Origin of the sequence: Nioella ostreopsis (assembly GCF_004000255.1) — a bacterium.
Classification (GTDB): domain Bacteria; phylum Pseudomonadota; class Alphaproteobacteria; order Rhodobacterales; family Rhodobacteraceae; genus Nioella; species Nioella ostreopsis.
This window is the reverse complement of the sequence record NZ_RCIQ01000029.1, coordinates 1-43,491: the sequence shown is the minus strand read 5'-3', so window position 1 is coordinate 43,491 and position 43,491 is coordinate 1. Positions and strand designations below refer to the sequence as shown.

At 65.6% G+C, this 43,491-nt stretch carries 43 protein-coding genes and 1 pseudogene; 32 read left to right on the top strand and 12 right to left on the bottom strand.

The genetic code is table 11. The annotated features are described in order from the left end of the window. On the bottom strand, positions 1-206 hold a 206-nt coding region (locus EP237_RS23355), incomplete at its 3' end, for a hypothetical protein (RefSeq protein WP_206052334.1). Positions 207-685: 479 nt separating this feature from the next. Further along, positions 686-1,690 carry a hypothetical protein gene (locus EP237_RS20520; RefSeq protein WP_127562694.1) on the bottom strand — a complete coding sequence of 335 codons (1,005 nt, stop codon included), beginning with the start codon at positions 1,688-1,690 and terminating at the stop codon, positions 686-688. Positions 1,691-2,131: 441 nt separating this feature from the next. Between EP237_RS20520 and EP237_RS20515 the strand changes: the two genes are divergently transcribed. Next, positions 2,132-3,862 carry a DUF927 domain-containing protein gene (locus tag EP237_RS20515; protein WP_127562693.1) on the top strand — a complete coding sequence of 577 codons (1,731 nt, stop codon included), beginning with the start codon at positions 2,132-2,134 and terminating at the stop codon, positions 3,860-3,862. Between the two features lie 277 nt (positions 3,863-4,139). Beyond that, the gene (locus tag EP237_RS20510; protein WP_127562692.1) at positions 4,140-4,802 is read left to right on the top strand and encodes a DNA-binding protein; all 663 of its coding nucleotides are present in this window, start codon (positions 4,140-4,142) and stop codon (positions 4,800-4,802) included. A gap of 32 nt (positions 4,803-4,834) precedes the next feature. Here the strand turns inward: EP237_RS20510 and EP237_RS20505 are convergent, their stop codons facing one another. Then, entirely contained in the window at positions 4,835-5,317 is a 483-nt protein-coding gene (locus EP237_RS20505) for a DUF3427 domain-containing protein (RefSeq protein WP_127562691.1), read from the bottom strand. Here EP237_RS20505 and EP237_RS23300 point away from each other — a divergent pair. Next, positions 5,241-5,666 carry an HNH endonuclease gene (locus tag EP237_RS23300; RefSeq protein ID WP_276317015.1) on the top strand — a complete coding sequence of 142 codons (426 nt, stop codon included), beginning with the start codon at positions 5,241-5,243 and terminating at the stop codon, positions 5,664-5,666. The genes EP237_RS20505 and EP237_RS23300 overlap by 77 nt on opposite strands. A gap of 152 nt (positions 5,667-5,818) precedes the next feature. Here the strand turns inward: EP237_RS23300 and EP237_RS20495 are convergent, their stop codons facing one another. Next, positions 5,819-6,508, bottom strand: coding sequence for an RES family NAD+ phosphorylase (locus tag EP237_RS20495; protein WP_206052333.1), 690 nt, complete (start codon positions 6,506-6,508; stop codon positions 5,819-5,821). After that, the gene (locus EP237_RS20490) at positions 6,505-6,918 is read right to left on the bottom strand and encodes an MbcA/ParS/Xre antitoxin family protein (RefSeq protein ID WP_127562688.1); all 414 of its coding nucleotides are present in this window, start codon (positions 6,916-6,918) and stop codon (positions 6,505-6,507) included. The genes EP237_RS20495 and EP237_RS20490 overlap by 4 nt, the downstream gene beginning before the upstream one ends. Before the next feature lie 262 nt (positions 6,919-7,180). On the opposite strand from EP237_RS20490, the gene trbB reads away from it, so the two are divergent. From trbB to EP237_RS20435, 11 genes are all read left to right on the top strand, one after another. Next, positions 7,181-8,131, top strand: coding sequence for a P-type conjugative transfer ATPase TrbB (gene trbB / locus EP237_RS20485; protein WP_476703638.1), 951 nt, complete (start codon positions 7,181-7,183; stop codon positions 8,129-8,131). After that, entirely contained in the window at positions 8,128-8,460 is a 333-nt protein-coding gene (locus EP237_RS20480; protein ID WP_127562686.1) for a TrbC/VirB2 family type IV secretion system protein, read from the top strand. The genes trbB and EP237_RS20480 overlap by 4 nt, the downstream gene beginning before the upstream one ends. Positions 8,461-8,526: 66 nt before the next feature. Beyond that, on the top strand, positions 8,527-8,820 hold the full coding sequence (locus EP237_RS20475; protein WP_127562685.1) for a VirB3 family type IV secretion system protein: 294 nt from the start codon (positions 8,527-8,529) through the stop codon (positions 8,818-8,820). 9 nt (positions 8,821-8,829) lie between these two features. Then, the gene (gene trbE / locus EP237_RS20470; protein ID WP_127562684.1) at positions 8,830-11,325 is read left to right on the top strand and encodes a conjugal transfer protein TrbE; all 2,496 of its coding nucleotides are present in this window, start codon (positions 8,830-8,832) and stop codon (positions 11,323-11,325) included. Continuing rightward, positions 11,322-12,110 carry a P-type conjugative transfer protein TrbJ gene (gene trbJ, locus EP237_RS20465; RefSeq protein ID WP_127562683.1) on the top strand — a complete coding sequence of 263 codons (789 nt, stop codon included), beginning with the start codon at positions 11,322-11,324 and terminating at the stop codon, positions 12,108-12,110. The genes trbE and trbJ overlap by 4 nt, the downstream gene beginning before the upstream one ends. 11 nt (positions 12,111-12,121) lie before the next feature. Continuing rightward, positions 12,122-12,391: a putative entry exclusion protein TrbK-alt gene (trbK-alt, locus tag EP237_RS20460; RefSeq protein ID WP_127562697.1), complete on the top strand. Its 270-nt coding sequence runs from the start codon at positions 12,122-12,124 to the stop codon at positions 12,389-12,391. Positions 12,392-12,394: 3 nt separating this feature from the next. Further along, positions 12,395-13,744 carry a P-type conjugative transfer protein TrbL gene (trbL, locus tag EP237_RS20455; protein ID WP_127562682.1) on the top strand — a complete coding sequence of 450 codons (1,350 nt, stop codon included), beginning with the start codon at positions 12,395-12,397 and terminating at the stop codon, positions 13,742-13,744. Continuing rightward, on the top strand, positions 13,741-14,430 hold the full coding sequence (trbF, locus tag EP237_RS20450) for a conjugal transfer protein TrbF (protein ID WP_127562681.1): 690 nt from the start codon (positions 13,741-13,743) through the stop codon (positions 14,428-14,430). Before trbL ends, trbF begins: the two co-directional genes overlap by 4 nt. Then, positions 14,427-15,401, top strand: coding sequence for a P-type conjugative transfer protein TrbG (gene trbG, locus EP237_RS20445; protein WP_127562680.1), 975 nt, complete (start codon positions 14,427-14,429; stop codon positions 15,399-15,401). The genes trbF and trbG overlap by 4 nt, the downstream gene beginning before the upstream one ends. Further along, on the top strand, positions 15,398-16,534 hold the full coding sequence (locus EP237_RS20440) for a TraB/TrbI/VirB10 family type IV secretion system protein (protein WP_127562679.1): 1,137 nt from the start codon (positions 15,398-15,400) through the stop codon (positions 16,532-16,534). The genes trbG and EP237_RS20440 overlap by 4 nt, the downstream gene beginning before the upstream one ends. 1 nt (position 16,535) lies before the next feature. Further along, positions 16,536-16,781, top strand: a complete 246-nt coding sequence (locus tag EP237_RS20435; protein ID WP_127562678.1) for a DUF2274 domain-containing protein — start codon at positions 16,536-16,538, stop codon at positions 16,779-16,781. Between the two features lie 350 nt (positions 16,782-17,131). Here EP237_RS20435 and EP237_RS20430 read toward each other — a convergent pair whose 3' ends face one another. The 3 genes from EP237_RS20430 to EP237_RS20420 are packed head-to-tail and all read right to left on the bottom strand — an operon-like array spanning position 17,132 to position 22,027. Next, the gene (locus EP237_RS20430) at positions 17,132-20,230 is read right to left on the bottom strand and encodes an efflux RND transporter permease subunit (protein WP_127562677.1); all 3,099 of its coding nucleotides are present in this window, start codon (positions 20,228-20,230) and stop codon (positions 17,132-17,134) included. Continuing rightward, entirely contained in the window at positions 20,227-21,525 is a 1,299-nt protein-coding gene (locus EP237_RS20425) for an efflux RND transporter periplasmic adaptor subunit (RefSeq protein ID WP_127562676.1), read from the bottom strand. Before EP237_RS20425 ends, EP237_RS20430 begins: the two co-directional genes overlap by 4 nt. A 4-nt stretch (positions 21,526-21,529) precedes the next feature. After that, positions 21,530-22,027, bottom strand: a complete 498-nt coding sequence (locus EP237_RS20420) for a cytochrome b (protein WP_164744785.1) — start codon at positions 22,025-22,027, stop codon at positions 21,530-21,532. Between the two features lie 97 nt (positions 22,028-22,124). Between EP237_RS20420 and EP237_RS20415 the strand changes: the two genes are divergently transcribed. Beyond that, a complete protein-coding gene (locus tag EP237_RS20415) occupies positions 22,125-22,748 on the top strand; it encodes a TetR/AcrR family transcriptional regulator (protein ID WP_127562674.1) in 624 nt (207 codons plus the stop codon). Continuing rightward, positions 22,732-23,109, top strand: a complete 378-nt coding sequence (locus EP237_RS20410; protein WP_127562673.1) for a hypothetical protein — start codon at positions 22,732-22,734, stop codon at positions 23,107-23,109. Before EP237_RS20415 ends, EP237_RS20410 begins: the two co-directional genes overlap by 17 nt. Here the strand turns inward: EP237_RS20410 and EP237_RS20405 are convergent. Further along, a complete protein-coding gene (locus EP237_RS20405; RefSeq protein ID WP_127562672.1) occupies positions 23,088-23,501 on the bottom strand; it encodes an RrF2 family transcriptional regulator in 414 nt (137 codons plus the stop codon). The genes EP237_RS20410 and EP237_RS20405 overlap by 22 nt on opposite strands. A gap of 107 nt (positions 23,502-23,608) precedes the next feature. On the opposite strand from EP237_RS20405, the gene EP237_RS20400 reads away from it, so the two are divergent. The 5 genes from EP237_RS20400 (at position 23,609) to EP237_RS20380 (ending at position 27,046) form a co-directional block, all read left to right on the top strand. Then, on the top strand, positions 23,609-24,094 hold the full coding sequence (locus EP237_RS20400; protein WP_127562671.1) for a hemerythrin domain-containing protein: 486 nt from the start codon (positions 23,609-23,611) through the stop codon (positions 24,092-24,094). A gap of 32 nt (positions 24,095-24,126) precedes the next feature. Next, positions 24,127-24,786 (top strand): 5-formyltetrahydrofolate cyclo-ligase, encoded by a 660-nt coding sequence (locus EP237_RS20395; RefSeq protein WP_127562670.1) that lies wholly within the window; start codon positions 24,127-24,129, stop codon positions 24,784-24,786. After that, positions 24,783-25,988 (top strand): NnrS family protein, encoded by a 1,206-nt coding sequence (locus tag EP237_RS20390; protein ID WP_127562669.1) that lies wholly within the window; start codon positions 24,783-24,785, stop codon positions 25,986-25,988. The genes EP237_RS20395 and EP237_RS20390 overlap by 4 nt, the downstream gene beginning before the upstream one ends. Positions 25,989-25,999: 11 nt before the next feature. Then, positions 26,000-26,668: an NnrU family protein gene (locus tag EP237_RS20385; RefSeq protein WP_127562668.1), complete on the top strand. Its 669-nt coding sequence runs from the start codon at positions 26,000-26,002 to the stop codon at positions 26,666-26,668. Between the two features lie 81 nt (positions 26,669-26,749). Beyond that, entirely contained in the window at positions 26,750-27,046 is a 297-nt protein-coding gene (locus EP237_RS20380) for a DUF6455 family protein (protein WP_127562667.1), read from the top strand. A 24-nt stretch (positions 27,047-27,070) separates the two neighbouring features. Here the strand turns inward: EP237_RS20380 and EP237_RS20375 are convergent, their stop codons facing one another. Then, positions 27,071-27,382: a carboxymuconolactone decarboxylase family protein gene (locus EP237_RS20375; RefSeq protein ID WP_127562666.1), complete on the bottom strand. Its 312-nt coding sequence runs from the start codon at positions 27,380-27,382 to the stop codon at positions 27,071-27,073. Between the two features lie 11 nt (positions 27,383-27,393). After that, positions 27,394-28,092 (bottom strand): cyclic nucleotide-binding domain-containing protein, encoded by a 699-nt coding sequence (locus EP237_RS20370; protein ID WP_127562665.1) that lies wholly within the window; start codon positions 28,090-28,092, stop codon positions 27,394-27,396. 254 nt (positions 28,093-28,346) lie between these two features. Between EP237_RS20370 and EP237_RS20365 the strand changes: the two genes are divergently transcribed. The 11 genes and pseudogenes from EP237_RS20365 to EP237_RS23740 form a co-directional block, all read left to right on the top strand. Next, positions 28,347-31,070 (top strand): nitrate/nitrite transporter, encoded by a 2,724-nt coding sequence (locus EP237_RS20365; protein ID WP_127562664.1) that lies wholly within the window; start codon positions 28,347-28,349, stop codon positions 31,068-31,070. Positions 31,071-31,134: 64 nt separating this feature from the next. After that, positions 31,135-34,893, top strand: a complete 3,759-nt coding sequence (locus tag EP237_RS20360) for a nitrate reductase subunit alpha (protein ID WP_127562663.1) — start codon at positions 31,135-31,137, stop codon at positions 34,891-34,893. Further along, the gene (gene narH, locus EP237_RS20355; protein WP_127562662.1) at positions 34,890-36,416 is read left to right on the top strand and encodes a nitrate reductase subunit beta; all 1,527 of its coding nucleotides are present in this window, start codon (positions 34,890-34,892) and stop codon (positions 36,414-36,416) included. The genes EP237_RS20360 and narH overlap by 4 nt, the downstream gene beginning before the upstream one ends. Before the next feature lie 2 nt (positions 36,417-36,418). Then, positions 36,419-37,120 carry a nitrate reductase molybdenum cofactor assembly chaperone gene (gene narJ, locus EP237_RS20350; RefSeq protein WP_127562696.1) on the top strand — a complete coding sequence of 234 codons (702 nt, stop codon included), beginning with the start codon at positions 36,419-36,421 and terminating at the stop codon, positions 37,118-37,120. Between the two features lies 1 nt (position 37,121). Beyond that, a complete protein-coding gene (narI, locus tag EP237_RS20345) occupies positions 37,122-37,907 on the top strand; it encodes a respiratory nitrate reductase subunit gamma (RefSeq protein ID WP_127562661.1) in 786 nt (261 codons plus the stop codon). Between the two features lie 5 nt (positions 37,908-37,912). Continuing rightward, the gene (locus tag EP237_RS20340; protein WP_127562695.1) at positions 37,913-38,707 is read left to right on the top strand and encodes a peptidylprolyl isomerase; all 795 of its coding nucleotides are present in this window, start codon (positions 37,913-37,915) and stop codon (positions 38,705-38,707) included. 20 nt (positions 38,708-38,727) lie between these two features. Further along, positions 38,728-39,297, top strand: a complete 570-nt coding sequence (locus tag EP237_RS20335; protein WP_127562660.1) for a hemerythrin domain-containing protein — start codon at positions 38,728-38,730, stop codon at positions 39,295-39,297. Continuing rightward, positions 39,287-39,919 (top strand): carbonic anhydrase, encoded by a 633-nt coding sequence (locus EP237_RS20330; RefSeq protein ID WP_127562659.1) that lies wholly within the window; start codon positions 39,287-39,289, stop codon positions 39,917-39,919. Before EP237_RS20335 ends, EP237_RS20330 begins: the two co-directional genes overlap by 11 nt. Continuing rightward, entirely contained in the window at positions 39,916-41,193 is a 1,278-nt protein-coding gene (locus tag EP237_RS20325) for a molybdopterin molybdotransferase MoeA (protein WP_127562658.1), read from the top strand. The genes EP237_RS20330 and EP237_RS20325 overlap by 4 nt, the downstream gene beginning before the upstream one ends. A gap of 11 nt (positions 41,194-41,204) precedes the next feature. Then, positions 41,205-41,726 (top strand): DUF2478 domain-containing protein, encoded by a 522-nt coding sequence (locus EP237_RS20320; RefSeq protein ID WP_127562657.1) that lies wholly within the window; start codon positions 41,205-41,207, stop codon positions 41,724-41,726. 97 nt (positions 41,727-41,823) lie between these two features. Continuing rightward, positions 41,824-41,955: pseudogene (locus EP237_RS23740) on the top strand (IS3 family transposase); the annotation flags it as partial. Positions 41,956-42,076: 121 nt separating this feature from the next. Here EP237_RS23740 and EP237_RS20315 read toward each other — a convergent pair. Then, the coding region (locus EP237_RS20315) for a recombinase family protein (RefSeq protein WP_127562656.1) at positions 42,077-43,491 on the bottom strand (1,415 nt) is incomplete at its 5' end.

Sequence of the window (43,491 nt, the reverse complement as noted above, 5' to 3'; positions counted from 1 at the left end):
TCCACCAGCGCCGGGTGCGGAGGGGTCAGGGGTGCTCCCATTCCCGACGCATCATGCACAGGCCCCTGGTCGGGCCCGATCGTTGCGGCCCCAAGGGCCTTCGTCTTCCGAGAGGGGTGCGACACGCGCCCGGTCCCGTCTTCCGTCTCCTCGGACCGGGCCGCGCCCGGATCATGCTGCGAGCGCGCAGCTCCCTTCCGTGTCATCCATCATCATCCCGCCTCTCCGGTGCCGAATTCTTGGGCGCCATCGAGATNCCATCATCATCCCGCCTCTCCGGTGCCGAATTCTTGGGCGCCATCGAGATCAAGATCCGCGGGGCTTCTGCCCCCACAAACCACTCGGTCCGCATGAACAGGTTACTCATCCTGATGCCAAACGTCGCGCACGGATTGCGCCGGAGCCTAATATAGATGTGGACAACCGGGGGGCGGCGTGGGCTCCGGATCGGCTCAGGCCCGCCTGAAGAGGTCCAACTGCCGGTCGTCTGACCGCGCGCGCCCGGTTCATCAGTCTGGCATTCTGATGCACGTTCATTCGATCCCTCCGAACAGTGTTGAAGCTTGGTAACTCCAACCAACTCGGTCAGGATCGAATGGACAACCTGTTGAAAGCTCACACCTAGACGGCTGACGAATTCGGAGGGGGCCGCGCCCCCTCCGCTCTCCGAGATCTGTGCTCTTGCTCAGGCGACGCACTCGGGCGCGTCATCCCCGTCGTCATCGTGGTCCGGACCGGGGTAATCGCCCATCGCCAGCAGCGCGGCCACGCTGCGGAAGAAATGAAGCTGAAGCGCCCGGACGCGCCGCGCCTCAGGGCGCCGGTCCGGGATGAGCAGCAGGTCGACATTCTCGGCCAGCACTGCGTGCAGGTAGGCGCGGTCCCCATCGTCCTCGACCGAGAGCAAGGTATGGAGACCACGGGCCAGCAACCGCAGGGCGCGGTCGGACGGCCGCTGTTCCGGTGCGCTGATCACCGCATCAAGGCAGGAAAAGAGCGCATCCCGCGCGACCTCGGCCGCGTGCAGGTCGTCCGCGAAGGCGGGGGAAAGGACGTCCGGAACGACGTTGCGCTGAAGGCGCCTCTCAGCAGCGACACAGCCGTCCACACCGCGCAGAAGCCCCGCGAAAGCGAAGCTCACGGCGGTGTGAATCCTCGCGGCCGGGATGGCGTGCCCTTCCGACCACGGCGTGGCGCTGCAGGCCTTGGCCGGGGCGGCCGGAGGCGGATCCTGCGGGGTGATCCCATCGATGTAGGCGAAGAGGGCCCGCAGCACGGCCTCAAGCATCGCGTTGCACGGTGCGGCGCCCTCGACATGGAGAGGCACCTGCCAGGCCCAGGGTGCTGCGCAGATCATCATGCGGGTCCGCGCGACGTCTTCCGCGTCATCCGAGCGCACCACCTTGCGCACGAGCATCGCGATCTTCTGGGCGCAGTGCGTCATCAGGTCCATGGCCGGCAGGGCCGCGAGGCTGTCGCACTGCGTCAGCACACGGGCGCGGGCGCCATCGACTGCGGCGCGCGAGGCCGCGAGGGCCGGGTCGGAGCCCGGATTGGCGCCAAGGCCGCGCTTGGCAGCCGCGAGGTCCGCGAGCGCAGTGATCATCGCCTCGGCGAGGGCCAGCGGGGAGGTGAGGGGCTGCGCGGAATTGAAAACGGAAGCCGACGGGGGTACGTTCTTCTGAGCCATGTTGGGTCTCCCATAAAGACTCGGCGTGGTCAGGGCGGGGCAGAGGGTAGGATCTCTGTTCTCGCCCGCTCATCGGGCGCCGCCGTCCACATGTGAGAGGTGGGGAAGGCAGAGTCCAGCGTCAAGGCTTATCGCAAAAAATATTTATGGCATTACGTAAAAAATCAGATTTCAACATTAGTCACTGATATAAAAAGAGATAATAGCGGACAAAATGGTGGATGCTGGGCGCGGATCTTTGTCAGAACTCCCGTTCGGTGCCCAGCTTTTGTTGGGTGGGCTGGGACGGGTGGCCCGGCAGTCGGCTCGCAGGATATAGAGTGTGCCTGGTGTCAGGCTGTTGTTTGTCCGGAACCCATTGTTATATGACGTGAAACGTGCGGTCAGCATGGGTTCACTTCGCTTCGGTGATCCGGGTGATGCCTGACGGAGGAGCGTGCCATGCCCGATGATGATCCCGAGAACGCAGCCCCGGCTCAGGCGGGCGGGGAGCCGCTGAACCTGGGCGATGATGCCGGTGATCCGCTCCTGCAAGAGCTCCATGACCGGATGCCGGATGGCTATGACTTCGACGGTGAGCTGATCCGGCGGGTCAGAACTTCGGGCCGGGCGCGACCGATCTGCGGTGCGGCCCTGGTCCGTACCCAGGCCCGCACGGCGTCCGGGTCAGGCTGGTGTGCGGAAATCCTCTTCCGGTCGAAAGACGGCCAGTGGCATGGCACGGTCGTGCCGATCCGCGACCTTCTCAGCGCCCCGGCCCGCGTCGTCTCGACCCTGGTGGACCGGGGCTATGAGCTGCGGGGGCGGCCGCGGGATGTGTGCGACTTCCTTCTGGCGATGCCGGTGGACCGCATCGGCGAAGCGGTCGAGGTCACGGGCTGGGTCGGTGACCGGTTCGATGCCTTCGTCTGCCCGTCTGGGGAGGTCATTACAGGGACGGGCGTGGCGCGAGAGATCCTCTTCAGCGGCCAGCCGCGCGTGACAGCGGCCTCTGTCGCGTCTGCCGGGCGCGCAGAGGCCGCCGCGTCATGGTGGGCTGGGGTTCGCGCGCGGGGCGCTGCCGAGGCGGTCATGCTGGGGCTTGCGGCGTCCTTTGCGCCGGTGGTCCTGCCGGTTCGGGGGGATCCGTCTTTCCTACTGCATCTGCACGGCAATGAGGCGGCGGGGCGGATCAGCCGGACGGTTGCCGCCGGGGTCTGGGGGCCGCCTGCCCAGGTCAGCCTCAGCTGGGCTGACGCTCCTGACCGGATCCTCGCGGCGATCGCGGCAGCGGGGGACGGGCTGGTCGTGTTGGCGGGCTACGAGCAGCGCTATCACCGCAAAATCTCGGCCGTCGCGGAGGCCATGGCCGCGATGGATGCCAGTGGGCCCCGGCGGGTGGTCATCCTCTCCACCGGCCAGGCTCCGATCCAACCGCAGGAAGCGCGGACGCCCGGGCAGCAGGACCTGCGCGCCGTGATCGACATCGACGCGCGCGCCTGGGATGCGGAGGCTGCCGACGCGATCGCCGCCGCCGCTGCAACTGGGGCCGGCGTGTTCGGTCCGCTGGCGGTCCGGTCCGCGATCGACTGGCGTCTTGGCGAAAAGGGCGTCTTCCTGACAATCCGGGTCGAGGACGTTCTGAAAACCTTGACCGGGGCGGATGTGGGTCCCATCGATACCGAGACCGACCGGATCTCGCGCGTCTTCGGGGCGCTGCATGGCGCGGCTGCCGTTCTCGAGTTGCAGCGGTTGGTCCCGGGTCTCGACCGGTCCACGGCGTTGTTCCGGCGCCTTTTTGCGGACTGGGTGGCCCGGAACCGGGGCGTCATGTCGGCGGCCGACCGTCAGCTTCTCGGGCGTGCCGCGACCGCGATCCGGGAGATCCTGCAAAGCGACGTGCTCACCCCGCTCGAGACGGTCGATCCGGTAGTGCCGTTCAGCGAGGTCGGCTGGCAGGACGCCGAGGCGGTCTACCTCAGTGTCGCCACCATGACGCGTGTTGCGGCCGCAGGGGGATCCAGTATTGACCGGCTGATCGATCTTCTTTTGTCGCGCAAGCTTCTCCAGCATCAGGCCGAGCGTGGAAACCAGTGGCGCCTTCCGTCCAAGGTCGTCGGTCGACCGCGGGCCTACAAGATCCCGCGCGCCGCGATCTTGCGCTATGCTGCCGCCCTCCCTGATCCGGAATAGGGGCCAAGGACCGGCCGCACCGGCTCTGGCGGGCCGGATCGGCGCTGGTCACCCTCGCGGTCGGGTTCGCTCATCAGCGCTGAGGTCGGCGCCCAGCCTCGCCTATGGCGCCCAAGCTGGCCTGACGCAGCCGCGCGTACGCGTGCGCGGGTAGTGCACACTGATCGGTCCAGCCGAGGGAGGCGCAGTGGAACCCTTCCGCAAGCGCGGAGCACGGCGTTGAAATCTGCGCTACATACACTACGTATGATACACTACACTTGAAATAGGTGATCTCATGCCCCGCGCCCCCATTATCACGCCTGACGCCGTCGCGCGTGCAGCCACCGAACTCCTCGCACAAGGCAGGCCAGTGACCAATTCGGCCGTCCTCGATCTGGTCGGCGGCGGCTCCATGTCGACCCTCGTGCCGCTGCTCAGGGCCTGGCGCAAGGATCAGAAGGAGCGCGTGACGCGCGAGGAGGTCGAGGTTCCCGAAACCGTCATGGAGCAGGTGCGCGATCTGGCGACACGGATCTGGCGTGACGCGACCGAAGAGGCGCAGACCGCGACGGATGCGCTGCGCCGCGAGATGCGGGACCTCCGGCTGGAAGCCGACCAGCAGCAGAGCGAACTGGTCGCGCACCTCGGCAAGGTTGAGGCTGAGCGTGACGATGCGATCAGCCAGCGCGATGCGCAGTTGGCCCTGATCAAGGATCTCGAGGGAGAACGGGAACGCATCTCCGCTGATCTGATCACGGTCCGGGCAACTGTTGATGGCCTCCGGGAGAAATGCGCGTTCCTTGAGGCGGCCGCCGCTAAGGCTGAAGAGCGTGCTGACCGGGCGGAGCAGCGCCTCGTGCAAATCCTGCACGACGTCAAAGCCGAGATGAAGCCACCCGCGACCGCCGAGGGTGGCCCGGCCGGATCCGGCCCGGTTCCTCCCAACGGGGCGTCGTGACCTCGGCGTCGTCGGGCCGTTCGCGTTCCTCCTCACGCCGCGATCCCCAACCCCAGGCGCAGGTGTTCCGGCACCGAGACCGGCAGCCGCCAGGTGACCGTGATCGGACCCTCGCCCTCCCAGCCCTCGAACACCGGCCGACCGCAATAGAGGAACGGGGCGGCCTTGCCGTTGCGCAGCTTGCCGTTCCGAACGAAGAGGTAAACGCGCGCCTGATCGTCTGCCCCCGAGAGCATGCGGCCGATCTGGCTGTCGCGGCGGGTCTGGGTCTGGCTTTGCCACTGCATCCGGTCGGGGCCGAGGAAATGGTCCTCGTAATGGCTGCCCGCGGTCAGCCCGCCCTTCTTCAGGGTGGTCAGCAGGATCAGGGTGTTGTCCAGCCGGACGATGCCCGCGTTCCAGTTTCCGGGGCTGAACCGCGCGCCGAAGAGGGGCGGGATGTCTTTGCGCTGGTATCTGCGCCACAGGTCCGGCTGCGGTGAACTCCACCGCAGGAAGCGCGTTGGACAGGGCATATTCCGCGACCGTCTGATCACCTACTGGCAGGGCAGTTGCCCGCTGACGGGCATTTCCGACCACGCCTTGCTGCGGGCCTCCCACATCAAGCCTTGGAAGGATTGCGAAAGCGACGAGGATCGACTGGACGTGCACAACGGCTTGCTTCTGTCGGCGCTCTGGGATGCCGCGTTCGACCGCGGCCTCGTTACGTTCGATGACGGCGGCCACCCGCAGTTTTCAACTCAGCTGAGTGAAACGGCTGCTACCGAATTGAGATGGCAGGCGCCAATTCGCCTGACAGACAAGCACCGTGCCCACTTGGAATGGCACCGCAGCGAAGTGTTCGAAAAAGGATACGGCGGCTAAGTAATAGGCCAACAAAGATTTCTGCTGAACTCAGAAAACATAGGGGCTTGCGCGGGGGCACCCAATTCTGCGCAAGGTCTTGGCCTTCGCCGGATTTCTGGAAGGTCCGGTATGCGTCGAACGGTCATCCCATCGGACTTCGGTTTCCAACGTCACAAGACTCGCAACACCTCCCCATTATCCAGCCGCTTCACGTAATCGACTGCCGTGCCGTTCCAGTGATACGCAAAATGGGCCCCTTGGGTCGGGATCGGGACAACGTCGGGCCAGAAGATGGCGATGCACTGGCCCTCGGGAAAGCGCACGCTGGGCCAGGTAATGCCGTTCGAGCCAGCCGCACGGCGCTCGGCCCCGAAGAGTTGCGAGGGGCGGTAGTCGTCGGGGTCCAGCAAATCGGCGTGGCCCGTGACGTCGTCGAGATCGGTGTCGACCGAACCGATCAGCTCGCGGAACTGCGAGGTCCAGCCCGGCGCCTCCTCCGTGGCGCGCATGAAGCGGGCGTGGTGGTGGATGGTCTCGGCGATCGCCACCTCGGTGCGGTCGCCCGCGTAGTAGAGGCCGAAGCTGCCATCCGAGAACCGCCCCGGACGGAGCGGCGAGCAATGCACGAAGGGCGCCATCAACCAGCTGGCGCCGGGGCCGGTCACGCGCCGGGCGACGGGCACCTTGTACAGATCGCCGATGCTCTCGCGGATGCGCGGGTTGAACTTGGCCTCCGCCGAGGCCAGCGCCTCCCAATCGGCCGGATCGGCGATGTCCTCGAAAAGGTCGATCGGCGGATGAATCGTGCGGATGATGCGGACCGTGCGCGACCAGGTCACGCGCCGGACAGGTACATTCACCAGGCGCCCCGTTCGGCATCGAGATAGGCGCGCAGATCGATCAGATCAGTGATCTCACCCCGGAGCATGACGTCCAGCGCGCTCTGGCCTGCGAAGGCGGCGTTCGCCTTGCGGATCCAGGCATACCCCCGTGCGGGGTCGGTGAACAAATAGCGCAGCGCCTTGTGGATCCCCATCAGGATCGCCATACGCGCGCGCAAGTCGCGGTCGATCCGCCCGATATCACCGGTCTTCCACCGCGCCCAGGTACGTTGTGCCATGTCGCCCAGCAGGGTGCGGGCTTCCGCATCCGTCAGCTCCCAGGCGCGGAACAGGTTGACGGTGGTGCGCGCCAGCGCCGCCGCCTCCTCGTCGGTGATCACGGGAAGATCGGTGCGGGCGAGGACCGGCTGGACCGTGGCGAACTGCATGATTATCTCCTGTGGCATCAATATAGAGAATATGTGCCAAAAGGCAAGATGGGCCGTGCGGTGCCGGTTTGGTCGCCTCCCGCCCATTATCCTGTCTTTGCACGCCAGAGCCCTACGCCCCTTGAATGGCTGTTGAGCCAAGCCGGTTTCCGGTTTTCTTGATGGACCCGATCCAGGGCCGCCCGTTGGGGGCCACTCACGGAACGGGGACAGAATGGCAGAGGCAGCTCGGAAACCGGAAGCGATGGCGCGCGGCGCGCGGATGCTGCGCACGGCGCTCGGCTCCGCCATCGCCGGGTTTCTGGAAGACCCGACGATTGTCGAGGTCATGCTCAATCCCGACGGGCGACTCTGGATCGACCGGCTGTCCGAGGGGCTCTCCGATACCGGCGCGACGCTCTCGCCCGCCGATGGCGAGCGGATCGTGCGGCTCGTTGCACATCATGTCGGGGCCGAGGTGCACGCCGTGCGCCCGCGCGTCTCGGCCGAACTGCCCGAGACCGGGGAACGCTTCGAAGGGCTCCTGCCGCCCGTGGTCACCGCGCCCTGTTTCGCGATCCGCAAGCCTGCCGTCGCGGTCTTCACGCTCGCCGACTACGTCGCGTCCGGGATCATGACCGAGACCCAGGCGGCGCTTTTGCGCGACGGCGTCGCCGCGCGCGCCAATATCCTCGTGGCGGGTGGCACCTCGACCGGCAAGACGACGCTGACCAATGCGCTCCTGGCCGAGGTGGCCGGATCGTCCGACCGCGTCGTGATCATCGAGGACACGCGAGAGCTGCAATGCACAGCACCCAACCTCGTTGCCCTGCGCACCAAGGACGGCGTCGCCTCGCTCTCCGAACTCGTCCGCTCCTCGCTGCGTCTGCGCCCCGATCGCATTCCCATCGGCGAGGTGCGGGGGGCGGAGGCGCTGGACCTACTGAAGGCCTGGGGCACCGGCCATCCGGGCGGCATCGGCACCATCCATGCGGGCTCGGCCCTGGGGGCCCTGCGCCGGATGGAACAGCTCATCCAGGAGGCCGTGGTGACGGTGCCGCGCGCCCTCATCGCCGAAACCATCGATCTCATCGCCGTCCTCTCCGGCCGCGGGGCCAGCCGCCACCTCGCCGAGCTCGCCCGCGTCGACGGGCTGGGACCGGACGGTGACTACCGCATCACCCCGGCGGCGCAGCCGACCGGGATGGACACTGACACAGGAGACCCTTCATGACCCGATCCCTTCACCGGCTGCGCGCACAGACTGCCCATGCCGTCACCTATGCCACTGTCACCCTGATGCTGGCCGGACCCGCCCGGGCGGCGGGGTCCTCCATGCCCTGGGAGGCGCCGCTGCAATCGATCCTCGAGTCCATTGAGGGGCCGGTCGCCAAGATCATCGCGGTGATCATCATCATCGTCACCGGCCTGACGCTGGCCTTCGGCGACACCTCCGGTGGCTTCCGCCGCCTGATCCAGATCGTCTTCGGCATCTCCATCGCCTTCGCGGCGAGCTCCTTCTTCCTGAGCTTCTTCAGCTTCGGCGGCGGGGCGCTGATCTGATGGTGACGACCGGTTCACCCACAGTGAACGCGGCTTTCCAGTGGAAAGCCGCGAGGGAGGAACGCCATGAGCGGTAGCGAATGGCCAGCCTTCGAGCAGTTGGTGGACGTGCCGGGCTTCACTGTCCCGGTCCATCGGGCGCTGACTGAGCCGATCCTGCTGGCCGGCGCGCCGCGGGCCTTCGCGATCCTGAACGGGACGCTGGCCGGGGCCATCGGGCTCGGGCTGCAGCTCTGGGTTGCGGGAATCGTCATAGGTCTTTTCGGCCACCTGGTCGCGGTCTGGGCCGCGCGGCGGGATCCGCTCTTCGTCGAGGTCGGGCGTCGGCATCTGCGCCTTCCCGGTCATTTCGAGGTCTGAGGCAGAACCATGATGAACCTCGCGGAATATCGCCGGAAAGGAACGCGGCTGGCGGATTACCTGCCCTGGGCGGCGCTGGTGGCGCCCGGCGTGGTGCTGAACAAGGATGGCAGCCTGCAGCGCTCCGCGCGGTTCCGCGGCCCCGATCTCGACAGCGCGGTCGCGGCGGAACTCGTGGCCGTGGCGGGGCGCATCAACAACGCCTTCCGCCGTCTCGGGTCCGGCTGGGCGATCTTCGTCGAGGCGCAGCGGGTGGCGGCGGCCGAGTATCCCGACAGCCGCTTTCCCGATCCGGCCTCGGCGCTTCTCGATGCCGAGCGCCGCGCGGGGTTTGCAGAGCAGGGGGCGCATTTCCAGTCCGAATATTTCCTGACCTTCCTCTACCTGCCGCCGCCGGAGGAGGCCGCGCGGGCCGAGACCTGGCTTTACGAAGGCCGCGACAAGACCGGCATCGATGCGGGCGAGGTGCTCCGTGGCTTCATCGACCGCACCGACCGGGTGCTGGCGCTGTTCGACGGCATCATGCCCGAATGCCGCTGGATGGGTGACAGCGAAACGCTGACCTATCTGCATTCCACGATCTCGACGCAGCCCCACCGCGTCCGGGTGCCGGAAACCCCGGCCTATCTCGACGCGCTCCTCGCCGATCAGCCGCTGACCGGCGGGCTCGAACCCCGGTTGGGGGATACCCATCTCCGCGTCCTGACCCTCTCGGGGTTCCCGACCGCCACCACGCCGGGGATCCTCGACGAGCTCAACCGGCTGGCCTTTCCCTATCGCTGGGCGACCCGCGCGATCCTGATGGACAAGATGGAGGCCGCGCGGATGGTCGGGCGCATTCGCCGCCAATGGTTCGCGAAGCGCAAATCCATCGCCGCGATCCTGAAGGAGGTGATGACCAACGAGCAATCGGCGCTGGTCGACACCGACGCCGCCAACAAGGCCGCCGACGCCGACATGGCCCTGCAGGAGCTCGGTGCCGATCTCGCGGGCGAGGCCTATGTCACGGCGACCCTCATCGTCTGGGACGAAGACCCGCGCCGCGCCGACGAGAAACTGCGCCTCGTCGAGAAGGTCCTGCAGGGCCGGGACTTCACCGCCATGGTCGAGACAGTCAATGCCGTCGACGCCTGGCTCGGCTCGCTGCCGGGGCAGGCTTACGCCAATGTCCGCCAGCCACCGATCTCCACCCTGAACCTTGCCCATATGATCCCGCTCTCCGCCGTCTGGGCCGGAGAGGAGCGGGATGCGCATTTCGACGGCCCGCCGCTGCTTTACGGCAAGACCGAGGGTGCGACGCCCTTCCGTCTCTCGCTCCACGTGGGCGATGTCGGCCATACGCTGGTTGTCGGGCCGACCGGGGCCGGCAAATCCGTGCTGCTCGCGCTCATGGCACTGCAGTTCCGCCGCTACGCGCAAGCCCAGGTCTTCGCCTTCGATTTCGGGGGCTCGATCCGCGCCGCCACCCTCGCCATGGGCGGGGACTGGCATGATCTGGGCGGCGAATTGACCGAAGGCGCGGAAACAACGGTCTTCCTGCAGCCGCTCGCGTGCATCGACGATCCCGCCGAGCGTTCTTGGGCCGCGGGCTGGATCAGTGCGATTCTCGCCTGCGAGGGCATCGCGATCACGCCAGAGGTGAAGGAGCATCTCTGGTCCGCCCTGACCTCGCTGGCCTCAGCCCCGGTCGGCGAACGCACGATCACCGGTCTTGCGGTCCTGCTGCAATCCACCGATCTGAAACAGGCCCTGCGGCCCTATTGCCTGGGCGGGGCGCATGGGCGCCTGCTCGATGCCGAGACCGAGGAGCTCGGCGCGGCCTCGGTCCAGGCCTTCGAGATCGAGGGGCTGGTCGGCACCGCCGCGGCCCCCGCGGTGCTCTCCTATCTCTTCCACCGAATCGGCGACCGGCTCGACGGGCGGCCGACGCTGCTGATCATCGACGAGGGCTGGCTGGCGCTCGATGACGAGGGCTTCGCGGGCCAGCTCCGCGAATGGCTGAAGACGCTGCGCAAGAAGAACGCCTCGGTGATCTTCGCGACCCAGTCGCTCTCGGATATCGACGCCTCTGTCATCGCGCCCGCGATCATCGAAAGCTGTCCGACCCGGCTGCTTCTCCCCAACGAACGGGCCATCGAGCCGCAGATCACCGCGATCTACCGCCGCTTCGGCCTCAATGACCGGCAGATCGAGATTCTCGCCCGCGCCACGCCGAAACGGGACTACTACTGCCAGTCGCGGCGCGGCAACCGTCTCTTCGAACTTGGCCTTTCGGAAGTGGGCCTCGCGCTCTGCGCGGCCTCATCGAAGTCCGACCAGACCCTGATCTCGGACATCCACGCCGAACACGGTCGAGACGGCTTCCTCGCGGCCTGGCTCGAGGCCCGCGGGGTCGGCTGGGCTGCCGAGCTGATCCCGGAACTCACCAATCTCCCATCGGTGTCCGAAGCTACCGATGCACCGATCCCCCAAGCCCCCGAACCCGCAGAGGAGACCATCCCATGACCCACGCCGCCCATCGCCTGTCCCGTCTCGCCAGCGCCTCCGCCTTGGCCCTGGCGCTCGCAGCCCCCATCGGCCTTTCACCGATCTTCGTCACACCCGCCCAGGCCTTCTTCTTCGGTGGGGGTGGGCGCATCGTCTACGACCCGCGCAATCACGCCGAGAACATCCTCTCGGCCGCCCGGGCGCTGGAGCAGATCAACAACCAGATCACCCAGCTGCAGAACGAAGCGCAGATGCTGATGAACCAGGCCCGCAACCTCGCGAGCCTGCCGTACTCCTCGCTGCAGGCGCTGCAGCAAAACGTGGACCGCACCCGGCAACTCCTGTCCCAAGCGCAGAACATCGCCTTCGATGTCGCGCAGATCGACCAGGTCTTCCAGCAGGACTACGCCAATATCCCCATGGCCGCGCCCGAGGCGCAGCTTCTGGCCGATGCCCGGTCCCGCTGGGAAAACACCGTTGGCGGGCTGCAGGACGCGCTGCGCGTGCAGGCGGGCGTTGTCGGCAATCTAGACGGCCAGCGCGCCGAGCTCTCCACCCTCGTCGGCGAAAGCCAATCCGCCGTGGGCGCCCTGCAGGCGACCCAGGCGGGCAACCAGCTTCTGGCGCTGCAATCCCAGCAGATCGCCGACCTGATCGCGGTCGTGGCCGCCAATGGCCGTTCCACGGCCTTGGTCGAGGCCGAACGGTCCGCCGCCGCCGAACAGGGCCGGGTCCAGCGCGAGCGCTTCCTCACGCCGGGCGCGGGCTACCAGCCCGGCAATGCCCGGATGTTCAACAATTGAGGGGCAGGCCCATGGAGGGATCGGTCCTCGCGCGCATCGCTGCCATCGTCATCGTCGCCATCGCGATCACTGCAGCATTGGTGGAGATGGGCCGGGACGAGGCGGGGCAGGCGGTGCGTCCGGCTCCCCTGATGCCGGAGACCGATCCCTTGCGCGCCGAACAGCGGCGCTGCCAGGAACTGGGCGAGGCCGCGGCTTCCGATCCGGACTGCCTCGCCGTTTGGGCCGAGACTCGCGACCGCTTCCTCGGGCGGGACCGCGACCGGACCGGGGGCGAGTGAGCCATGGGCGGCACCGGCGTCATCGACAGCTTTCTCGGGGTCTTCACCTCCTATATCGACAGCGGCTTCGGGCTGCTGGGCGGCGAGGTCGCCTTCATCGCCAGCACGCTGATCGTGATCGACGTGACGCTTGCCGCCCTCTTCTGGGCCTGGGGGGCCGATGACGACATCATCGCCCGCCTCGTGAAAAAGACTCTCTTCGTGGGCGTCTTCGCCTGGCTCATCTCCAACTGGCACAGCCTCGCCGCCATCGTCTTCGACAGTTTCGCGGGACTGGGGTTGCTCGCCTCCGGCACCGGCTTCTCCCCTGCCGATCTCCTGCGCCCGGGCCGCGTCGCCCAGACCGGGCTCGACGCTGGGCGGCCTCTGCTCGAATCGACCGCCGATCTCATGGGCTTCGTCGCCTTCTTCGAGAACTTCATCCAGATTGCCTGCCTGCTCTTCGCCTGGGCGCTGGTGCTCTTGGCCTTCTTCCTGCTCGCCGTGCAGCTCTTCGTGACGCTGATCGAGTTCAAGCTGACGACCCTTGCGGGCTTCGTGCTGATCCCCTTCGGCCTCTTCGGCAAGACCGCTTTCATGGCCGAACGGGTGCTGGGCAATGTCGTCTCCTCCGGCATCAAGGTGCTGGTGCTGGCGGTGATCATCGGCATCGGCTCGACCCTCTTCGGTCAGTTCACCGCCGGTTTCGGCGGCGTGACGCCCACCATCGACGAGGCCATGGCCATCGTGCTGGCGGCGCTCTCGCTCCTAGGTCTCGGTATCTTCGGCCCCGGCATCGCCACCGGCCTCGTCTCAGGGGGGCCGCAACTGGGCGCGGGTTCTGCCGTCGGCACCGGGCTTGCCGTTGGCGGCGCCACCGTCGCGGCCGGCGGCGCGGCCATGCTCGGCGCTCGCGGGGCCGGGGCGCTCGCCTCGGGCGGGGCAGCCGCCACGCGCGGGGCCGCTGCGGCCACGGGTGCTGCCTCCACCGCCTACAGTCTAGGAGCGATGGGCCAGAGCGCGGCAGCTGGTGTCGCTTCCGGACTCGGTGGTATGGCGCGGGCAGGGGGTTCGGCGGCGATTTCGCCTCTGCGCCGGGCTGCCGCCTCGGCCTCCGAGGCCGTCAAGGCAAGCCATGCCGAGGGTGCCCGCGCTGGCTTCGCCGCCACCGGCGGCTCCTCATCCATGGGCAGCGTTGCAAGTGCGTCATCCGCCTTGGCCGCCCCTGCGGGCAGCCCACCGGCCTGGGCGCGCTCCATACGCCGCAGCCAGACCATGAGCCATGGCGTCTCCGCCGCCACCCATGCGCTGCGGGCCGGAGACAGTCCTGGCTCCGGCGCCTCCGTCCCTCTCTCTGAAAGCGACCGCCCATGAGCCTCTTCAAACGCGCCGCCGCGCATTACGGCAAGCCCCCGGAACCCGAGACCCCTTACCAAAAGGCCGCCCAGGTCTGGGACGAGCGCATCGGCGCTGCCCGGGTGCAGGCGAAGAACTGGCGTCTCATGGCCTTCGGCTGCCTGCTCCTGGCGGGCGGCTTTGCCACGGCGCTTGTCTGGCAATCGGCGCGCGGCACCGTGGTTCCTTACGTCGTCGAGATCGACCGGCATGGTGAGGCGCGCGCCGTCGAGGCGGCCAGCGCGGGGTATCGCCCGAGCGATCCGCAGATCGCCTGGCATCTCGCCCGCTTCATCGAAGAGGTCCGGGGCCTGCCCGCCGATCCCATCGTCGTGCGGGAGAACTGGCTTCGCGCCTATGAGTTCACCACCGACCGCGGTGCGCTGGCGCTGAACGACCATGCCCGCGCCAACGATCCCTTCACACGGGTCGGTGAGGATCAAGTCTCGGTCGAGGTCTCGAGCGTCATCCGCGCCTCGCCCGACAGCTTCCGGGTGGCCTGGTCCGAGCGGCACTACGAGAACGGCCAGCTCGCCCGCACCGAACGCTGGACCGCGATCCTGACCCTCGTGATCGACCCACCGCGCACGGCGGACCGTCTGCGCGCCAACCCCCTCGGAATCTATGTGAACGCGATCAACTGGTCGCGGGAGATGAGCCAATGACCCGACCGATCCTGCCCACCATTCTTCTGGCCTCCACGCTCCTCGCAGGCTGCGCCAGCGACCGCCCGCCTGACTTCACCTATGACGAGGCGGTGCCGCCCTTGCCGTCACCCCCCGTGAGCGCACCCGACGACCGCCCGCGCCCGCTCCATGTCCCGCCCGCCTGGACCCCAAGCCGGGGCGGGGCGGTAGCCGCCACACCCGTTGCGCAGGTCGGCAATGCCAATGCCGCCGCGCGCGTCGAGCCGCGGCAGGCGGGGTATTTCAACGCGATCCAGATCTATCCGTGGTCCGAGGGCGCGCTCTATCAGGTCTACGCCGCCCCGGGCCAGATCACGACCATCGCGCTCGAACCCGGCGAACGCCTTGCCGGCACCGGGCCGATCGCCGCAGGCGACACCGCGCGCTGGATCATCGGCAACACGGAAAGCGGCGTGGGCCGCGACACCCGCGTCCTCGTTCTCGTGAAACCCACCCGGCCCGATATCCGCACGAACCTCGTGATCTCGACCGACCGGCGCACATACCTGATCGAGCTCAACGCTAGCGAAGACACCTGGATGCCCGCCATCTCCTGGGCTTATCCGCGCGCGCCCGACGCCCCACGCGTCGCGCCGGCCACGCCGCGCATCCCGCCCGCGCATGCCCGCAACCACCGCTACGGGTTACAGGGCGACAGCCCGCCCTGGCGGCCGGTCTCGGTCTTCGACGACGGGCGCCGGGTCTATGTGGTCTTCCCGCGCGGCATCGCCCAGGGCGAGATGCCGCCGCTCTTCGTGCTCGGAGCCGATGGCGAGCTCGAGATCGTCAACTCCCGGATCCACGGCAATGTCTTGATCGTCGACCGGCTCTTCGGTGCAGCTGAGCTGCGCCTCGGACGCGGTCCAAGGCAGGAGGTGGTGCGCATTCTGTGGATCGAGCCCCAGACCGAGGCGACCGTGGTGCGGCACGATGCGGAGCGGGGGACATGAGCGAGACTTCGACCGATACCGCCGCCGCGATGCGCCTGCGTGCCGATCCGCCCCGGGTCACGCGGATTTCCCGCAAGGTGATCATCGGACTTGTTGTCGTCGCGGGCCTTGGCATCGGTGCTGCGCTGATCTACGGGCTGCAACGCCCGGACAGGACAGCCGCGCCGGCGGAGCTGATCACCACGGACCGCCGTCAACCCGCCGATGGCCTCCGCGATCTGCCGGGCAGCTATGACGCGATCCCGCGCCTCGGACCGCCCCTGCCGGGCGACCTCGGCGGCGGTATCCTCGATGCACAGCAACGCGGCCAACCCGTCGCTGCCCCGAGCCTCGCTTCCCCCACCATGGATCCGGTGGAGCAGCAACGAATTGCGGAAATGGAGGCCGCCCGGGTCAGCGATATCTTCTTCCAGACGCGACCCGGAGCGCCCGCGTCCACAGGGTTCCAGATGCCGCCTGCGGCTCCGGGGAGCGGTTTGGCTGCCACTCCCGAAACCGATCCACGTCAGACCTTCCTGACCGCGCCTACGGACCGCCGGACTGTCGCGCCCGACCGCGTCGAGCCGCCAGCGTCTCCTTACCTCCTGCAGGCCGGCTCGGTCATTCCGGCCGCTCTGATCACCGGGATCCGGTCCGACCTGCCGGGCCAGATCACGGCGCAGGTCACCCAGAATGTCTATGACAGCCCGACGGGCAGCCTTCTTCTGATCCCGCAGGGCACCCGCTTGATCGGCGCCTACGACGACAGCGTCACCGTCGGCCAGCGTCGCGTGCTCCTGGTCTGGACGCGGCTGATCTTCCCCGATGGTCGATCCCTCGTGCTCGAACGCCAGCCCGGGGCGGATGCTGCGGGCTATGCCGGTCTCGAAGACCGTGTCGACAATCACTGGGGCAGCATCCTGCGCGCCGCGGGGCTTTCAACCCTACTGGCCGTCGGCGCGGAGCTTTCCCTCGACGAGGAAGACCGCCTCGCCCGTGCCCTCCGCGATGGGGCTCTCGACACGATCAACGAGGCCGGACAGCGCATCGTTCAACGCCAGCTGGAGGTCCAGCCGACCCTCACTATCCGCCCGGGCTTTCCCGTCCGCGTGATCGTCACGCGCGATCTCGTCTTCGTGCCATTCGGAGGCTGACATGACCAAGCTGAAACTCGGTCCGATTCCGGACGACAAGCCTGTGAAACTCACCGTGGAACTGCCCGCAGAACTGCATCGCGATCTCATCGCCTATGGCGAGATCCTCGGCCTGGAAGCCGGACAGGGGCCGGTAGAGCCGATCAAGCTGATTGCCCCCATGCTTGAACGTTTCATCGCGACGGACCGCGGATTTGCCAATGCTCGGCGTTCGCTCTCCAAGAACGGAAGTAGCAAAGCACAGTAATTGATCAGAGGCTCCACGTTTCCAACAGGACCAAGACGGCGCGCCGGCATGACGGGAACATCAGTCTGGGGATCAATTTGAATAATCTTTATTTACTTTTAATGACTTAAGTCAGGGCGTGTACAAAATATGTTCATTGTTAGATCGCACTCTGTCATGGTGCGTCGCGTAATTTCCAGCCAAGTGTGTTCAGTTACAGGCTATTTGGGATCGCGATCCGCACAAATTGTCCAGCTTGCAACCAGACGCAACTCGCCAGAAAATTGAAGCGGAATGAACGTCCGCTTGATAATTTGCTTCGGTCTCCGCCAGTTCCAAATCTTCTTGTTTCTTGAGGAGGCGCGACGGTGTCAGCGACCCTCTGGAACGGCAAGATGGCCCTGTTTCCTTGGCCGCACGTCCTCGAGTGCTGCATAGAACGCAGGCAACACCAACAGGATCAGAACCGTTGCGGCGAGCAGGCCGAAGACCACGGAAATGACCAGAGGCTTGAGCGTCTGGGCCTGGGTCGAGGTTTCCAGCAGCAGTGGCGCCATGCCCATGATCGTGGTCGAGACCGAGACGAAGATCGGGCGGAACCGCGACCGCACAGCCTCGCCTACGGCCAGCGCGGCGGACAGCCCCTCGGCGCGACGGGCGTTGATGACGCCGACCAAAAGGATCGCGTTGTTCACCACGATGCCCGCGAGCGAGGCCGCCCCCACCAGAGACGGCATGGAAATGTTGTAGCCCATCAGGACATGGCCCCAGATCACGCCCAGAAATGCCAGCGGGATGGTGATCATCACAATCAACGGCTCGACATAGCTGCGGAACTGGAAGCTGAGCACGAGGTAGATGCCCACCAGCCCGATGAGGAACCCGCGCAGGATCGAGGCGACGGTTTCCGCGGAATTCGCGGCCTGTCCGCCGATCTCGAAGCCAAGGCCGGGGGTGGAGGCTGCCAGATCGGGCAGGAAGCCCTCGGCCAGCCGTGCGGTAATCGCGTCGGCATTGCCGATGCGGCCGTCCACATCGGCCGAAACGGTCAGGGTGCGCAGACCATTGCGGCGTGTGATCGTGCCCCAGCCGCGCGCCTCGTCAATGGTGGCGATGCTGGAGAGCGGCACGGTGCCGCCACCGGGCAGGGCGACTTCGAAAAGGCTCAGGTCGGCGCGGGTGGTGCGGTCCTCATCGGCCAGCCGCACCTCAAGATCCCATGCCAGATCACCGCGCCGGATTTCCGCAAGCTGCGTGCCGAGGAAAGCCGCGCGAAGTTGGCTTGCCACATCCGTTGCGGTCAGCCCCAGCGCCTCGGCCCCCGGCGACAGGCTCAGCCGCAATTCGGGCGCGCCGGGGCGCAGGTCGAGGATCGCGTTGCGCACACCGGCATAGGTCTCGAGTTCGGCCAGCGTGGCGCGGCCCGCGGCCTCGAGCGAGGCGAGGTCGGGGTGGGTCAGGCGCAACTCGACCGGGATGCCTTGCGGGCCGATGCCCGGCTCGGTCAGGATCAGTGAGTTCACGCCGGGCAGGGCGCCGATTTCTTCGCGCCAGAGTGTGACGATCTCGTCCAGCGTGCTGGTGCGTGTCTCGGCGCCCAGAAGGTCCACCGCGACGGTGGCAACATGGGCGCCGGTCTCGCCCGCCGACAGGTTACGGCCCAGACGGGTGATGCGGCGAATAACCAGCGGTTGCGCCTCGGGCTGTTCGGGTGTCATACGGGCGTTCACGCGGTCAAGCGCGGCCTCGACCTGTGCCACGGCCTGGCCCGTTCGTGCCAGCGGGGTGCCGGCAGGCAGCATCAGCCGCGCTTCGAGCACGTCGCCGTCAATCTCGGGCATGGCTTCGCGCTTGACCATGCCGCCACCGAGCGCACCGACGGTCAGGATCAAGGCACCGATGGCCAGCCCTGCGACCAGCCAGCGCGCCTTGATCGCGGTATCGGCCAGACCGCCGACCCCTTCGCGAAAAGCGTCAAAGCCCGCGTCGAAGCCTTTGCGGAAGCGGGAGGGGGCAGTGTCCTTCATCCCGCCTTTCAGGTGGTGGGGCAGGATGAAAAAAGCCTCGATCAGCGAGGCGGCAAGGGCTGCCAGCAGGACCACCGGCAGGACTTCGAGCACCGCGCCCAACTCGCCCGCGAGGAAGGCCAGAGGCAGGAACACGGCAAGCGTCGTCAGGAAGGACGAGATCACGCCGGGTGCCACGGCGGCGACGCCTGCCGCCACAGTTTCCACCGTCGCGCCCTTGGCGGCGTGTACAGCGATGGAATCCGCGATCACGATGGAATCGTCCATCACGATCCCGATCGCCATCAGAAGCGCCACCAGTGTCATCATGTTCAGGCTGAGCCCGGTCAGCGCCATCCAGACAAAGGCCCCCGCAAAGGCCACGGGCAGACCCATCGCGGCCCAGATCGCAAAGCCGGGGCGGAAAAACATGCTCATCACCACGACGACGAGCACCAGCCCGATCACCCCGTTCTGCACCAGCATCACCAGTCGGTCACGGATGATGGAGGTCACGTCCTGCACCACCTCGACGGTGATGGCGCCCGGCAGTCGGGCGGTTTCCGCGTCAACCAAGGCCGCGACGCCGTCCAGCACGCGCAGCGCGTCGGCATCGAGCGCCTTGGCCACGTCAAGCACGAGGGCGGGCACCCCGTCGACAAAGGCGCGGTCCTGTGGCGGCTCGAAGCGTTCCTCGATCACCGCCACGTCGCCCAGCGTCAGCGTCGCGCCGTTCGGCAGCACCAGCACGGGGATCATGGCCAGCGCCGTCGCCGTGTCGCGTTCGGCGGTGAAACGCAGGGTCAGGTCCGCGCCTGCCCCTTCGAGCGTGCCTGCGGGCAGGTCGATGTTCTGCGCGGCGATGGCGGCGGCCAATGTGGCAGGTGTCAGGCCGTGGCTGTCGAGCACGGCGCGCGGCGCGGTGATGGACAGCGTCCGGGCGCCGAGGCCCCCGCGCGTCACGCGAGCAACACCCGGCAGGGCGGTCAGGCGGTCCGACAAGGCGTCCGCATAAAGGTCCAGTTCGCCCAGCGGCAGATCTCCCGAGATAGCCACCGAGGTGACCGGATCGGAGCGGTGCAACTCGCGCACCACCGCAGGATCGGCACGGTCAGGAAAGCTGTCGATGGCCGAAACCTCGGTGCGCAGAGAATTCACGAAACGCAGCGCGTCATTGCCCGGCGCCATGGTCGCCACGGCGCGGGCGCGGCCGGTTTGCGCGGTGCAGGTGAAGGTCTCCAGCCCCTCGACACCCTGCACCCCGTCCCACAGCGGCGCGCAGATCGCGCCTTCGACATCCTCGGCGGCAGCGCCCCGGTAGGGCACGGTGATCTCGGCCTCGACAGCGCGGAAATCCGGGAAGGTTTCGCGCAAGAGACCCGGCGCGGCAAAGGCCCCGGCGGCGAGGAACAGCAAAAGCAGCAGGTTGCCCGCCGTCGGGTGGCCGGTGAACCAGCGGATCATCGCGCGGCCTCGACCGGGGTCAGGGTCATGCCGGGAATGGCCGGGGCGATGTCGTCGATCATCACGCGGTCGCCGGGGGCGAGCCCATCGGTGATGATGACCGAGCCGTCTTGTGCAAAACCGGCGGTGACGGGCCGCAACTCCAGCCTGTTATCGGCGCTTGCGATACGCACCATGCCCCCATGCAGTGCCGCTTCGGGGATTGCGATGAGGCCTGACATAGAAGCGCCCGAAAAGGCAATCTGCACCTGCATGTTGGGCACCAGCGGTAGGCGCTGGGGCGGGTCCGCGCCCTCATAGGGGTCGTCAACCCTGACGACGACCGGCACGGTGCGCGCACGGGCATCCAGCGCGCCTTCGATCCGGACAACGCGGGCGGTCCAGATTTGGGTCGGGTCCGACAGCGGGCTGAGCGTCACCTCGATTTGCGTGGCTGGCAGGTCGCGCATCATGTCGGCAAGGGTGATGCCTTCAGGCGCATCTCCCAGCAGGCGGCGAAAGCTGCCGATTGGCAGATGGGCCACGACTTCGGCCGCTGCGATCCCGTCGGCACGGATCACCACCTGACCGGGGCTGACGGTTTGAAACAGCTCCGCATTTACCTCGGTCACACGCATGCCGAACGGCGTCGTCAGGGTTGTGCGGTCGAGCGCGCGGCGCGCGCGGTCGATGGCGGCCTCGCTGCGCGCGACCTGTGCCGCGATCCGTGCCTCGCGGGACGGGATAAGAGCCATCGCATTTTCGAGTTCCGCGACCGTGCGGCGGGCCAGAAGCGTGGCACGCTCGGCCTCATCGACGCGCGATTGCGGGGCCGTACCCTGTTGGGCCAGGGTCCGCGTGCGAGCCAGTTCGGCCTCGGCCAGCGCCAATCTCGCGCGTTCCAGTTCGAGGATGCGGTCCGTGTTTTCCGCCTCGGCGGTCAGCTGCGCGCTTTCGGCGTCCAGCGCTGCAAGGTCGGCCTGCGACTGCGCCAACGCGAGCTCGTAGTCGGCAGGGTCGATCCGCAGCACCTCGGTTCCCGCCGGGATCAGGCGGCCGGGTTCCAGGTTGGAGTGGCGCCAGATCACTTCGCCTTGCACTTCGGCCACGGCGACCCAGGTGTCGGCCGCCCGCAGGTTGCCCCACGCCGTGGCGGTCGGGCGTAGGTCTGCTGCCGCGACCGTCATCACGCGGACCGGCAGGGCGGGTCCGCTGCCCTCGATCTGGGCCGGTCCGGGGGCCGACGAGATCATCCAGACCGCCGCGGCAATGCCGAGCGCAATGGGCGGCAGGGCGAGGAGAGGGGCGAGTCTCATGGGATCAGCATTGCGCCCGGCGCATCCGCGCCAGCGTGCCGTCGCGCAGCACGAACTGGTGGTAGAGCGCGCCGACGACATGCAGCGCGATCAGCGCCAGCAGGGCAATCTTCAAAACGTTGTGGCCTTGCGCCGCGGTCTCGACCCCGCCAAACCACGCGACCGAGCCGCTGAGCGGCATCAGGATCATCAGCGCGTATAGGCCGACATGGGTGAGCTTGGCGAGGATGCCCTGCAGTTTGTTGGCCTCGATCGCCGGAGGCACGCCGCGCTGGGCGCGCAGCGTCAGCCGCCACAGCGCGAAGATCACCACCAGCGCGCCGCCCGCCACATGGGCCAGCACGAGCGGGTCGAACCCCGCCTCCAGCCCGTCGGTGACGCGATCCCAAGCGGCCGACATCGCGTCCTTGAAAAGGTATTGCTGCGCAATCAGCGCGAAGACGAGCCAGTGCAGCGCGATCTGCAGGCGGGAATAGCCGGTCGGGGCGGTTGTGGCGGGCATGGCGGGGGTCCTTTCGGTCTGGGCGCGCGACTCGGGATAGAGGTTGCAGTTGCCAGTAGTATAGGTTAGTGAGTTATAACTAACAAGAGGTGGCTGCATGTCCGGTCGTCAGAGCGCGGAAGAGCGAAAGACACAGATCGTGGCCGAGGTGCTGCGACTGGCCGACGAGATCGGACCCGACCGGCTCAGCACCACGGATGTCGCGCGCGCCATCGGTCTCAGTCAGCCGGCGATCTTCCGACATTTTCCCACCAAGGGCGCGCTCTGGTTGGCGGTGGCCGAGGATATCGCGAACCGGCTTCAAGGCTCCTGGGCCGCAGCCGAGGCCGGGGCCGCCGGGCCACACGCGCGCTTGAGGGCGCTGATCTGCGCACAGTTATCAGCCATTTCCGAGACGCCCGCCTTGCCGTCGATCCTGTTCTCGCGCGAGTTGCAGGTGGACAATCAAGCCCTGCGCGACGTGTTCCGGGGGCTTCTGGGCGCGTTTCAGAGCCGCCTTGTTGCCGTGATCCGTGATCTTCAGGCCGCGGGCGACATGAAGCGCGACGTTAGCCCGGAGGATGTCGCCATCCTGCTGACATCGCTGGTGCAGGGTGTCGCCATCCGCTGGACGCTCGGCGCGCGGGGCTTTTCGCTCCCGCAAGAGGGGTTGCGATTGTTCGACGTGCAGTTGGTGCTGCTGAACGCTGAGGAGGACGTTCTCGATGAGAAAAAAAGATAAATTGCTTCGCATCACGGGTGGAGTTGCGATTGCCTTCGGCCTTTTGACGGTTGTTTCGGGCGGCACCACGCTGCTTGGTGCGCTCGAGATGGGGGCGGTCGTCCTGTTCGTCTTGTGGTTCAACACACTGGCTGGACTTGCCTATGTCGTCGCGGGCCTGGGCCTGTGGCAGGGGCGGCGATGGGCCTATCCTCTGTCTCTCGCGATCTTCGCCGCAACGCTGTTGGTCTTCGCGGCGTTCGGTTTGCATGTGGCGCAGGGTGGAGCTTTCGAGATGCGCACCGTTTTCGCCATGGCCCTGCGCAGCACGGTATGGGGCGGCATCGCGCTGGTGGCGCGTCAGGTGCTTTCCGGGCGGTAGACGCAATCGGCAAGGGTGCTGCGGTTGAGATCGGCCACGAAGGCCGCCTCGGCATGGGCCAGCCGCGCCTTCAACCGGCAGTGCGGGGTCAGGGTGCAAGTGTTGGTGTCGGAGGCAAAGCACTCCACCAGCGCCTGATCGGCCTCGAGCACCGCCACCACATCGCCCAAACGGATGTCCTTGGGCGCGCGGGCCAGCATCGCGCCGCCCCCGCCGCCGCGCCGGGTCTCTAGAAGACCTGCCGCGGCAAGCGCCGAAATCACCTTTGCCAGATGGTTGCGCGAGATACGGAACTCGGCGGCAAGGTCGGCGGCTGTGAAGGCGCGATCGGGGGTGCCCGCCATGCGCATCAGCACGCGTAGCCCGTAATCTGTGAAGGACGTGAGGCGCATGGTCGCGCTCCTGATTTGGTATTTACAATGCGTATTACTGTGGTCTAATCGGTAAATCAAATACCAATTCAACTTGTTCCGACGATTCATCACAGAAAGGATGCGCCATGCACAACAATGCCACCGCCGCAGTGCCGCAGGAAACCGGCGTCCTGATCGACCACATCCTGACCAATTATCACGAGATGCACCGGGCGGACCTGGCCTCGCTCGTACCCTTGGCCGAGCGCGTCGAACAGGTTCACGCCGATGATCCAGACGCCCCAAAGAGTCTTGCCCGTGCCCTGGCCACGCTTGCCCACGAGATGGAAGACCACATGACCAAGGAAGAGACGATCCTGTTCCCGGCCATGCGCGCGGGCGGCGGTGCGGGCATCGAACACCCCATTGCGGTCATGCGCGCCGACCATGACGATCACGCCGAGACCATCGCGCTGATCCGCAAGCTGACAGGTGATCTGACACCACCAGAGCATGCCTGTGGCTCGTGGCGGTCGCTCTATGGCGGCACGGCGACGTTGCTTGAGGAACTGGCCGAGCACATTGCGCTGGAGAACGTCGTGCTTTTCCCCCAGTTTGAGCCGGCAAGATGACCAATGGCGGGACATATGCCTCGCCGCCTTGCATGGCTGGAGAGGTCGATCTCGCGTATTTCGACCCGCTTGGCGTTGATCCCGGGCAGGCGCGCGATGTGGCGCGCTGGCGCCGGGCGGAACGGGTACGGCTGGCCGGGCTAAGGAAGGGCCTGGGCCAGGCCGGACGGGCGCAGGTTTCGGACAGAATCGCGGGGCATCTGGGGAGGGTGCTTGCGACGCGTGGCGTGGGAAGCGGATGCGTCCTGTCCGGCTACTGGCCGATCAAGGAGGAACCCGACCTGCGCCCGACCTTGACCGATCTGCACTGCGCGGGCGTCACCGTCGCCTTGCCAGTGGTCGAGACGCGCGCCGCGCCACTGGTGTTTCGCCGCTGGACACCCGAGACCAAACTGGTGCGCGGCGACTGGAACATCCCCGTTCCCCCGCCCGATGCCGATATGCTGGTGCCCGATTTCGCGCTCGCGCCCTGCCTGGGGTGGACCGACGACTGTTATCGGTTGGGCTGGGGTGGGGGCTATTTCGACCGGACGCTGGCTGCGTTGACACCACGCCCCATCACCATCGGCATCGCGCTGAACGCCGCCCGCCTGCCGACGATCTTTCCGCAACCCCATGACATCCCGCTCGACCTGATCCTGACCGAGGACGGCGTCGCAGCAACAAGGCCGGACTCAAGGACACACAGATGACCACCACAACCGAACAGATGCGCGCCTGGACCGGACCCGCGATCCTGACCTTCGGGTTCCGCCCGTTCTTCTTCGGCGCGGCGGTCTGGGCAGCGCTGGCGATGGCACTTTGGGTGCCGATGCTGTCGGGGCACCTGACGTTGCCCACCGCTTTCGACCCCGTGTCATGGCACGCGCATGAATTCCTGTTCGGTTATCTGGGCGCCGTCGTCGCGGGGTTCCTACTGACCGCGGTGCCAAACTGGACGGGGCGCTTGCCGATCGTCGGCTGGCGTCTCGGGATGCTCGCGGGCCTGTGGCTCTTGGGCCGTCTGGCCGTCGCCGTCTCGGGTGGCGTGCCGCCCGCGCTGGTGGCGGCGTTGGATCTCGCGTTTCCGGTTTTTTTTGCGCTGCTGATCGCGCGGGAGATCGTGGCGGGCAAGAACTGGCGTAACCTGATCGTGCTGGCGATGCTGGGGGGCTTCATCATCGGCAATGCACTTTTCCACTGGGAGGCGGCACAGGGCGAGTATGCCGCACAAGGTTACGGCCTGCGGCTGGGCCTCGGGGCGGGCATCATGATGATCGCCGTCATCGGCGGCCGCATAGTGCCGTCCTTCACCCGCAACTGGCTGGTGAAACGGCGCAGCGCCGTCCTGCCCGTGGCGCCGATGCAGTCCTTCGACAAGGTGGCGCTCGCGGCTCTTCTAGTGGCGCTTTTGCTGTGGGTTGCGCTGCCTCTCGGGACGCTGACCGGGCTGGCCCTTGCGCTGGCAGGCGTGTTGCATGCCCTGCGATTGGCCCGTTGGGCCGGGCACCGGACCTTTGTCGAACCGCTGGTGACTGTGCTGCACGCGGCCTATGCCTTCGTGCCGTTGGGGGCCTTGGCACTGGCCGCGGAAATCTTGGCTCCGGGGTCCTTCGGGATGGCGGGTGCGCAGCATTTCTGGATGGCAGGCGCGATCGGGTTGATGACGCTGGCTGTGATGACTCGCGCGACGCTGGGCCATACCGGTCAGAACCTGAGTGCGGGGGCGGGTACGGTCGCGATCTATCTGGCCCTGATCCTGTCCGTCTTTGCGCGGGTCGCGGGCGGCGTATTCCCCGAGTTCTCCGGCCCGTTGCACACGGTGGCCGGGCTGTCGTGGATCGTCGCCTTCGGGGGCTTTGCCGTCGTCTATGGTGCGCTTTTGCTGCGCCTGCCCGCCGCCAAGCGGGTCTGAGGCGCGCATCGATGGGATGGTTCGAGTTCGCCTTGGCCTATGTCGTGTTCTTCTTGTCGCATTCCTTGCCCGTGCGACCGCCACTGCGGCCTTGGCTTCAGGCGCGGCTTGGAGCATCCGGTTTCACACTGGCCTATTCCGCCCTGTCGTTCGCGGTGCTGGCTTGGTTGATCTGGGCGGCAGGCAGCGCACCGCATGTGGCCCTGTGGGACTGGGCGCCATGGCAGGCCCATGTCCCACTGGTGGTCATGGGGCCGGTCTGCCTGATCCTTGCGTTGTCCATCGGCCGGCCCAACCCGTTTTCCTTCGGGGGTTCGCGCAACGACCAGTTCGACCCGGCCCGGCCCGGCATCGTCCGGTTGTCGCGTCACCCGCTGCTGCTGGCGCTGACGCTTTGGGCGGCGGCCCATGTCGTGCCCAACGGAGACTTGGCCCATGTGATCCTGTTCGGAACCTTCGCCGCCTTCGCGCTCCTCGGCGGTCGCATGTTCGACCGGCGCAAGCGCCGCGAAATGGGGCCAGAGTGGCAGCGGATGCGTGATCGGGTGTTGGACGGGCCGTTCCTCTGCCTGCCTGTCTCGTGGCAACGTCTCGCGACCCGAATTGCGATTGGAATTGGCCTTTATGTTGCGTTGCTGTGGCTCCACCCATGGCTTTTCGGCGTCGACCCACTTGCATGAAGTTGTCCGCTACGCTGCGGAACGAGGCGACAAGCGATGCCGACTATGGTATTAATTCAAAGACAAACTTGGAGGCGCGTCGTGCTGAAATTGGACAGCGATACTCTCACCATTGAAGCCTTCGAAAAAAGAATGCGGTTGCGTCGGCGCATGTTTGCAAAAAGCGGAGTGAGCTTGGCGGCTTTGCACGCAGCGCAGGATTTGGAAAGCGTCGCGCGACACAGTGTCGAAACCTGCGTTTCCTGCAATGCGGACGAGATTTGCGGACGTTGGCTCGACAAGACCGCAGACGGTGGCAAGCCGCCGGGGTTTTGCCCCAACCATCGCCTTATCGAAGACCTGCAAAAGGAAGAGCGGTTGCGTCCCAAGGCCCGGTGACAGACCGCCCAGCCGAACGGAGTTCTAATCCTCGATATCTTCGATCCAGGTCTTCGCGGCGACGGCACGGGGCAGGCCAAGCGGGCCGATGGCCAGCATCGCGACCTGCATGATCGCCTCAGCCTCAATCCCCTCCGATATGGCGCGCCGGGTGTGGGAATGCACCGCGCCTTCGGATCCCGCGCCAATGGCAAGCGCGAGTTTGACGAGACGTCTTTCCCGTGCCGTCAGCGGGCCGCAATCGGCCGTTGCCTTGCCCAAGGCGGCATAGGCCTTCCAGACATCGGGGTGTTCCTCGGCGAGATCTCCGGCGGCGCCGGGCATGGATTTGGTCATTGTTCCGTCCCTCAGGTTGAAAAGTCATCAATCAGTGGATTTGGTTTCGCAAAGCGCTCCAGGTCCGCCTGATTGTCGATGGAGATGCGGGTGCCGGTCACTGTCACACCATAGGGCTGCAGGCCCTTGAAGGCGCGGCTGAGATTTTCAGGGGTCATGCCCAGCACAGAGGCCAGGCGCCGCTTCTCGAAATCCAGCTCGAACGCAGCCCGGCCGCCGGCGTGCCGTTGTTGCCTGAGCAAGTAGTTCGCCAGCCGCTCGAGTGAGGTTCTGAGTTTCAGATCCTTCTGCGCCTTGATGACCGAGCGATAGCACTGCGCCAGTTCCGTGACGATCGCACGGGCAAAGTTGCTGTCGGCGTCGAAGATCGCGCGAACGTCCTGACTGGGGATCAGCGCGATCCGGCTTTTCTCGAGCGTGCGAGCCGACATTAGGTAGGGCGCATCCTTGATGGTCGCGGCAAGAATGAAGGTCGAGATCGGGCGGACAGTCGCCATGCTGGTATCCCGCCCATTCCAGGCCGAAAATAGATCCACCGAACCCGAAATGACGATATGAAGAAAATCGCTCGGCTCTCCTTCAGTGACCAATTCGATCTGCGCAGGGAAATTCTGCACATAGGCGCCACGCATCAACGACGTGAAATTATCATCCGCCATCTGCGCAAAGAGATCGAGTTTTCGAATATCCCGGTATTCTGAATCGGGCATTTCGTCCCCCCTGACTTTGCGCGCTTAACAATTGTCAGCAAATCAATTGATAAATGTCAACCCACCAGTTGACCTTCGCCGCTTTAACCTTGATCTGCCACCGCGCACTGGATGACATATTTCTGTAAGCCATTTATTTCGCTAGTATTTTCCCAATTTTGTGATCTAGATCAAGTCACGAGCGTCGTTGTGGCGTCAGGTCTGGCACTGATCCCCACGCAGGGGTGAAAGACCTATTTTGCCGGAGACCCGCCATGCAGACCGTTGCAACAGCCTCACGCGCCGATCAGACACGCGCCCTGAGCTTGAGCACGATCGCCTTTACCGCCTGTTTCGCGGTCTGGACGATCTTTTCCATCATCGGTGTCGCCATCAAGGCCGAGCTTGGACTGAATGACACCCAGTTCGGCCTGCTGGTCGCGACACCGATCCTGACCGGATCGGTCACCCGCCTGTTTCTCGGCGTCTGGACCGAGAAATACGGCGGGCGGCTGGTATTTTCCAGCCAGATGATCCTGACCGCGCTTGCAACCTGGGCGCTGACACTTGCGGACAGCTACATCATGTATCTGATCGCGGCCCTCGGCATCGGCCTCGCGGGCGGGTCGTTCATCATCGGTGTAGCCTATGTCAGCCGCTGGTATGACGCAGGCCACCAGGGGACAGCGCTGGGTATCTTCGGCGCGGGTAACGTGGGCGCAGCGGTCACCAAGTTCGTCGCTCCCTTCGTCATGGTCGCCTATGGCTGGCACGGTGTCGCCTATGTCTGGGCGGCGGGGCTCGCCATCATCGGGGTACTGTTCTTCCTGCTCGCCAAGGACGACCCCGAACTGGTTGAACGCCGCAAGACGGGCGCCAAGGCCCCGTCGCTCGCCCAACAGTTCGCACCGCTCAAGAACCTGCAGGTCTGGCGGTTCTCACTCTACTATTTCTTCGTGTTCGGCGCCTTCGTGGCACTTGCGCTGTGGTTGCCGCACTACCTGATCGACGTCTACGGCATCGACGTGCGCTTCGCGGGCATGGCGGCTGCCTCGTTCAGCCTCTCAGCTTCTCTGTTCCGGGCCTATGGTGGCGTGCTGTCGGACAAGTTCGGCGCGCGCCGGGTCATGTACTGGACCTTCGGCTTTTCCCTGCTGTTCCTGTTCATGTTGAGCTATCCGCCCACGGATTACATCATTCAGGGCAAGGACGGTGCCATCGCCTTCTCGACCCAGATGGGTCTGTGGCCCTTCATCGTGACGCTGTTTGCGCTGGGTTTCTTCATGAGCCTTGGGAAGGCCGCGGTCTTCAAGCACATCCCGGTCTACTATCCGGGTCACGTGGGTGCGGTCGGCGGGCTTGTGGGCATGATCGGCGGATTGGGCGGCTTCGTCCTTCCGATTGCCTTCGGCGCGCTGCTGGACCTGACGGGCATCTATACATCGTGTTTCGCGCTGCTCTTCGGACTGGTCGCGATCGCGCTCAGCTGGATGCACCTGTCGGTCCGGGCGATGGAGCGTGCGGCGCATGGCGAAGTGCTCGACCAGCTGCCGCAGCTGCCCGAGATGCAGGACATCCACCACCCCGAACGCACCGCCATGCCGCGCGTGCTGGAAGATTGGCGGCCCGAGGACGCGCAATTCTGGGCCGAAAAGGGCCGCGCCGTCGCACGCCGCAACCTGTGGATCTCGATCCCGGCGCTTCTGCTGGCCTTCTCGGTCTGGATGGTGTGGTCGGTGGTCGTGGCTCGCTTGCCTGCCATCGGGTTCGACTTCACCCCGGGCCAGTTGTTCTGGCTGGCGGCCTTGCCGGGCCTGTCAGGTGCGACGCTCCGCATCTTCTACAGCTTCATGGTCCCGATCTTCGGCGGGCGGCTGTGGACGACGCTGTCGACCGCCTCGCTGTTGCTGCCTGCCATGGGCATCGGATACGCGGTGCAGAACCCCGACACGCCCTATCTGATCTTCCTCGTGCTGGCGCTTCTGTGCGGGTTCGGTGGCGGCAACTTCGCGTCGAGTATGGCCAATATCGGCTACTTCTTCCCGAAGGCCGAAAAGGGCAACGCGCTGGCGCTGAACGCGGGTCTTGGGAACCTCGGTGTCTCGGTCATGCAGTTCCTCGTGCCCATCGTCATCACGGCGGGTGTGTTCGGAGCCATCGGCGGTGAGCCCGTGACCCTGTCCGACGGTGGGCAGCTTTGGATGCAGAACGCAGGCTTCGTCTGGGTGCCCTTTATCCTTGCGGCGACCATCGCGGCCTGGCTGGGCATGAACGACATCGCCGACGCGCGTGCGAGCTTCGCCAGCCAAGCCGTGATCTTTGGGCGCAAGCAGAACTGGCTGATGTGCATCCTCTACACCGGCACCTTCGGCAGCTTTATTGGTTATTCGGCGGGCTTCCCGCTGCTGACGCGGCTGGCCTTCCCGGATGTGAACGCGCTCAACTACGTGTTCCTTGGGCCGTTGGTCGGTGCGCTCAGCCGCGCCGGAACCGGCTGGATCTCGGACAAGTTCGGCGGTGGTCGCGTGACCTTCTGGACCTTCGCGCTGATGATCGTGGCCACCTTCGGCGTGATCACTTTCCTCGGACTTGGATCGTTCATCGGCTTCTTCGCCTGCTTCATGGCGTTGTTCTTCCTGACCGGTGTCGGCAATGCCTCCACCTTCCAGATGATCCCGGTGATCATGGGACGTGAAATTCCACGCCTGATGCCGCAGTTGGGCGTCGAGGAACGCAAGCGGCAGATCGCGATGGAATCCGGCGCGATCGTGGCCTTCACCTCGGCGATCGCGGCTTACGGCGCCTTCTTCATCCCCAAGGCCTACGGCACATCCATCGCGATGACCGGGTCCGCCGTGGGGGCGCTCTGGGGCTTCCTGATCTTCTACGTCATCTGCGTCGTCATCACCTGGGCGGTCTACACGCGCCCCGGCGGCCTTCTCCACGACATCGAGCATGGTCGCACACCGCAGGGCACCGCCGCCCAGCCCGCAGAATGATCCATTTGAATTCCCGGGCGGCGCAGTTCGCCGCCCGCATCCAGACACCCGAAAGGACAGCCCAATGAGCCATCTGCTCGACAAACTGAACTTCTTCCAGAGCAAGGAACTGGAGCAATTCTCGGACGGTTGGGGTCAGACCACCCGCGAGAACCGCGACTGGGAGGACACCTACAGAAACCGCTGGCGGCACGACAAGATCGTCCGCTCGACCCACGGGGTGAACTGCACCGGGTCGTGTTCCTGGAAGATCTATGTCAAGTCCGGCATCGTCACGTGGGAGACGCAGCAGACCGACTATCCACGCACCCGGGCGGGGCTGCCCAACCACGAGCCGCGGGGTTGCGCGCGCGGCGCGTCCTACAGCTGGTATCTCTATTCCGCGAACCGGGTGAAGAATCCGCTGATCCGGGGCAGCCTGATGCGCGCCTGGCGCAAGATGCGCGAGACGATGACGCCGGTGGCGGCCTGGGCCGCGATCCAGAACGACCCGATCCTGCGTGCCTCCTATACCAAGACGCGCGGCAAGGGCGGGTTCGTGCGGGCAAGCTGGGACGAGGCGACCGAGATCGTCGCCGCCGCCAACGCCTACACCGCGAAAACCTGGGGGCCCGACCGGGTGTTCGGCTTCTCGCCGATCCCGGCCATGTCGATGGTCAGCTACGCCGCCGGCTCGCGCTACCTGTCGCTTCTGGGCGGCACCTGCATGTCGTTCTACGACTGGTATTGCGACCTGCCGCCGGCCTCGCCGCAGACCTGGGGTGAACAGACCGACGTGCCGGAATCGGCCGACTGGTACAATGCGGGCTTCCTGATGCTCTGGGGCTCGAACGTGCCGCAGACGCGCACGCCCGACGCCCACTTCTACACCGAGGTCCGCTATCGCGGCACCAAGTCCGCCGTGGTCAGCCCCGACTATTCCGAGGCCGCCAAGTTCGGCGATATCTGGTTGAACCCCCAGGCCGGCACCGATGCGGCGCTGGCCATGGCCATGGGCCACGTGATCCTGCGCGAATTCCATCTGGACCGGCAGGCCGCTTATTTCGAGGACTATGCCCGCAAGTACACCGACATGCCGATGCTGGTCCGGCTTGACGAGAAGGACGGCCATTTCGTGCCGGGCCGGATGCTGCGCGCGGAGGACTTCGCGGACCACCTGGGCGAAGCCAACAACCCCGACTGGAAGACCGTCGCCTTCGACGAGGCATCGGGCAAGGTCGTCGCTCCCAACGGGTCGATCGGCTTCCGCTGGGGCGAAGAGGGAAAATGGAACCTTGAAGAACAGGCGAAAGGCGCGGAAACCAAACTGCGCCTGAGCCAGATCCTCGACAACGACCACGACGAGGTTGTCGGCGTCGACTTCCCCTATTTCGGCGGCGCGGCCACGGGCGACTTCGTCAAGTGCGACCATCCCGAGGTGCTGACCCGGAACATCCCCGCGCGGAAGGTCAAACTGGCCGACGGCAAGGAAGTGCTGGTGGCCACGGTGTTCGACCTCTTCTGCGCCAATTACGGTCTCGACCGGGGCCTTGGCGGTGACTGGGTGTCCAAGGATTTCAACGACGACAGCCCCTATACCCCGGCCTGGGCCGAGAAGATCACCGGCGTCGCGCGCGAAAAGATCATCGCCGTGGCGCGCGAGTTCGCGGGCAACGCCGAAAAGACCCATGGCAAGTCTATGGTCATCCTCGGGGCCGGTCTGAACCACTGGTACCACATGGACATGAACTATCGCGGCATCATCAACATGCTGGTGATGTGCGGCTGCATCGGCCAGGAGGGCGGCGGCTGGTCGCACTACGTGGGGCAGGAAAAGCTGCGCCCGCAGACGGGCTGGCAGCCGCTGGCCTTCGCGCTCGACTGGAACCGCCCGCCGCGGCACATGAATTCGACCTCCTGCTGGTATGCCCATACCGACCAGTGGCGCTACGAGACGCTGCGCGCGGGCGAGATCCTGTCGCCGACCGCACCCGAGGGCGATTGGGACATTTCCCTGATAGACTACAACATCCGGGCCGAGCGGATGGGCTGGCTGCCGTCCGCCCCGCAGCTCAAGACCAACCCGCTGGAGGTCTCGAAAGCAGCCAAGAAGGCGGGCAAGGAGATCAAGGACTACGTCGCCGAACAGCTGAAGTCCGGCGATCTGGAAATGTCGTGTCAGGATCCGGACGCCCCGGAAAACTGGCCGCGCAACCTGTTTGTCTGGCGCTCGAACCTGCTCGGGTCTTCGGGCAAGGGACACGAGTATTTCCTCAAGCACCTCCTGGGTACCGATCACGGCGTGATGGGCAAGGACCTGGGCGAGGAAGGCGGCGTGATGCCGAAGGAGGCCGTCTGGCATGACGAGGCGCCGAAGGGCAAGCTCGACCTGCTGGTCTGCATCGACTTCCGCATGTCCACGACGGCGGTCTATTCCGACATCGTCCTGCCGACCGCCAGCTGGTACGAAAAGGACGATCTCAATACCTCGGACATGCACCCGTTCATCCACCCGCTTCAGGCGGCGGTGGACCCGGCCTACGAGTCGAAGTCGGACTGGGAGATCTTCAAGTCAATCGCCCGCAAGTTCTCCGAGGTCGCACCCGAGGTGCTCGGCGTGGAAACGGACATCGTCCAGCTTCCGCTGCTGCACGACACCCCCGGCGAACTGGCGCAGGCCCATGTGAAGGACTGGAAGAAGGGCGAATGTGACCTGATCCCGGGCAAGACCGCGCCGAACTATATCGCGGTCGAGCGGGATTATCCCAACCTCTACAAGAAGTTCACCTCGGTCGGTCCGCTGCTGGAGAAACTCGGAAACGGCGGCAAGGGGATCACATGGGACACCAAGGTCGAGGTCGGCCATCTGCGCGACCTCAATGGCGTGGTGCAGGACGAGGGTGTCTCGAAGGGGCACGCGAAACTCGAAACGGCTATCGACGCGGCCGAGATGATCCTGATGCTGGCGCCCGAGACCAACGGCGAAGTGGCCGTGAAGGCGTGGGAGGAGTTGGAAAAACCCACCGGTCGCCATCATGCCCACCTGGCCGAGGGCGCGCACCATACCAAGATCCGCTTCCGCGATATCGCGGCGCAACCGCGCAAGATTATCTCGTCGCCCACCTGGTCGGGGATCGAGAGCGAGGAGGTCTGCTACAACGCGGGATACACCAACGTCCACGAGTTGATCCCGTGGCGCACCCTGACGGGCCGCCAGCAGCTTTATCAGGATCATGAATGGATGCGGGCCTTTGGCGAGGGCTTCGTCAGCTACCGCCCGCCGGTCGACCTCAAGACCATCACCGCGGCCGTCAACAACGACGCGGCCGAGGGCAGCCCGCACGTGGTGCTGAACTTCATCACGCCCCACCAGAAATGGGGCATTCACAGCACCTATACCGACAACCTGCTGATGCTGACGCTGAACAGGGGCGGACCGGTGGTCTGGATGTCCGAAGTGGACGCGCAGAAGGCCGGGCTGGTCGATAACGACTGGGTCGAGGCCTACAACACCAACGGCGCGCTGACCGCGCGGGTGGTGGTGTCCCAGCGGATCAAGCAGGGCACGCTGTTCATGTATCACGCTCAGGAAAAGATCGTGAACACCCCCGGCTCGGAAAAGACCGGCAATCGCGGCGGCATCCACAACTCGGTGACCCGCGCAACGCTGAAACCCACGCACATGATCGGCGGCTATGCGCAGCTGTCCTACGGCTTCAACTACTACGGCACCGTGGGCAGCAACCGCGACGAGTTCGTGATCGTGCGGAAAATGAAGAAGATCGACTGGCTCGACAAACCCGCAAGCCGGTCCGCAACCCAGAACGTGGAGGCAGCGGAATGAGAGTTCGTGCGCAAATCGGCAAGGTCCTGAACCTCGACAAATGCATCGGGTGTCACACCTGCTCGGTTACCTGCAAGAATGTGTGGACGACGCGCGAAGGCGTTGAGTACGCGTGGTTCAACAACGTCGAGACCAAGCCCGGCACCGGCTATCCGACCGACTGGGAAAACCAGAAGCGATGGAACGGCGGCTGGGCACGCTCGGCCAGCGGCAAGCTGCATCCCAAGCAGGGATCGAAGTGGCGGATCCTGGCGAACATCTTCGCCAACCCGTCGATGCCCGAGATCGACGACTACTATGAGCCGTTCGATTTCGACTACGACCACCTGAAATCGGCGCCCGACATGAACGCCTTTCCCACCGCACGCCCCCGATCGAAGATCACCGGCGAGCGGATGGAGAAGATCGAGAAGGGTCCGAACTGGGAGGAAATCCTCGGCGGTGAGTTTTCGAAGCGGTCGGCCGACTACAACTTCGAGAACGTGCAGAAGGAGATCTATGGAGAGTACGAAAATACCTTCATGATGTACCTGCCGCGGCTCTGCGAGCATTGCCTCAACCCTACCTGCTCGGCCTCCTGCCCCTCGGGTGCCATCTACAAGCGCGAGGAGGACGGCATCGTCCTGATCGACCAGGAGAAATGTCGCGGCTGGCGGATGTGCATCTCGGGCTGCCCCTACAAGAAGGTCTATTACAACTGGGATACCGGCAAATCCGAGAAATGCACCTTCTGCTATCCGCGGATTGAGTCCGGCCAGCCGACGGTTTGCTCGGAAACCTGCGTCGGCCGTATCCGCTATCTGGGCGTGATCCTTTATGACGCCGACAAGATCGAGGCGGCGGCCAGCGCCGAACGCGAGACCGATCTCTACGGCGCGCAACTGGATGTGTTTCTCGATCCGAACGACCCCGAGGTGATCGCCGCCGCCCGCCGCGACGGTGTGCCCGAGGACTGGATCGAGGCCGCAAAGGTCAGCCCGGTCTGGAAGATGGCGATGGACTGGAAGGTCGCCTTCCCGCTGCACCCCGAATACCGGACGCTGCCGATGGTCTGGTACATCCCGCCGCTCAGCCCGATCCAGAACGCCGCTCAGGCCGGACAGATCGCGATGAGCGACCAGATGCCCGACGTGCGGTCTCTGCGCATCCCCGTCAAATACCTCGCCAACATGCTGACGGCGGGGGACGAGGAGCCCATCGTGCACGCCCTCGAACGCATGTCCGCGATGCGGCTCTATATGCGGGCGCTCAGCGTGGATGGCGTGCGGGACGAGGCGATCGCCGCCCGTGTCGGTATGTCGGGCCGGGTGATCGAGGACATGTACAAGATCATGGCCATCGCCGATTACGAGGACCGCTTCGCGATCCCCACGGCGCACCGCGAGCAAAACGAGCATGGCGCCGACATCCGCGGCGGCTGCGGCTTTACCGATGGCAACGGCTGTTCCACCGGCGAGGCCGGCAAGACCACCTTGTTCGGCGGCAAGAAAAAGAAATTCGCCCTTCCGCAGGAGACCTTCTGATGATGGACCGCACACTCAAGGCTCTGTCGCTGATCCTGAGCTATCCCTCGCGGGAGCTTCAGGAGGCCATGCCCGAAATCGGGGGCGTCATCGCAGCCGATCCCCGCATCGCCGCCGACACACGGGCTGCGCTGCGCAGGTTGGCCGATGGCTTCGCAAAGGCCGACCTCTACGACCTGCAGGAAAGCTATGTGATGCTCTTTGACCGGTCGCGGACGCTGTCGCTCAATCTCTTCGAGCATGTTCATGGCGAAAGCCGTGACAGGGGCGGCGCGATGGTCAGCCTGATCGAGACCTACCGGGAGGGCGGGTTCGAGCCCGCCACCTCGGAACTGCCGGACCACCTGCCGGTGCTGCTGGAATTCCTGTCGACGCGTCCCTTCGCAGAAGTGCAGGAAACTCTGGCGGACGCGGCGCATATCCTTGATGCTCTCGCGGTCCGGCTTGTCCGGCGCGACAGCGGATATGCCGCCGCGTTCGCCGCTCTTTCCCAGCTCGCCGACACGCAGGCCGACGCCGAAGCGGTGGCCGACATGCTGGCCCAGCCGGATGATGACCCGACCGACCTCGCGGCGCTTGATGCCGTCTGGGAGGAAACCGAGGTAACATTCGGCCCCGATCCAAACGCCGGTTGTCCGCAAGTCCGCGACATGCTCGCGGCGATGGACAAACCCGCACCGAAACCCCTGAACAGGAGCGCATGATATGTTTGGCGACTTCGACATCAACTTCGTCATCTTCGGGGTCATGCCCTATGTCGCGCTGACGATCTTCCTCGTGGGGTCGATCGTGCGCTATGAACGGGACCCCTTCACCTGGAAAAGTTCCTCGAGCCAGCTTTTGCGCCGCAAGCAGCTGATCTGGGGCTCGATCCTGTTTCACGTCGGTATCCTGACCGTGTTCTTTGGTCACCTCGTCGGCCTGTTTACGCCGGTCTGGGTTCTGGATGCGATCGGCATTCCCTATGCGCTCAAGCAGTGGATGGCGGTCATCATCGGCGGCCCGGCGGGCATCGCGGCCCTCATCGGATCGACCATGCTGATCCATCGCCGCCTGAGCGACCCACGCATTCGCGTCACCTCCACTACGCCGGACATCCTCATCATGGTGCTGATCTGGCTGCAGCTGGCCATCGGCCTTCTGACGATCACCCAGACGCTTCAGCACATGGACGGGTCGGAAATGGTCCGCTTCATGACCTGGTCGCAGAGCGTGGTCAGCTGGAACATCAACGCCTGGGTCACGGTGGTTGACGTGCACTGGCTCTACAAGCTGCACATCTTCCTCGGCCTGATCATCACGGCGCTGTTTCCCTTCACGCGGCTGGTGCACATCTGGTCGGGCTTTGCCGCTCCGTTCCGCTACCTGCTGACGCGGCCCGGCTACCAGATCGTGCGCTCGCGTCGGCATCGCCCGCTCGAAGACCGCCGCCGCGCCTATGACAAGGTGCAAGCCAAGCGCGGTCCCACCTCCACGACGCCAGCGGAGTGAGCCAGATGAACGTGGCCCTGTTTCCCGATGTCGTCGTGAACAATGAGACCATCCCCTCGGCGGCAATCGCCGCCGAGGCCCAGAACCACACTGGCCCGAAGGACAAGCCGGGCATCGCCTGGCGCAAGGCGGCGCAGGCGCTGGCCATCCGCGCACTGCTGTTGCAAGAGGCGAAGCGCCGGGGGTTGACGCCCGACCCGCTGGAACTGGCGCCAAGCCGCTTCGAGACCGAAGACGAAGCCCTGATCCGTGCCCTTCTGGATGAAGCGCTGGAAATCGAGCCGATTGCCGAGGACGCGGTCCGTGCGGAATGGCAAAAGGACCCCGACCGTTACCGATCCGCGCCGCTCTGGGATGTCTCGCATATCCTGTGTGCCTGCGATCCGCGCGACGACGCCGAACGCGCCATGGCCGAGGCGCGGGCCCTTGCCCTGCTGGCGCGGCTTGATGGCGACGCCAAAGGGTTCGCCGCCGCTGCCCGTGAAAGCGACTGCGGCTCCAAGGCTTCGGCTGGGCATCTGGGCCAGCTTGGCCCGGGCGACACCGTGCCCGAGTTCGAAGCGGCGTTGCGCACCCTGGCCGAGGGCGGCATCAGCCCCACACCCGTTCTCTCTCGGCACGGCTGGCACATCATCCGCCTGAACGCCACAGCACCAGGTCAGGTTCTGCCCTATGAGACCGTCCGCCCCAGAATCGCGCAGGCGCTGGAAAAGGCGGCCTGGGCGCGGGCATCACGGGACTTCGTCGAATCTCTGGCCCAAGGCGCACAGATCACCGGCGCAAGCCTTGCGCCGATCTGAACCACGCGAAAGGACGTGTCATGCAACCGTCAGAGCCATTGCTGCGTGGGAGCGGTGATAAACCGACAAGCCCGAGCCTGCTTGCAAATCCTCTGGATTTCATCAGTGAAGACCACCTGCGCGAACGTCAGATTTGCGCAGTGATCGACAGGCTGGCATCGGCGGACGCTCTCGATCGCCAGGCAGCGACAACGGTGCTGCGCTTTCTGAACGAGGAATTGAACGTCCACCTGCGCGACGAGATGGAAGATCTGTTCCCGCTTCTTGCCCGGCGCTGCACGGAGGAGGATGCGATCGAGGGTGCGATCGACCGGATTAGGGCTGATCAGGATGAGGCGATGCGTCTGTTGCCTGACGTGCGTGCGATGCTGGCTGGTTGCCTCGACAGGGGGGCCGATCTGACCGCCAAGGAGCGCGCCGTGTTGTCCAGGTTTGCGGGGCACGTGCGCCGCCACCTCGTTGCCGAAAACGCGATCCTCCTGCCGATTGCCCGCGCCCGGCTGACTCGGGCCGATCTGCAGACCCTGTCGAAACACATGCGAACGCGGCGCGGGCTGCCAGATTCCCCGGAGACGACCGATGCTGAATGATCTTCTGGCGCGCAACGTGGCTTGGTCGCAACAACGTCACGCCGAGGAACCCGACTATTTCACCCGCCTTGCCGCGCTTCAGGCGCCCGAGTTCTTCTGGATCGGCTGTTCGGACAGTCGGGTTCCGGCCAACGTGGTCGCGGGGCTCGATCCGGGCGAGGTCTTCGTCCATCGCAACGTCGCCAACATCGTTCATTCCTCGGACATGAACCTGCTCTCGGCGCTGGAGTTCGCGGTCGATGCGTTGCATGTGCGCGAGATCATCGTTTGCGGCCACTATGGCTGCGGCGGGGTCAAGGCCGCGACCGAGGATCTGCCCCATGGTCTGGCCGATCACTGGCTCGAGCCGATTCGGCGTCTGGCCCGCGCTTACGCGGTCGATCTGGGGCGCGAACCCGATCTCGAAGGACAACGTGACCGACTGGCCGAACTGAACGTCGTCGAAGGGGTTCGGCGTGTCTGCGAAACGCCGATCCTTCAGAGGGCATGGCGTCGCGGAGCCGATGTCCGCGTGCACGGCCTGATCTACGGGCTCAAGGACGGGCGCCTGCGAGATCTCGATTGCAGCATTGGGCCCGGGCACTTCCAGGCTGCCCAATCCACACAGGAGGCAGCACAATGACCATCCATCAAGCCATCGCGTCACCGGGCTGCGGCTGTGACAGTCAGGACATGCTTCACGCGCTGATCAGCATCGACGAGGCGCTTACCCGGATTGCGGCGCACACTGCACCGGTCGGTCGGACCGAGGCCGTGTCGCTCGACCGCGCCTTTGGCCGCATTCTCGCCCAGCCGGTCCGGTCCCGATCCATGGCACCGGCTTTCGATAATGCGGCGATGGATGGCTATGCGATCGCGACATCGGCCCTGACTGGCCCCGGACCCTGGGTGCTGCCGGTCGTTGCGCGCGTGCCTGCCGGACAGGCGGTGACGACACCGGTTGCCGGAGCCGTGGCGGCCCGGATCTTCACGGGCGCGCCAATCCCAAGTGGCGCGGACGCTGTCGTGATGCAGGAGGATGTACAGCGTGACGGGGACGTCATTCATCTGTCGCGTCGACCTGAACCGGGTTTGAACATTCGCCGTGCGGGCAGTGACATGGCCAGCGGCGCAACCGTCCTCGACAAGGGGCAGAGGCTCGGCCCGAGGGAGATCGCCGCCTGCGCTGCCGCCGGCGCGGGCATCCTGCGCGTTCGGCGCAGGATGCGCGTGGCACTGCTGGTCACCGGTGACGAGGTTCGGCGCGCCGGAAGCGCCCGCGAGGCCGCCCAGATCTGGGACGTCAACACGCCGATGCTGACGGCAAGCCTTGCCTGTGCGGGCGTTGAAATCGTGGCCTCTGCCCATGGTGCTGACAGTCTTGCAGGTCTTGTCCGTCAATTGGGCGACATGGCGTCGCAGGCCGATCTGGTCATCACCACGGGCGGTATCTCGGTGGGCGAGGAAGACCATGTGAAGCCGGCCGTCATGGCATTGGGCGGCGAAACTCTGTTCAGCGGCGTCGCGATCAAACCCGGCAAGCCGGTGTCGATCGGGCGCATCGGCAAGGCGCACTGGCTTGGATTGCCTGGCAACCCGGTATCGGCCTTCGTCACATGGCAGGTCTTCGGACTGGCGCTGATCCGTGCCCTGAGCGGCGAGGGACCCATCCCAACCCGGCGCCATGTCGTGACCGCAAGCCCAATCCGCCGCAAGCCCGGGCGCTGCGAACTCCGACCTGCCACGCTGGCCGGTTTCGATGCCCATGGTCGCGAAATCGTCTGTTTCGAGGATGCCACACATTCGGCCCGTGTCGGGCTGCTCTCACGAGCAGACGGGCTGATGCTTCTGCCCGCCGATGCCGAATGTCTGCCAGCCGGTGCGCTGGTCGAATTCCAGCCGTTCTGCCAATCCTGAGGAGTCCAGATATGAAACTTGCCTACACGATGGCGCCGGGCCGCGGCGATACCGACCTGGTTCTTGAACGGCTGGCAACCGACCTCGCGGCTCGCGGTCTCAGATGTTGCGGCACTGTCCAGATCAACAGCGAGCGCTGTGATGCCGGCCCCTGCGACATGGACGTGCGAGTGTTGCCCGATGGTGCCATTCTGCGCATCAGTCAGGACCTCGGCCCGCAGGCGCGGGGGTGTCGCCTCGACCCAACCGCGCTGGAAACGGCGGTCGGGTTGGTCGCGGCCGATCTCTCATCCGGGGCGGACCTCCTGATCGTCAACAAGTTCGGCAAACACGAGGCCGAGGGACGAGGGTTCCGCAACGTGATCGCCGAGGCGATCGCGATGGACGTTCCCGTTCTGGTTGGTCTCAATGCGCTCAACCGACCGGCTTTCGAGACCTTCGCGGAAGGGCTGGCAATCCAGCTGCCGCCCGAACCCGAAGCACTGATGGCGTGGGTAGATGAGGTGACCGCGCCGGCCCACGAACTGGTCTGATTTTGGCTGATCGTCGGGATCTTTTATTCGTCTTTCTGAGGTGAAAAGGCCTCCGTCTACACCGGACAATCAGGCATAACCATGGAGGTTTAGGCATATGCCCAAGCACGTGCTTATGTCTGACTATGAGATCATCACTGATGGCGGCCGTCGGCGCCGCTGGAAGGCTCCGGAGAAGCTGCTGATCGTCGAGGAAACCTTGGAGGATTGGGCCGAAGCGGCCGCGATTTAAAGCGGTTGAGCAGGTTGCATGTACGGATCGTGTGCACAGGATGTCTCGACTTCTCGTTTTGTCGTCGCCAAGCTTGAAACAGCACGGTTGGCCCCATTACACGACGTGGCGGCCGCTTCTACGCCACAAGCCGCGGGACCACGCTCTCCACCAAGCGCAGAAATCGTGAGTTGCAAGCCCCCGCAACCATAGTCACTTGCCTAACGCCCGCCGTACCCCGGCGGGCGTTGGCGTTTGTACCCAACCCCCCGCCACACAACGACAAAATCGCACCCAGTTCCCCGCGAAGTTCCATCACGTGCCCGTTCGGCGCGTCTGGGTCCGGCGTCAGCGTCACGCTCTCGATCAGGCCGCGAAGGTGGTCAGCGGCTTCGGGACGGGCTTCCGGATCGTTCAGCACTGCTGCGAGATCGGCCACCTTGCGGGTGTATGTCTCAGAAAGACCGGGGTGGATCGCCACCACCGGTTCCGGCTGGGGCAGGGCAGCCAGCTTTGCCTCCAGCTCCGCCCGTTCCGCTTCCAGCGCGTCCATCTTCGCCTTCATGCTCGGGTGGAACATGCCTTCAGTGATCGCCGTCACCACGGCGTTGATCTCCTTCGCCACCTTCGCGAGGCGGCGCTCTTGCTCGCCCCGGGCGGCAAGACTCTCCTGCCGGTCCTTCTGCATCTCCTGCTGCCAGGTCGTGATGTACTCCCGGATCAGGTCCGGGTGCATCAGTCGGGTCTGAAGGCCGTTCAGAACGCGTGTCTCAACGTCCTTGCGCGCGATGGTCTTCTTGTTGGAACACGTCCCCCTGTTCCGGGAGGCCGAGCAGCCATAGCGGGCGTTGCTGATCATGATGTAGCCCGCCCCGCAGCACCCGCAGCTCAGGAGCCCCGACAAGAGGTAACGCGGGCGGTGGCCGCGTTCGATCTTCGGTGCGTCGGGGTTGTCCGCCCGTTCCGTCAGGATGTCTTCCCGGATTGCGCCTTGCCGCTGTTTGACCCGGGTCCACAGGGCATCGTTGATGATCCGCAGGTGCGGGACCTCTTCGGTGATCCAGTCTGCTTCGGGGTTCATCCGGGCTTGGCGTTTGCCGGTGTCCGGATCTTTGATGTACCGCTGCCGGTTCCAAACCAACAGACCCCGGTACAGGTCGTTGTTCAAAATCCCCGTCCCGCGCTTCCAGTTCCCCGAAATCGTCGAGAAGCTCCACGTCCCGGATCCCTTGCCGCCCGAGCGCGGCGGGGCGATGCCGTCCCGGTTCAGGCCGGTCGCGATCGATCGTGCACTCAGCCCCTGGTCATACTCGCTGAAGATCCGCCGTACGATCGAGGCTTCCGCCGCGTCGATCAGCCGGTCTCCGGTGGTGTGGGTGCCGTCCGGCAGGGGCTGACGGTCCAGCCGGTAGCCGTAGCTGATCCCCCCGGCGGACTTGCCCTGCTTCACCCGGCCCTCGAGGCCTCGGTGAGTCTTCTCCGCGAGATGGCGCAGGAAAATCGCGGACATCGTGCCGCCGAGCCCGATATGCATCTCGCTGATCGCGCCTTCCG

Excerpts from the sequence above, each read along its gene's own strand:
- EP237_RS20520 (WP_127562694.1), bottom strand. The coding sequence starts at position 1,690 with ATGGCTCAGAAGAACGTACCCCCGTCGGCTTCCGTTTTCAATTCCGCG.
- EP237_RS20515 (WP_127562693.1), top strand. The coding sequence starts at position 2,132 with ATGCCCGATGATGATCCCGAGAACGCAGCCCCGGCTCAGGCGGGCGGG.
- EP237_RS20510 (WP_127562692.1), top strand. The coding sequence starts at position 4,140 with ATGCCCCGCGCCCCCATTATCACGCCTGACGCCGTCGCGCGTGCAGCC.
- EP237_RS23300 (WP_276317015.1), top strand. The coding sequence starts at position 5,241 with ATGTCTTTGCGCTGGTATCTGCGCCACAGGTCCGGCTGCGGTGAACTC.
- EP237_RS20505 (WP_127562691.1), bottom strand. The coding sequence starts at position 5,317 with ATGCCCTGTCCAACGCGCTTCCTGCGGTGGAGTTCACCGCAGCCGGAC.
- EP237_RS20490 (WP_127562688.1), bottom strand. The coding sequence starts at position 6,918 with ATGCAGTTCGCCACGGTCCAGCCGGTCCTCGCCCGCACCGATCTTCCC.
- trbB (WP_476703638.1), top strand. The coding sequence starts at position 7,181 with ATGCTGCGCACGGCGCTCGGCTCCGCCATCGCCGGGTTTCTGGAAGAC.
- EP237_RS20480 (WP_127562686.1), top strand. The coding sequence starts at position 8,128 with ATGACCCGATCCCTTCACCGGCTGCGCGCACAGACTGCCCATGCCGTC.
- EP237_RS20475 (WP_127562685.1), top strand. The coding sequence starts at position 8,527 with ATGAGCGGTAGCGAATGGCCAGCCTTCGAGCAGTTGGTGGACGTGCCG.
- trbE (WP_127562684.1), top strand. The coding sequence starts at position 8,830 with ATGATGAACCTCGCGGAATATCGCCGGAAAGGAACGCGGCTGGCGGAT.
- trbJ (WP_127562683.1), top strand. The coding sequence starts at position 11,322 with ATGACCCACGCCGCCCATCGCCTGTCCCGTCTCGCCAGCGCCTCCGCC.
- trbK-alt (WP_127562697.1), top strand. The coding sequence starts at position 12,122 with ATGGAGGGATCGGTCCTCGCGCGCATCGCTGCCATCGTCATCGTCGCC.
- trbL (WP_127562682.1), top strand. The coding sequence starts at position 12,395 with ATGGGCGGCACCGGCGTCATCGACAGCTTTCTCGGGGTCTTCACCTCC.
- trbF (WP_127562681.1), top strand. The coding sequence starts at position 13,741 with ATGAGCCTCTTCAAACGCGCCGCCGCGCATTACGGCAAGCCCCCGGAA.
- trbG (WP_127562680.1), top strand. The coding sequence starts at position 14,427 with ATGACCCGACCGATCCTGCCCACCATTCTTCTGGCCTCCACGCTCCTC.
- EP237_RS20440 (WP_127562679.1), top strand. The coding sequence starts at position 15,398 with ATGAGCGAGACTTCGACCGATACCGCCGCCGCGATGCGCCTGCGTGCC.
- EP237_RS20435 (WP_127562678.1), top strand. The coding sequence starts at position 16,536 with ATGACCAAGCTGAAACTCGGTCCGATTCCGGACGACAAGCCTGTGAAA.
- EP237_RS20430 (WP_127562677.1), bottom strand. The coding sequence starts at position 20,230 with ATGATCCGCTGGTTCACCGGCCACCCGACGGCGGGCAACCTGCTGCTT.
- EP237_RS20425 (WP_127562676.1), bottom strand. The coding sequence starts at position 21,525 with ATGAGACTCGCCCCTCTCCTCGCCCTGCCGCCCATTGCGCTCGGCATT.
- EP237_RS20420 (WP_164744785.1), bottom strand. The coding sequence starts at position 22,027 with ATGCCCGCCACAACCGCCCCGACCGGCTATTCCCGCCTGCAGATCGCG.
- EP237_RS20415 (WP_127562674.1), top strand. The coding sequence starts at position 22,125 with ATGTCCGGTCGTCAGAGCGCGGAAGAGCGAAAGACACAGATCGTGGCC.
- EP237_RS20410 (WP_127562673.1), top strand. The coding sequence starts at position 22,732 with ATGAGAAAAAAAGATAAATTGCTTCGCATCACGGGTGGAGTTGCGATT.
- EP237_RS20405 (WP_127562672.1), bottom strand. The coding sequence starts at position 23,501 with ATGCGCCTCACGTCCTTCACAGATTACGGGCTACGCGTGCTGATGCGC.
- EP237_RS20400 (WP_127562671.1), top strand. The coding sequence starts at position 23,609 with ATGCACAACAATGCCACCGCCGCAGTGCCGCAGGAAACCGGCGTCCTG.
- EP237_RS20395 (WP_127562670.1), top strand. The coding sequence starts at position 24,127 with ATGGCTGGAGAGGTCGATCTCGCGTATTTCGACCCGCTTGGCGTTGAT.
- EP237_RS20390 (WP_127562669.1), top strand. The coding sequence starts at position 24,783 with ATGACCACCACAACCGAACAGATGCGCGCCTGGACCGGACCCGCGATC.
- EP237_RS20385 (WP_127562668.1), top strand. The coding sequence starts at position 26,000 with ATGGGATGGTTCGAGTTCGCCTTGGCCTATGTCGTGTTCTTCTTGTCG.
- EP237_RS20375 (WP_127562666.1), bottom strand. The coding sequence starts at position 27,382 with ATGACCAAATCCATGCCCGGCGCCGCCGGAGATCTCGCCGAGGAACAC.
- EP237_RS20370 (WP_127562665.1), bottom strand. The coding sequence starts at position 28,092 with ATGCCCGATTCAGAATACCGGGATATTCGAAAACTCGATCTCTTTGCG.
- EP237_RS20365 (WP_127562664.1), top strand. The coding sequence starts at position 28,347 with ATGCAGACCGTTGCAACAGCCTCACGCGCCGATCAGACACGCGCCCTG.
- EP237_RS20360 (WP_127562663.1), top strand. The coding sequence starts at position 31,135 with ATGAGCCATCTGCTCGACAAACTGAACTTCTTCCAGAGCAAGGAACTG.
- narH (WP_127562662.1), top strand. The coding sequence starts at position 34,890 with ATGAGAGTTCGTGCGCAAATCGGCAAGGTCCTGAACCTCGACAAATGC.
- narJ (WP_127562696.1), top strand. The coding sequence starts at position 36,419 with ATGGACCGCACACTCAAGGCTCTGTCGCTGATCCTGAGCTATCCCTCG.
- narI (WP_127562661.1), top strand. The coding sequence starts at position 37,122 with ATGTTTGGCGACTTCGACATCAACTTCGTCATCTTCGGGGTCATGCCC.
- EP237_RS20340 (WP_127562695.1), top strand. The coding sequence starts at position 37,913 with ATGAACGTGGCCCTGTTTCCCGATGTCGTCGTGAACAATGAGACCATC.
- EP237_RS20335 (WP_127562660.1), top strand. The coding sequence starts at position 38,728 with ATGCAACCGTCAGAGCCATTGCTGCGTGGGAGCGGTGATAAACCGACA.
- EP237_RS20330 (WP_127562659.1), top strand. The coding sequence starts at position 39,287 with ATGCTGAATGATCTTCTGGCGCGCAACGTGGCTTGGTCGCAACAACGT.
- EP237_RS20325 (WP_127562658.1), top strand. The coding sequence starts at position 39,916 with ATGACCATCCATCAAGCCATCGCGTCACCGGGCTGCGGCTGTGACAGT.
- EP237_RS20320 (WP_127562657.1), top strand. The coding sequence starts at position 41,205 with ATGAAACTTGCCTACACGATGGCGCCGGGCCGCGGCGATACCGACCTG.